Source organism: Cellulomonas sp. Root137, assembly GCF_001426725.1.
Lineage (GTDB): Bacteria > Actinomycetota > Actinomycetes > Actinomycetales > Cellulomonadaceae > Cellulomonas.
In genome coordinates this window covers 1,406,572-1,463,609 of sequence record NZ_LMFG01000001.1, presented here as the reverse complement: position 1 = coordinate 1,463,609, position 57,038 = coordinate 1,406,572, and the positions used below count along the sequence as shown (strand labels likewise).

Here is a 57,038-nt window from a genome sequence, read left to right as displayed (position 1 = left end):
CACGTCGATCTCGCCGTCCACCTCGACGACTGTCCGGGGACCGATGTCCCGGCTGGTCACGCGCACATCCATCGGGGCCCCTCCCTCTGAGCGCATTCAAACAGAGAGACGGCCCTCGCGACGAGGTGCGCTCAGCGCGTCGCCGCGAGGGCTTCCCGGTACTCGCTCGTCGTCCCGTCCGGCCGGACCTCCTGGAGCACGTGGTCGCGCACCCCGAGGTCGGCCAGGACGGCCCCGAGCTCCGCCACGTCGGCGTCGCTCAGGACCGTCGGGTCGACGGTGGTGCGCACCTGCACGTCGACCCCCGCGTCGAGCACCAGTCGCAGCGAGGCGAAGGCGGCGTCCGCGCTGGTCCGCGGCCCGCCGACCTGCGTGATCGCCCGGTACAGCCGCGCGGGTGCCTTCACGTCCAGCCCCACCCAGTCGACGTGCGGGAGCACGGCCTCGAGCCGTCGCGGGTAGGCGCCGGACGTGTGCAGTCCCACGCCGAACCCGGCGTCGTGCACCTGCACCGCGGCCTCGCGCAGCGCCCACTGCATCGTCGGCTCGCCGCCCGAGAACACCAGCCCGTCGAGCAGCCCGTGGCGCCGGTCCAGCAGGTCGAGCACGTCCTCCCACGGGACCTGGCCGGGAGCGCGCGGATCGAGGATCGACGCGTTGTGGCAGTAGGTGCACCGCCACGGGCAGCCCTGCAGGAAGACGGTCGCGACGAGCTTGCCCGGCCAGTCGCACGACGACAGCGGGACCAGACCCGCGACGGCGATCTCCTTCACACGAGCGCCGGCTCTCGGAACGGCGTGCGCTCGGCGTGCTCGCCCTGCTTGCCGATGTTGAACGAGCTGACGGGCCGGTGGTAGCCCATGACCCGGGTCCACACCTCGCACGTCATCCCGCACGTGGTGCACGTCTGGTGCTCGCCCGCGAGGTACCCGTGGTTCGGGCAGATCGAGAACGTCGGCGTCACCGTCAGGTACGGCAGGCGGAAGGTCGACAGGGCGCGCTTGACCAGCTCGCGGCAGGCGTCCGCGGTCGACAGCCGCTCGGCCATGTAGAGGTGCAGCACCGTGCCGCCCGTGTACTTGGTCTGCAGCTCGTCCTGGCGGGTCAGCGCCTCGAACGGGTCGTCGGTGAACCCGACCGGCAGCTGCGAGGAGTTCGTGTAGTACGGGTGGCTGTCGGTGCCGGCCTGCAGGATCCCGGGGAACCGGCGGCGGTCCTCCTTGGCGAACCGGTAGGTGGCACCCTCCGCGGGCGTCGCCTCCAGGTTGTAGAGGTGGCCGGTCGCCTCCTGCAGCTCCACCATCCGCGTGCGGACGTGGTCGAGCAGGCGGATGACCAGCTCGTGCCCGCGCGGGTCGACGATGCCGTACTCGTCGCCCGTGAAGTTCCGGACCATCTCGTGCAGGCCGTTGACGCCGATCGTCGAGAAGTGGTTCTCGAGGGTGCCCAGGTAGCGGCGGGTGTACGGGAACAGGCCGTCGTCGATCAGGCGCTGGATGAGCTCGCGCTTGAGCTCCAGGGACGTGCACGCCAGGTCGATCAGGCGGTCGAGCTGCGCGAACAGGCCGGCCTCGTCGCCCTGGTGCACGTAGCCCAGCCGGCCGCAGTTGACGGTCACGACGCCGATGGAGCCCGTCTGCTCCGCCGACCCGAACAGGCCGTTGCCGCGCTTGAGCAGCTCGCGCAGGTCAAGCTGGAGCCGGCAGCACATCGAGCGCACGTCGCCGGGGTTCAGCTCGGAGTTGAGGAAGTTCTGGAAGTACGGCAGCCCGTACTTGGCGGTCATCGCGAACAGCGCCTCGGCGTTCTCGCTGTCCCAGTCGAAGTCCTTGGTGATGTTGTACGTGGGGATCGGGAACGTGAACACGCGGCCCGAGGCGTCCCCCGTGGTCATGATCTCGATGTACGCGCGGTTGATCATGTCCATCTCGACCTGCAGGTCGCCGTACGTGAAGTCGCACGGCTCCTCGGCGACGAACGGGACCTCGTCGCGCAGGTCGTCCGGGCACACCCAGTCGAACGTGAGGTTGGTGAACGGCGTCTGCGTGCCCCACCGCGACGGCACGTTGAGGTTGTAGACCAGCTCCTGGATGCCCTGGAGCACCTGCGCGTAGGTCAGGCCGTCGAGCCGCACGTACGGCGCGAGGTAGGTGTCGAAGGAGCTGAACGCCTGCGCGCCGGCCCACTCGTTCTGCATGGTGCCCAGGAAGTTGACGATCTGGCCGACCGCGGCGCTGAAGTGGCGCGGCGGGCGCGCGTCGACCTTGCCGGGGACGCCGTTGAGGCCCTCCTGGAGCAGGTTCCGCAGCGACCAGCCGGCGCAGTAGCCGGAGAGCATGTCGAGGTCGTGCACGTGGATGTCGCCCTCGCGGTGCGCTGTGCCGACCTCGGGCGGGTAGACGTGGCTGAGCCAGTAGTTGGCGACGACCTTGCCGCTCGTCTGCAGGATCAGACCGCCCAGCGAATAGCCCTGGTTCGCGTTGGCGGACACCCGCCAGTCGCTCCGATCGAGGTACTCCTCGATCGACGAACCGACGTCCACGACGACCTTCTCCGACATGCCCGTACTCCCTGCTCCACGATGAGGTGCCTCCGACCGCCACCACAACATGCTGTGGTCGGGGCGGTCGATGAGGACTAGATGTAGAGATTTCTATGCCCGCAGCCTGGCGCGAGGTGGGCCTTTGGTCCCGGTCGCCGAACAGTCCCCGTGCGGGGATCGTCGTCGAGCGAGTGAAGTCGCGGCGTGTCGCTCCCGTCACCCTCTGACGAACCGCACGGGGTCGCCCGGACGCAGCTGCCCGAGCCGCCCGAGCGCGTGCCGACGGACCACCGCGACCACCGGGTAGCCCCCCGTCACGGGGTGGTCGACGCCGAACACGACCGGCCGGCCGTCGGGCGGGACCTGCACGGCGCCGACCACCAGACCCTCCGACGGGAGCTCGCGGCCGTCGTACTGGAGGGTCCGCCGGATGGCCGGCCCGTCGAGCCGCACGGCCACCCGGTTCGTCGCCGGAGTGACGCGGTACTCGTGCGGTCCGCACAGCCGGGCCAGCGCGTCGTCGAACCAGTCGGCGTGGGGGCCCGCCACGATCGGCAGGGCGAGCCGTTCCGGACGCACCGGGGCGACGTCCACCAGCGGCCAGTCCCGCGGCGCGGGTCCCACCGGCAGGACGTCCCCCGCGGCCAGCGGCGCCGGTCCCAGGCCTGCCAGCTGGTCCGTGCTGCGCGACCCCAGCACCGGCGGCACGTCGATCCCGCCGCGCACGGCCACGTACGTCCGCAGCCCGAGCTCCACGGTCCCGAGCCGCAGCTCCGACCCGTCGTGCAGCTCGATCACGGCCTCGTGCCCGACCGGCCGACCGTCGATCCACGCGGGCCCTCGACCGCCGGTCAACGCCACGGTCAGGTCCCCGCGGGCGCGCACCAGCAGCCCACCCAGGAGCACCTCGAGCCCGGCCGCACCCTCGTCGTTGGCGACGAGCCGGTTGGCCAGCCGCAGCGCGCCCGCGTCGGCCGCCCCGGAGCGCCCGACGCCGATGTGCGCCCAGCCGGGCCGCCCCAGGTCCTCGACGAGCGTGAGCAGTCCCGGCTCGACGACCTCCAGCGCACTCGTCATGACGCCGCGAACCGCACGCGCGTGCCGGGCTGGAGCAGGGCCGGCGTCTCGCGATCCACGTCGAACAGCTCGACGTCGCACCGGCCCAGCAGCCGCCACCCGCCGGGGGTCGCGGCCGGGTAGACCGCGCTGAACTCGTCGGCGATCGCCACCGAGCCGGCCGGAACGCGCTCGCGCGGGCTGTCCAGCCGCGGCACCCGCAGGAGCGGGTCGAGGCCGACCAGGTACGCGAAGCCCGGCATGAACCCCCCGAACGCCACGGTGTACCGCGCGCCGGTGTGCCGCGCGACCACCTCGTCGACCGTCAGGCCCGTCAGGCGCGCGACGCCGTCGAGGTCGGCGCCGTCGTAGACCACGTCGAGGACGACCTCGGTGGTGCCGGTCTCCCCCGCGGCCTCCGTACGCCCGGCCCACCAGCGCTCGACCGGCAGGCTCCCGGGGTCGGCGCCGTCCCGCACCCGGAGCAGGAGCGTCCGCGCCGCCGGCACCTGGTCGACGATCGCCTCGGCCTCCGGGTCCGTGGCGCGCGCGGCACGGACCGCGTCGTCCAGCGCGCGGACCTCGGCGAGATCCGCGAGCTCGACCAGGACGGCGTCGTCCCCGTAGGGGAGCACCCGCGGCGCGCGCGCGTCGGTCATGCGTCGATCTTGCCGGACCTACGGGACGGTGACGGTCCCGATCAGCTCCGCGACGGCGGTCGCGTTGGTCGACGGACCCGACCCGCCCTCGGCCGACGACGGCGCCACGGTCGCGACCACGAACGCGCGGAGCTCGCCGCTGGGCAGGGCCGCACCCTCGTCGCAGCTCGTCGGCGACGTGCGCACGGAGAAGCTCTGCAGCTGCCCCGGGGGGAGCGTGCCCGTCACGGACTCCCCGGACGCGGCCCAGATGTCCGAGTCCGCCACGATGCGGTCCGCCGCGTCGACGAGTACAACTCGCTCGTCGAGCAGCTCCGCCTCGGCAGTCCCCGACCAGGTCAGCCGGAGGTCGATCGAGTCGTCGCCTCGCACGGACCCGGAGATCCCCACCCGGTCGTCGCCCCGCGGGAGCACCGACACGTCGGCACCGCACCAACGCTCGCGCGAGTTCCCGGAGATCACCAGCGGCTCGCCCGGGCTGAGCGCCAGGCCCCCCTCGTACGGGAGGACCGCGTAGAGCACGTAGTCCCCGTCAGGCAGCACCTTGGTCGCGTCTGGTCCGCCGCACGCCGCGACCGAGAGGTCTCCGCCGCCTGCCATCGAGATCGGTCCGGCCGGGGTCGCGCCGAAGCTCATGAAGTCGGGGCTGGTTGCGACGACGACCCCGTCCTTGGCCACCACCACGCCAATCACCGACCTGAACGTCACGTTCTCCGGGACCCGCACCTCGACGGTCACGGGCACGGCGGAGTAGGTCTCCTCCGGGTAGGTACCCAGCGCCACGGCGAGCTCGAGCGGCGATGCGGCGGCAGGGCGATCGACCGCCCAGCCGCACGTGCCGGGTGCCGCGGCCGGGTCGGCGGTCGGCAGGGTCGTGGCCACCTGGTCGGCGGGGAGCCCCGTCACGGCGGATGTGCCGGGCACGCTTCGCGAGTACCGGTCGAGCAGGCCGGGCGTCTGCGTCGCCGTGACGGCGAGCACGCCCGCCAGTCCGACGCCGCCGGCGGTCCGGGCGGCGGTGCGCGCCGCCCGGCGGTGGCGGATCCGGCGACCGAGCACGGACGGCTCGAGCGTGCCCAGCGGGGCGTGGTCGGCGGCCTCGCGCAGCGCGGAGGACAGGTCGAGGCTCATCGGGTGCTCCTGGTGGCGATCAGGTGGGACTCGGACGGTGCGTCGGGGGCGACGGGACCGAGCACGCGCTCGAGGCCGTGCACGCCGTCGCTGAGGTACCGCTTCACGGCGCCGTCGGAGATCTGCAGCCGGTCGGCGATCTCGGCCACCGGGAGGTCCTCGAAGTACCGGAGCACCACGCACGCGCGGACCCGCGGGGACAGCCCGGCCAGCGCGGCGACGACGTCCCGCCGCGCGTCGACGCCGTGCCGGGGATCGTCCGTGACCTCCGGCGAGGCGAGCAGGTGCCGGACGCTCAGCCACCGCCGTCGGCGGCGGTACCCGTCGATGTACGACGAGAGCATCGTCTGGCGGACGTAGCCCTCCACCGCGGCAGGCACCCGGAGCGTCGCCTTGCGCGCGAGCACCGACACCAGGGCGTCCTGCACCAGCTCCTGGGCGTCCGCCGCATCCCCGGTCAGCAGGTAGCCGTACCGCAGCAGCGCCGGACCGCGCTCACGGACCAGCTGCTCCAGCACGTCCTGCCAGTCCACGCGTGGTGCCTGCTCTCCGTGCTCGAGGTGCGTCGGTCGATCGGCCCGACATCGACCATGACGGACGGGCGGCCCGATTCGTTGGGGTGCTCATCCGGCGAACGGCGCGACCGTCACCCCGTTCGCCCGCAGCTCCGCCCGCACCCTTCGCGCCAGCACCGCGGCCCCGGGGGTGTCCGAGTGCACGCACACGGACTCCGCCACCACCCGGACGTCCGACCCGTCGACCGCTCGCACCACCCCGTGCTGCGCGAGCCGGACCACCCGCGCGGCGACCTCGTCGGCGTCGGTGACCAGCGCCCCCGGCTCGGACCGGGGCACCAGCGTCCCGTCCGCCCGGTAGCCGCGGTCCGCGAAGGCTTCCGCGACCGCGCGTCGACCGGTCCGGGCGGCGATGTCCAGGACCGCGGACCCGGGCAGGCCCAGCACCGGCAGGTCCCCGAGCGCCTCGACGACCGACCGCGCGTGCTCCTCGTGGTGGACGACCGCGTTGTAGAGCGCTCCGTGCGGCTTGACGTAGGCCACGCGCGTCCCTTCGCGACGTGCGATCGCCCGCAACAGCTCGACCTGCTCCGACACCTGCTCCCGCAGCACGTCGGCCGGGACGTCCACGAAGCGGCGGCCGAAGTTCTCGCGGTCCAGGTAGGACACGTGCGCACCGACCGCGACCCCGCGTGCCGCCGCCGCCCGGCAGACCGCGGCCATGATCCGCTCGTCGCCCGCGTGGTAGCCGCACGCGACGTTCGCGCTGGTCACCACGTCGAGCAGCAGCGTGTCGAGGCCGTCGACACCCGCCTCCCAGGCGTCGAGCTCCTCGCCGAGGTCGCAGTTGAGGTCGATCCGCGCCGCCATGCCCCCGATCCTGCCCGACGAGCGCCCGGTGCGAGGATGGTCGCGTGGTGGAACCCGGTGAGCTGCTCGACGTGCTGCTCGCCGCGGGACGCCGCACCGACCGCATGACGCACGTGCGGCACCTCCCGTCCCGCCCGGGTGTGCAGGCGGACTGGCCGTCCTGGGCCGACGCCGACCTGGTCCACGGGTACCGCTCGCTCGGGGTGGACCGGCCGTGGCTGCACCAGGTGGCGGCGGCCGACGCGGCCTGGTCCGGGCGGCACACGGTCCTGGCCACGTCGACCGGCTCCGGCAAGTCCCTCGCGTTCTGGCTCCCCGCCCTGTCGACAGCCCGGTCCGCCGCCGCGGGCTCCCTGCTCGACCCGGGCCGCATCGAGTCGGTGAGCCGCCGCGCGACGACGCTCTACCTCTGCCCGACCAAGGCCCTCGCCGCCGACCAGCTCGCCGCCCTCGACCGGCTGCTCGTCGCCGCGCGGACCCGGGACGTCCGGGTGGCCACCTGCGACGGCGACACCTCGCTCGAGGAGCGCCGCTGGGTCCAGGAGCACGCCGACGTGGTGCTCACCAACCCCGACTTCCTGCACTTCGCCCTGCTCCCCCAGCACCGCCGGTGGGCGCGCCTGCTCGGGTCGCTGCGGTACGTGGTGGTCGACGAGTGCCACGCGTTCCGTGGCGTGTTCGGTGCGCACGTCGGGCTGGTCCTGCGGCGGCTGCGCCGGCTCGCCGCCTCGTACGGTGCGACGCCGACCTTCCTGCTGGCGTCCGCGACCACCTCCGACCCGGCCGTGAGCGCCGCCCGGCTGATCGGCGTCGACCCGTCCGAGGTCACCGCCGTCACTGCCGACGCCTCCCCCGCCGGCCGCAAGACGTTCGTCCTCTGGCAGCCCCCGGAGCTGCCCGGCACGGAGGCCCCGTGGTCCGCGCTGTTGCCTGAGGACGACCCGTGGGCCACCCCGCTCGCGCTGCCGCGGCACGTGACCCGCGGACCGGACGACCTGAGCGTCCCGGCGCCCGACGACGTCTGGGGGGACGGGTCGCCCGCGCCACCCGGGAGGACCGCGGACAGCACCGTGGAGCCCCTTGCCGTCCCGGCAGGTCCGGGTGGTGCGGAGCCGGTCGTGCTGTCGGAGCTGCTCGCCGCCGTCCTCCCCGGCATCGGCCACCCCGCGCCGGGCGAGGGGTCCGGCCCGCTCGGCACGGGCGACCGGATCGTCGCGGAGCCCTCCGACCGTCCGCGGCGTACCGCGACCGCGGAGATCGCCGACCTGCTCGCCGACCTCACCGCCGCGGGCGCCCGCTCGCTCGCGTTCACGCGGTCGCGCCGGGGCGCCGAGTCCGTGGCGGCCACCACCCGCGCGCACCTGCTGGAGATCGACCCCACGCTGGCGGCGTCGGTGTCCGCGTACCGCGGCGGCTACCTGCCCGAGGAGCGGCGGGCCCTCGAGTCGGCGATCCGGTCGGGGGCGCTGCGCGCGCTCGCGACGACGAACGCGCTCGAGCTCGGCGTCGACATCTCCGGGCTCGACGCCGTGCTCATCGCCGGCTGGCCGGGCACCCGGGTGTCGCTGTGGCAGCAGGCAGGACGCGCGGGGCGGGCCGGCACCGACGGGCTGGTGGTCCTGGTGGCCCGCGAGGACCCCCTGGACACGTTCCTGGTGCACCACGCCGAGGCGATCTTCGACACCCCGGTCGAGGCCACGGTCTTCGACACCACCAACCCCTACGTCCTGGCCCCGCACCTGTGCGCCGCCGCGGCCGAGCTGCCGCTGCGCACCGAGGAGCTGGACCTGTTCGGACCGCGCACCGCCGACCTGCTGGGCGAGCTGGTCGAGCGCGGCACCCTGCGCCGCCGGCCGTCCGGGTGGTACTGGACGCACAACGAGCCGGCCAGCCGGCTGACGGACCTGCGCGGGTCCGGCGGTGACCCCGTCCGCGTGGTGGAGTCGGTCACCGGGCGGCTGCTCGGCACGGTCGACGCGGCCTCCGCGGACTCCACCGTGCACGACGGCGCCGTCTACGTGCACCAGGGCGCCACATTCGTCGTCGACGAGCTGCGCCTCGAGGACGGCATCGCCCTGGTGACCCGTCGCGACGTGGACTACGGCACCTGGGCGCGCTGGGTCACGACGACCGAGATCCAGTCCGTCGACGCCGAGGTGCCCTGGGGTCCGGTGACCTGGGGGTTCGGCTCCGTGGACGTGACCACCCAGGTGCTCGGCTACCAGCGCAAGCGCATCCCCGACCTGCAGGTGCTCGGCACCGAGGAGCTGGACCTGCCCGCCCGCACGCTGCGCACGACCGCCGTCTGGTGGACCGCCCCCGCGGAGGTCCTCCTGGCGGCGGGCGTCACCGTCGAAGCCACGCCCGGTGCGCTGCACGCCGCCGAGCACGCGTCGATCGGCCTCCTGCCCCTGCTCGCGACCTGCGACCGGTGGGACCTCGGCGGGCTGTCGACCGCGCTGCACGTGGACACCGAGCAGGCCACCGTCTTCGTGCACGACGCCTACCCCGGCGGTGCCGGCTTCGCGGAGCGCGGCTTCACGCTCGGCGCCACCTGGCTGCGCGCCACCCGCGACGCGATCGCCGCCTGCCGGTGCCTCACCGGCTGCCCCGCCTGCGTGCAGTCGCCGAAGTGCGGGAACGCCAACAACCCCCTGGACAAGGCCGCGGCCGTCCGGCTGCTCGACGTGGTCCTCTCCCACGCCCCGGCGGCCTGACGACACGGTCGGGGCTCGGACCCGCTCCCGCCGAGGCGACCGTCGAGCCGTCACGACCGGGCCGACGCCGGACCGGCGCGCGCCCAGGCCGACGCGGCACCGGTCGCGGTCGGCACCACGACCCGCACGGTCAGCACGCCCTGCCCGTCGTCGCTGCACGCCGCGAGCGTCCCGCCGTTGCGCCGCACGGCCTGGCCGGCCACCGCGCACGGGTCGCCGGACCCTGCCGCCAGCAGCTGGGCAGCACCCGCGAGCGCACCCAGGTCCGCGGCGGTCTGCGCACGCCCCCGGGCCAGCTGCGCGGCGGCCAGCAGCCCGAGCAGTCCTGCCACGACGAGCAGCACCGCGACGAGGGCCAGCAGCAGGACCGTCCCCGACCCCCGCTCACCGCCGCGGCGCGCACGGGCCGCCGCCGACGCCAGCCACGTGCGTGGCAGCCTCACGGTGCGGCGCGCACGAGCCAGCTCCGGGGCGAGCCACGTTCGCCGCTCCGGGTGAATGCGTGGCCTGCTCACGGTTCGGCACGGGCGACGGCGGTCGCGTGCGCCCGCAGCGGTGTTCCGCGCCAGGACCCGACCGCGTCGGAGACCGTCACCGTCACCCAGCCCTCGGACCGGCTCACCGCCACCGCGGCACCGTCACCGGCGAGCCGCCGCGCGGTCGCCACGACCTCCCCGTCGGGCTCACCGAGCGCCGCCGAGCGGGCGCCGGCCCGTGCCGCGTCCGTGCAGCGGGTCTGCGCGACCGCGGCGGAGGCCACGGTGAGCAGTGCGACCAGCAGGACGACGACCGCGGGCAGCCCGACCGCGAGCTCGGCCGTGACGCTGCCCCGGTCGTGCCGGCCCGCGGACGTCACAGCGAGAGCGCCTGCCGAATGATGCCCATGAGCAGGCCCTTCACCTCGTTCCCCTTGAGGATGACGACGAGCAGCCCCGCGAAGCCGACGGCGGCGAGCGTCGCGATCGCATACTCGGCGGTCGCCATCCCGGCCTCGGCCAGCTCAGTGCGGGCGTGCCGACCGCGGGCGTGCCAGCCGACGACCGAGCGCGGGAGCACCGCCCGCCGCCGCACCGGCTCAGTCGGATCCGCTGGCGGGCGCGCCCCCCACCCGTCGAGCACCGGGGCGCGGACGGACGTCACGGCTGCGCCCCCCGGTGTCGGGTCGTCGTCGTGCGGCTGGTGGGGCCTCGTGGCGGTGGTGGTGTCGTGGGTCATGACCTCTCCTCTCCGGGAGCGCCGCGAGCTGTGCGGCGCCACGCCAGCCTCGGCGTCACCGAGCGGCTGGAGGGCGGCCGGCAGCTGATCCGTGGACTCCCACGCCCACCCATGGGCTGTGGACGCGTCGACGAGGTGCGTCGGCCGGGCCGTCAGCCGAGCAGGTCCCCGGCCAGGCTCAGGAGCATCGGCACCAGGCCCAGCAGCACGAACGCCGGCAGGAAGCAGAGCCCGAGCGGGAGGACGAGCTGGACGCCCAGCGAGCCCGCGGCCGCGGCGGTACGAGCGCGCCGGTCCCGCCGATGCTTGTCCGCCCTGCCGCGCAGCGCCGGACCGGGCGCGGACCCCGTGCTCCAGCTCGGCTCGAGCGCACCGACGACGTCGTCGACCGGCGAACCCGACCAGGCCGACTCCCACGACGCCCCGAGCAGCAGGGCCGTCGCGCCGCGCGTCAGGGCGTCGCCGCGCTCCCCACCGACGGCAGCTCCCACCGCGGACACCGCACGCGGCACGGAGGCACCGGTGCCGATCGCGACGTCGACGAGGTCGAGCAGCAGCACCGCATCCATCGGGGTGGCCTGCTCCCCCCCGGGGCCGGGTCCGCGTCGGGCGGCCCTCGGGGCCGATCGTGCGCGGGTCGACCACCACGGGCTCGTCGCCACCACCACCGCCGACGCGACGACGAGGCCGAGCACGCCGGGCGTCATCGCCGCCCGGTCGCCCGGGCAGGGCGGGGGTCTCCCGCTCGTCCGGCCCGGGACAGGAGCGCGGACGTCCACCACCGCCCCACGAGCAGGAGCACCACGCCGAGCAGCGCCGAGGTGGTGCCGAGCCCGCCCGAGAGCATCACGCCGACGGGGTCCGCGCCCAGCAGCGCGCCGAGCGCCACGCCGAGCAGCGGGAGCCAGGCGAGGACCTGCGCGGTCGACCGTGGCCCTGCCAGGGCCGCCCGGCGCGCGCCCTCGGCCTCCTCGTCGGCGGCGACCGCGGAGGCGATGCGGTCGAGCACGCCGGCCAGCGGTGCCCCCAGCTCCTCGGACAGGCGGGCCGCCGCGACCACCGCGTGCACCCGCTGCAGGTCCCCGTCGGGCGCGCGGCCGCGGACCAACCGCCGGCGCGGTCGGGAGGTGACCGTCAGCAACGCTCCGACGGTCGGCACCGGACCGTCGGTGACCGTGCCGAGCAGGCGCGACCACGCCTGCGCCGGGGTGGCTCCCGCACGGAGCTGTGCCGAGACGCCCAGGAGCACCTCCGACAGGGTGCCGCCCTGCCGAGGCTCACTCACCGCCGCACCTGCCTGGCCGCGCCGACCATGCGCACGCACCCGACGACCTCCCGTGCCCGCCACCGCCGCGACCGCCAGCGCGACCAGCATCCCCACGAGCGCGCTCATCGTCGCGATCCGGTCACCGCACGCCCCACCGGCAGTCCGAGACGGGCAGCCAACGACGGCCACGCGGGCCCCGCCGTCGTCACGCCCGTCGGCTCGACCCGCAGCGCGCACGCCACCTCCAGGTCACCCGAGGCCGCACGGTGGACGACGCCCACCTCCGCCACGTACCGGCGGTCAGCCCTGCGCAGGTGGAGGACCGCGTCGAACGCGCTCGCGGCCTGCGCGGCGACGGCCTCGCGGGACATCCCCGCCAGCGCGGCGAGCGCCTCGAGCCGGGCGGGCACGTCGGCCGCCGCGTTCGCGTGCACGGTCGCGCAGCCACCGTCGTGCCCGGTGTTCAGGGCGGCGAGGACCTCGCGCACCTCGGCGCCGCGGCACTCGCCGAGGACGATCCGGTCGGGGCGCATCCGCAGGGCGTGCCGCACGAGGGCGGCCAGGTCCACCCGCCCCGCACCGTCGACGTTCGCGTGCCGCGCGAGCAGCCGGACCACGTGCGGGTGCGCCGGCGCGAGCTCGCCGGCCTCCTCCACCACCACGAGCCGTTCGTCGTGCGGGACGAGCGACAACAGCGCCGCCAGCAGCGTGGTCTTGCCCGAGCCGGTCGCGCCCGAGACCAGCAGGTTGGCGCGCGTGGACACCAGCGCCCGGACCACGGGCACGAGGGCGGGCGCCAGGGTGCCGGACGCCACGAGCTGCTCGATCGTGAACGCGCGCGACCGCACCACCCGCAGGCTGATCAGCGCACAGCTCTCCGCGAGCGGCGGAAGGACGGCGTGCAACCGGGTCCCGTCCGGCAGCCGCGCGTCGACCGCCGGCGAGGCGTCGTCGAGGCGCTGGCCACCCGCCGCCGCGAGCCGGACCGCGAGCGCGCGGACGTCGTCGACGCCGCCCAGGTCCACGTCTGCCCTGGTCAGCCGGCCGGCCCGCTCCACCCACACGTCGCGCGGCCCGTTGACCAGGACGTCGGTGACCTCGGGGTCGTCGAGGAACGCCTGCAGCCGACCCGCACCGAAGAGCTCGTCGCGCACCGTCCTGGTCACCGCGGTGAGCGCGCTGGACCCGAGCACCGCGCCGACGTCTCGAGCCGCCGCGTCGACGACGACCCCGAGCGCCTCCCCGGTCCCTGACGCGCCCAGCCTCGTCCGCACGGCGTCGAGGAAGTCCGGTCCGACCCCACGCGCGAGCGCGGTCACCGCAGGCTCCGCTCGAGCGTGGCGACGATCCGGGCGACCGCGCGGGTGGTCCGGCCACCGGTGGGCACCCCGCCTCGTTCCAGGGCGGCGAGCACCCGCCGGTCCGTGGGCAGCCTGGCGAGGACCGGGAGGTCGACCGCCTCGGCCAGCTCCGCGGTGCCCAGACCCCCCGGGGCCGGACCGCGCACGACCAGCGACGCCGCCACCCCGTCACCCAGGTGGGGCCGCATCGCGAGGATCCCGGCGACCGTGCGCAGGTCCCGCGGTGCCACGACGAGCACCGCGTCGCACGCCTCCACGAGCGACTCCCCCGCCACGACCGCCGCGCGGTCCAGGTCCAGCACGAGCGCCCCGGTCGCCAGGGTCAGGGCGTGCAGGACGTCGGCGACGACCGCGGGCTCGGGCGGCCCAGGCCGCGCACGGTCGGCGCTGAGCACCGCGCACGATCCCCACCGGGGCAGCAGCGCCAGCACGTCCGCCCCCGAGACCTCGCCTCGCGCGTCGGCGAGGTCCGGCCACCGCACCCCGTCGGCACCCTCGAGCCCCAGCAGGACGTCGATGCCACCCGAGGCGCGGTCGAGGTCCACCAGGGCGGTCGCGGTCCGGCGCGCGAGCTGCCGGGCGAGCGCGGCCGCGAGCGTCGAGGCGCCGCCGCCCCCGCGTCCCGCCACCACGCCGACCACGAGCGCGCGGCGGGGACCGGGGGCGACCGACGGCCAGGTCGGTGAGGCGGAGGGAGCGCCCGTGAGGGGGGTCATCGGGTTCGCCTTCCGTCGGGGTCCGACCTGGCCGCCGGCGCACGACGAGCATGGCTGCGACCGACGGGCCGGCCGGCGGCGCGGCGTGGATCTGGGGAAGCCGACCGGGGACTGCTGGGCTGAGGGCGGCTCGCCAACGTGTGGGCGTCGGCCACTAGGCTCGCCGCGAGCCGCACGGCACCCCGACGACGACCGCCCGGAGCAGCATGGACGTGGATCCGCCGAACGAGGATCGATCGCGCGAGGCCGCGTTCTTCGACCTCGACAAGACGATCATCGCGACCTCGTCGGCCACGGCCTTCTCCCGCCCGTTCCTCGCCGAGGGCCTGCTCACCCGCCGCTCCGTCGTGCGCACCGCGTACGCGCAGCTGCTCTACCTGCTCGGCGGCGCTGACGAGGACCAGACCGAGCGCCTGCGCGCGCAGCTGTCGCGGATGGTCGCCGGCTGGGACGTGTCGCAGGTGTCGGCGATCGTCGCCGAGACGCTGCACGAGTCGATCGATCCCACGGTGTACGCGGAGGCGGTGGCGCTCATCGAGGAGCACCACGCGGCCGGCCGGGACGTCGTGGTGGTGTCGGCGTCAGGTGCCGAGGTGGTCGAGCCGATCGCCGCGATCCTCGGCGCCGACCACGTCATCGCGACCCGGATGAACGTGCTCGACGGCCGGTACACCGGCGAGATCGACTTCTACGCCTACGGGGAGAACAAGGCGTCGGCCATCCGCGAGCTCGCCGAGACGGAGGGCTACGACCTCGACGCCAGCTACGCGTACTCGGACTCGATCACGGACGCCCCGATGCTCAGCACCGTCGGGCACGCGTTCGCCGTGAACCCCGACCGCGCGCTGCGCAGGCTCGCGATCGAGCGCGGCTGGGGCGCCCTCTCGTTCGTCCGGCCCGTCCCCCTGTTCCCGCGCCGCGCCCGCATCGTCACGGCGGGAGCCGTCACCCTCGTCGTGGTTGCCGTGGTCGTCACGGCCCTCGCGATCCGTCGGAGCCGTCAGCGCCGCTGAGTCCGCATCGCGGACCAGCGTCCCAGCATCCGGCGCGCCCGGACGGGTGGCCTGCACCGTCGTCGCCACGGCTGTCGCGGACCCGGGAAGTGAGGTACCAAAGGAACACAACTGCATGACCGCGAGGGCACCCACGCGCAGGAGAGCCCACCTATGGGCAGGTCGACCGGGCTGGTCCCGTCGCGACCGACACCGGTGCACGCTTGATCACCCTCCGGTCCGCTGTTGGCGACGGCGCCCCACGGGGCGCCGTCGTTCGTCTGCGGCGGCTCAGCCCAGCGAGCCCGCGAGCACCGCATCCGCGATCGCCCGCCCCTCGGCCGCACCGCGCACGACCGCGTCCCCGGACGCGCGCACCCACGCCGCCACCCCCTCCGGCGACCCCGTCGCGAACCCCGCGGCGGCGCCCAGGTACGGGTTCAGCGCGTCCGCCCAGACGACCTCGGCAACCACCGAGCCGGTCGGGTCGAGGCCACGGGTGGTGAGCAGCAGCCGATGGACGGCCCGTGCGACCAGCCCGTTGCCGGCGAGGAAGGGCCGCAGCGCGAGCATCTCGCCGTGCACGACGGCGCCGACCACCAGCGCCGGGACGGCCGTGGCCCGCAGGGTCCGGTCGAGCAGGTCGATGCGCGCGGCCAGCTCGTCGCCGACGGGCGCCGGTCCCAGGCCGGTGAGGTCCTGCGGCACCTCGTCGACCCGCAACCGGCCGACGTCCGGCTCGTCGAGCCACCCGCCGGTCGCGGCGGCGTGCACGCGGGCGAGCAGCTGGCGCAGCGGCGGGAGGGCGGCCGAGCCGCCGGCGCCGAGCGCCGGCATCCACTGCTCCACCAGCACCGTGGCCCGCAGCGCACCGACGACGACCGGGTCGGAGCCGCCACCGGTGGCGAGCTCGCGGACGAACGAGAGCGGCACGCGCGCGCCCTCGATCGCGCACGACGCGCGGGTGGCCCGCAGGCCGGCCTCGGCACGCACCTCGCGCCACCGCCGGCGGTAGGCCTCGTGCCAGCGCAGCTCCTCGCAGGCGATCCGGGAGCGCTCGACCGCCTCGGCCACCCCGGCGAGCTCGAGGAGGGGGGCGAGGGGGTCGGTCACGCGGTCACCCTATAGATGAGTCCACAATGTTCGAATGGTCTCCCCGAGCGTCTCCTCGTCCATCACCGCGCGCCTCGAGGTGCAGGCTCGGCCGACCGCGGTCAGCGAGCTCACCACCGCGATCGAGAAGGCCGGCGGCATCGTCACCGCGCTGGACGTCACGGCCTCGGGCCACGAGCAGATGACGGTCGACGTCACCTGCGCGACGCGGGGCGAGCAGCACGCGGCGGACATCGTCGAGGCCCTCAAGGACCTGCACGGCGTCGTCGTCGAGCGCGTCAGCGACCGCACGTTCCTCATGCACATCGGCGGCAAGCTCTCGATCGAGTCCAAGGTGCCGCTGCGCAACCGCGACGACCTGTCGATGGCGTACACCCCGGGTGTCGCGCGCGTCTGCGAGGCGATCGCGGCGCACCCGGAGGACGCCCGCCGCCTGACCATCAAGCGCAACACGATCGCGGTGGTCACGGACGGCACGGCGGTGCTGGGGCTCGGCAACATCGGGCCGCTGGCCAGCCTGCCGGTGATGGAGGGCAAGGCGGTGCTGTTCAAGCGGTTCGCGGGCATCGACGCCTTCCCCATCGCGCTGGACATCACCGACGTGGACCAGATCGTCGAGACGATCTGCGCGATCGCGCCCGTGTTCGCGGGCATCAACCTCGAGGACATCTCCGCGCCGCGCTGCTTCGAGATCGAGCGCCGGCTGCGGGAGCGCCTGGACATCCCGGTGTTCCACGACGACCAGCACGGCACCGCCATCGTCGTCGTCGCGGCGCTGACCAACGCGCTCAAAGTGGTGAACAAGGACCTGGCCACCGTGCGGATCGTGCTCTCGGGCGCGGGCGCCGCCGGCACGGCCGTGCTCAGGCTGCTGCTCGCGGCGGGCGCCAAGGACGTGGTCGTCGCGGACATCGAGGGTGTCGTCCGCGCCGACCGGCCGGGGCTCGACCCCTCCCTGTTCTGGACCGCCTCCATGACCAACCCACGCGGCATCTCGGGCAGCATCCCGGACGCGCTCAAGGACGCCGACGTGTTCATCGGAGTCTCCGCGCCGGACGTCATCACGGGCGACGACGTCGCGACGATGGCCCCGGACTCGATCGTGTTCGCGCTGGCCAACCCCCGCCCGGAGGTGGACCCGGACGACGCGGCGCAGTACGCGGCCGTCGTCGGCACCGGCCGGTCCGACTTCGCCAACCAGATCAACAACGTGCTCGCGTTCCCGGGAGTCTTCCGCGGGCTGCTCGACGCGCAGTCGCACCGGATCACGGACGGCATGCTCCTGGCCGCCGCCTACGCGCTGGCGTCGGTGGTCACGGACGACGAGCTCAACCCGACGTACATCGTGCCCAGCGTGTTCAACCCGGAGGTCACGACGGTCGTCGCCGCAGCCGTGACGAAGGCCGCGCACGAGACGATCGAGGTCTAGACCCGCCGCGCGAGCGACGTGGCGGCCCGCTGCGTCGCGTCGACCAGCCCGTCGGGGACGTCGCCGTCCGCGAACGTGACGGCGAGCCCGGCGATCGGGTGCCCGGTGTGGTCCCGCACGGCCACGGCGACCGACGCGAACCCGCTGGTGACGTCCCCGTGCTCGGACGCCCACCCGGCACGTCGCACCTCGGTGAGGACCGCCCGCAGCTCGGACAGGCGCCGCGGGCCGACGCCCGTGCGGTCGACGAACGCGTCGCGGTCGGGGAAGAGCGCACGCACCTGGGCGGTCGGCAGGTCCGCGAGGATCGCGCGCCCGCTGGCCGTCAGGTGGGCCGGCAGCCGCACCCCGACGTCCGTGACGAGGGCGGGCCGGCCGGCCGCGCGCTCCTCGACGACGTACAGGACGTCCCGCCCGTGCAGGACCGCGAGGTGCGCGCTCTCGCCCACCTGGTCGACCAGCCGCGCGAGCACGGGCCGCGCGGCACGGGCCAGCGGCGCCTGCCGGGAGTAGGCGGAGCCCAGCTCGAAGGCACCGAGGCCGAGGCCGTAGCGGCGCTCCTCGGGCAGGTGGGCGACGAAGCCGTGCTCGGTGAGGACCGCGAGCAGGTGGTACGTGGTGGACCGCGGGAGGTCGAGCGCCGTCGCCAGCGCCGCAGCAGGCAGCGGACCTGTCCGCGACAGGTGGCGGAGCAGGCGCAGCGTGGCGTCCGCCGCGGGCACGGTGGTCACGGGTCCTCCTCACGTGTCTGAGATCCCAGACACTATCCGTGCGCGACACCTACGCCCCGCCCGGGGGCACGCGGTGTCATGAACCATGAGCACCGTCGTGGTCGGCACCGGACCCGTCTCGATCGCCGACGTCGTCGCGGTGGCCCGGCACGGGGCGGGCGTCCGGCTCTCCGACGACGCGCTGGCCGCGATCGCCCGCGGCCGCGCGGTCGTCGACGAGCTCGCCGCCGACACCCGCCCGCACTACGGCATCTCTACCGGCTTCGGCGCCCTGGCCACCCTGTCCATCCCGGCCGACAAGCGCCTGGACCTGCAGCGCAGCCTGGTCCGCTCGCACGCCGCCAGCACGGGTCCCGAGGTGGAGCGGGAGGTGGTCCGCGCGCTCATGCTGCTGCGCCTCTCGACCCTGGCCACCGGCCACACCGGCGTCCGCCCGGAGACCGCGAGCGCGTACGCCGCGATGCTCGACTCCGGCCTCACCCCGGTGGTCCGCGAGTACGGCTCGCTCGGCTGCTCGGGCGACCTCGCACCGCTGGCCCACTGCGCGCTGGCCCTGATGGGCGAGGGCGAGGTCCGCGACGCCTCCGGGAGGCTCGTCGAGGAGGCGCGCCCCGGCCACACGCTCACCGAGAAGGAGGGTCTGGCCCTCATCAACGGGACGGACGGCATGCTCGGCATGCTCGCCCTCGCGCTGCACGACCTGGACGTCCTGCTGGACACCGCCGACGTCGCCGCGGCGATGAGCGTCGAGTCCCTGCTCGGCACCGACGCAGTCTTCGCGGCCGACCTCCAGGGCCTCCGTCCGCACCCCGGACAGGCCACCTCCGCCGCGAACATCCGCGCTGTCCTGCACGGCTCCGGGATCATGGCCAGCCACAAGACCCCCGAGTGCACCCGCGTGCAGGACGCCTACTCGCTGCGGTGCGCGTCGCAGGTGCACGGGGCCGCCCGGGACACCGTCGAGCACGCGCGGGCGGTCGCGGAGCGCGAGCTGGCCGCCGCGATCGACAACCCGGTGATCACGGACGACGGCCGCGTCGAGTCCAACGGCAACTTCCACGGCGCCCCGGTCGGCTACGTGCTCGACTTCCTGGCGATCGCCGTGGCCGACGTCGCGAGCATGTCCGAGCGCCGCACCGACCGGTTCCTCGACGTCTCGCGCAACCACGGCCTGCCCGCGTTCCTCGCGCACGACCCCGGCGTCGACTCCGGCCTGATGATCGCGCAGTACACGGCCGCGGGGCTGGTCAGCGAGCTCAAGCGGCTGGCGGTGCCGGCGAGCGTCGACTCCATCCCGTCGTCGGCCATGCAGGAGGACCACGTGTCGATGGGCTGGCACGCCGCCCGCAAGCTGCGCCGGGCCATCGACGGCCTGACCCGGGTGCTCGGCATCGAGCTGCTCACCGCCGCACGCGCGATCGACCTGCGGGCGCCGCTGCACCCGTCGCCGGTGACGAGAGCCGTCCGAGACCTGCTGCGCGAGGCAGGCATCCCCGGCCCGGGGCCGGACACCTACCTCTCCCCCGACCTCGAGACCGCGGCGGACGCCGTCAGGTCGGGGGCCGTCGCCGCACAGCTAGGAGCACGCTCATGACCGCCGGCCCCCGCCCCGTCCGCGCCCCGCGCGGCACCACGCTCACCGCCCGCAGCTGGCAGACCGAGGCGCCCCTGCGGATGCTCATGAACAACCTCGACCCGGAGGTGGCCGAACGCCCCGACGACCTGGTGGTCTACGGCGGCACCGGCAAGGCCGCCCGGTCGTGGGACGCGTACGACGCCATCGTCCGCACGCTGACCACGCTCGGCGACGACGAGACCCTGCTGGTCCAGTCGGGCAAGCCGGTCGGCGTGCTGACCACGCACGAGTGGGCACCGCGCGTGCTGATCGCCAACTCGAACCTCGTCGGCGACTGGGCCACGTGGCCGGAGTTCCGGCGGCTGGAGCAGCTCGGGTTGACCATGTACGGGCAGATGACCGCGGGGTCGTGGATCTACATCGGCACGCAGGGGATCCTGCAGGGCACGTACGAGACGCTGGCCGCGGTGGCCGCGAAGCGGTTCGGCGGCACCCTGGCCGGCACGCTGACCGTGACCGGCGGCTGCGGCGGGATGGGCGGCGCGCAGCCGCTCGCGGTGACCCTGAACGGCGGGGCGTGCCTGATCGTCGACGTCGACGGTGACCGGTTGCAGCGGCGGGTCCGCGAGCGCTATCTGGACCGGGTGGCGACGAGCCTCGACGAGGCGATCGCGCTGGTCAGCGCGGCCAGGGCATCGAAAGAGGCCCTGTCCGTCGGCGTCGTCGGCAACTGCGCGACCGTGCTGCCCGAGCTGCTGCGCCGCGGGGTCGAGGTCGACGTGGTCACCGACCAGACGTCCGCGCACGACCCGCTGAGCTACCTCCCGGTCGGCGTCGAGGTGGCCGACTGGGCGTCCTACGCCGCGGCCGAGCCGGAGGAGTTCACCGAACGCGCGCGTGAGTCGATGGCGCGCCACGTCGAGGCGATGGTCGGGTTCCTGGATGCCGGTGCCGAGGTGTTCGACTACGGCAACTCGATCCGCGACGAGGCCCGGCAGGGCGGCTACGAGCGTGCCTTCGACTTCCCCGGGTTCGTCCCCGCGTACATCCGGCCGCTGTTCGCCGAGGGCAAGGGCCCGTTCCGCTGGGCGGCGCTGTCGGGCGACCCGCGCGACATCGCGGTGACCGACCAGGCCGTGCTCGACCTGTTCCCCGACGACGACGACCTGCACCGCTGGATCCGCGCCGCGCAGGACCGCGTCGCGTTCCAGGGACTCCCGGCGCGCATCTGCTGGCTCGGGCACGGGGAGCGCGACCGGGCGGGCCTGCGGTTCAACGAGCTCGTGGCGTCCGGCGACGTGGCAGCCCCGCTGGTCATCGGGCGCGACCACCTCGACGCCGGCTCGGTCGCGTCGCCGTACCGGGAGACCGAGGGCATGGCCGACGGCTCCGACGCGATCGCCGACTGGCCGCTGCTGAACGCGCTGGTCGCCGCGTCGTCGGGGGCCACCTGGGTGTCGATCCACCACGGCGGCGGCGTCGGCATGGGCCGCTCGATCCACGCCGGCCAGGTGTCCGTGGCCGACGGGACCGAGCTGGCGGCGCGCAAGCTCGCCCGGGTGCTCTCCAACGACCCCGCGATGGGCGTGCTGCGGCACGTCGACGCCGGCTACCCGCGGGCCGACGACGTGGCGACGGCGAACGGGCTGCGCGTGCCGATGCGGGAGGGCTCGTGACGTTCGCGGGCACGTGGTCGGACCTGTCGTCGGTCGGGCGCGCCACCGACGGGGGCTACCGCCGGTTCGCCTGGACGCGCGAGGACCACACGCTGCGCGAGTGGTTCGCCGGTGAGGCGCAGTCCCGGGGACTCGACCTGGTCACCGACCGCGCGGGCAACCAGTGGGCCTGGTGGGGCGACCCCGACGCGACCCCGGGGGTCGTCACGGGAAGCCACCTCGACTCCGTCCCGGGCGGCGGCGCGTTCGACGGGCCGCTCGGGGTGGTCAGCGGGTTCGCGGCCCTCGATCTGCTGCGGGAGCGCGGCGTGACACCGCAGCGGCCGCTCGGGATCGTGAACTTCGTCGACGAGGAGGGCGCCCGGTTCGGCGTCGCCTGCGCGGGCTCCCGCCTGATCACGGGCGTGCTGGACGCGGACCGGGCGCGGGCGCTGCGCGATGCCGACGGAGTGAGCATGGCCGACGCCCTGCGCACCGCCGGCCGCGACCCCGCGGAGCTCGGTCCCGACCCGCAGGCGCTGCGCCGCATCGCGTCCTTCGTCGAGCTGCACGTCGAGCAGGGCCGCGCCCTCGTGCACACCGGCGACGCGGTCGGCGTCGGCCGGATGATCTGGCCGCACGGCCGCTGGCGTGTGGAGCTGCGCGGCGAGGCCAACCACGCCGGCACCACCCCGCTGGCCGACCGGCACGACCCGATGCTCGACCTCGCGGCACTGATCGCGCAGGTCAGGCGGGCTTCCGAGGACGCCGGCGCGCTGGCGACCGTCGGAAAGCTGCGGGTGGACCCGAACGGCGTGAACGCGATCCCGTCGCAGGTCACCGCGTGGCTCGACGTCCGCGCATCCGAGGAGTCCGCGGTCCGGGAAGTCCTCGCATCGCTGGCCGCGTACGCACCCCAGGAGGAGTCCTGGACTCCGGTCACCGTGCTCGACGCCGACCTCGCGGAGGTCGTCGCGGGAGCGCTGGACGCCCCACCGCGCCTGGGCACCGGCGCGGGCCACGACGCGGGCATCCTCGCGGCCGCGGGCATCCCCACGGCCATGCTCTTCGTCCGCAACCCCACGGGCGTCTCGCACGCACCCGAGGAGGACGCCGACGAGGCCGACTGCGTCGCGGGCATCGACGCGCTGGCCGCGGTCCTGGGACGGTTGCTGACGTGACCACGTACTGGGCTGCGCACGCGTGGCTCCCGGACGGCTTGGCCGACGACGTCCGGATCACCGTGGCCGACGGACGGATCGTCGCCGTCGACCAGGCACCGGCGAGCCCGGACGACCACCGGCTGCCCGGCGTCGTCCTGCCCGGCTTCGCCAACACGCACTCGCACGCGTTCCACCGGGCGCTGCGGGGGCGGACGCACGACGACGGCGGCACGTTCTGGACGTGGCGGGACCGCATGTACGCGCTCGCCGCCACCCTGACCCCCGACACGTACCTGGACCTCGCCCGCGCCACCTACGCCGAGATGGTGCTCGCCGGGGTCACCGCGGTCGGCGAGTTCCACTACCTGCACCACGGCCCCGGCGGCACCCCCTACGACGACCCGAACGTCATGGCCGAGGCCCTGCGCACCGCCGCGCGCGAGGCCGGCCTGCGGATCACGCTCCTGGACACCGCGTACCTGACCGGCGGGATCGACGCGCCGCTGGAGGGCGTCCAGCGACGGTTCGGCGACCACGACGCCGACGCCTGGGCCGCCCGCGTCGCCGCACTGCGCCCGGACGACACCCTCACGGTCGGCGCGGCGATCCACTCCGTGCGCGCGGTCCCGCTGGACGACCTCCCCCGGATCGCCGCGCACGCCACCGGCCGCCCGCTGCACGTGCACCTGTCCGAGCAGCGGCTGGAGAACGAGCAGGCACTGGCCACGTTCGGCGCCACCCCGACCCGGGTCCTGGAGGACGCGGGGGCGCTCGGCCCGAGCACCACCGCGGTCCACGCCGTGCACGTCACACCGGAGGACGTCGCGATCCTCGGCTCGACGCGGACCGGGATCTGCCTGTGCCCGTCCACCGAGCAGGACCTCGGCGACGGCATCGCGCCCGGCGCCCTCCTGCAGTCGGCGGGCGCGCGCCTGAGCGTCGGCAGCGACCAGCACGTGCGCACCGACCTGCTGGCGGAGGCGCGATCGGTCGAGATGCACGAGCGGCTCGCCGAGGAGTCCCGCGGGGTCCTGTCCCCCGCCGAGCTGGTCGCCCTGCTGACGACCGGCGGTCACACGAGCCTCGGCGACCCGACAGGCGGACGCCTGGCCGTCGGCGCCCCCGCCGACCTGGTCGCCGTCCGCACAGACACCCCCCGCACGGCCGGGGCGGACCCCGCGCAGCTGGTCCTGGTGGCGGGCAGCGCCGACGTCGACACGGTGGTGGTCGGCGGCGTCGTGCGGGTCGAGGGCGGCAGGCACGTGCTCGGCGACGTCGGGGCCATGCTGGGCTCGGCCGTCCGCGCCGCGTGGGAGGAGACCCGATGACGTCGCACCTGGTCACCGGCATCGGTGAGCTGACCACGCACGACGACCGCTTCGGCGGCCCCCTGCTCGACGCCGCACTGGTGGCCGAGGACGGTCGGGTCGCCTGGGTCGGTCCGGCCGCGGACGCCCCCGACGCCGACCGTCGCACCGACCTGGCCGGCGCCGCGGTGGTCCCGGGGTTCGTCGACTCCCACACGCACCTGGTGTTCGGCGGCGACCGGTCGGCCGAGTTCGAGGCTCGCATGGCCGGCACGATCTACACAGGCGGCGGCATCATGACGACCGTCGCGACCACGCGCGCGACGTCCGAGGACCAGCTCCGCGCGCGCCTGCGGGGCCTGGTCGACGAGGCTCGCGGCCAGGGCACGACGACCCTGGAGATCAAGAGCGGGTACGGCCTCGACGTCGAGACGGAGGTGCGCCTGCTCCGCCTGGCCGGCGAGGTCACGCCAGAGACGACGTTCCTGGGCGCGCACGTCGTGCCGCCCGGCATCGACCGTGCCGAGTACCTCGCCCTGGTGACTGGGCCCATGCTCGAGGCCTGCGCGCCGCACGCCCGGTGGGCCGACGTGTTCTGCGAGCCGGCCAGCCCCCTCGCGTTCGACGGTGACGAGGCCCGCGAGGTGCTCGTCGCCGCACGGGCGGCGGGCCTGCGCCTGCGGGTGCACGCCAACCAGCTCGCGCCCGGCCCCGGGGTCCAGCTCGCCCTCGAGCTCGGTGCCGCGAGCGTCGACCACTGCACCTACCTGTCGAACGCCGACGTCGCGGCCCTCGCCGACTCGCGCACGGTCGCCACGCTGCTGCCCGGCGTGGAGTTCTCCACCCGGTCGCCGTACCCCGAGGCCCGCCGCATGCTCGACGCGGGCGTCGAGGTGGCGCTGGCCAGCGACTGCAACCCCGGCACGTGCTACTCCACGTCGATGCCGCTGATGATCGCGCTCGCCGTCCGCGAGATGCGGATGACGGTCGCCGAGGCGGTCCGGGCCGCGACGCTCGGCGGCGCGCACGCCCTGCTCCGCGACGACGTCGGCCACCTGCGGGTCGGTGCCCGCGCGGACCTCGCCGTGCTCGACGCCCCGAGCTACCGGCACCTGGCCTACCGACCGGGAGTGCCGATCGCCAAGGCGCTGACCCTCTAGGCCCAGGTGGCCCGGCGGTACTGGGGCTGCCAGGCCTCGACGTCCGCCGCACCGAGCTCGTGCGCGGCACGCAGCGGCCAGAACGGGTCCCGCAGGCCCTCGCGCCCCAGCAGGACCGCGTCGGCGGACCCGTCGGCCAGCACGGCCTCCGCCTGCGCCGGGTCGGTCAGCAGGCCGACCGCGGCGACCGGCAGCCCGGACGTCTCGCGCACCTCGCGCGCGGCGGGCACCTGGTAGCCGGGCCCGACGGGGATCGACGCGGGCGCGTTGCCCCCGGTGGACACGTCCACCAGGTCGACGCCGTGGCCGCCCAGCTCCTTAGCCACCTGCGCCACCTCGTCGACCGTGAGGCCGCCCTCGACCCAGTCGGTCGCGGACAGCCGGACGAACAGGGGCTTGTCGTCGGGCCACGCCGCGCGCACGGCGTCGGCGGTCTCCACGAGCAGCCGGGCGCGGTTCTCGAGCGAGCCGCCGTACTCGTCGTCGCGGTCGTTGGACAGCGGCGAGAGGAACTGGTGCAGCAGGTAGCCGTGCGCCGCGTGCAGCTCGACCACGTCGAAGCCGGCGTCGTCGGCCCGGCGGGCGGCGTCGGCGAACGCCGCGGGGATGCGGGCGATCTCGTCGAGGGTCAGCGCGTGCGGCGTCGCCAGGCCCGGGAAGGCCGCCGCCGACGGGCCGACGGTGGCCCAACCGCCCTGGTCGGCCGGCACGGAGCCGCGCCCCTCGGAGAACGGCGAGAACGTCGACGCCTTGCGGCCCGCGTGCGCCAGCTGCACGCCGATCAGCGTGCCCCGCTCGTGCACGAAGTCGGTGATCCGGCGCCACTCGGCGACGTGCAGGTCGTGCCACAGCCCGGTGTCCTCCGGCGAGATGCGCCCCTCGGGCACCACCGCGGTCGCCTCGGCGATCAGCAGCCCGAACCCGCCCGACGCCCGCGAGCCCAGGTGGACCAGGTGCCAGTCGTTGGGGCTGCCGTCGACGGCCGAGTACTGGCACATCGGCGCCAGCCAGGCACGGTTGGCGAAGGTGGTCCCCCGGAGGGTGAGCGGCGAGAAGAGAAGGGTCACGTGCGGTCGCAACCGACGACGGCCGCCCTCGATTCCCCCGGGCCCTAGGACCCCCATCACGTCGACGACGCCGCGCGACCATGGACGGGTGCTGAGCATCCCCGACGCGGTCGACGCCCAGGCGGTCGCCGCCCACCACAAGGTCGAGCTGATGGCGACGCCGGGGGTGTACCTCGTGCGCACCATGCTGGCCGGCGCCTACATCGGCATCGGCGTCCTCATCATGGCCACCGCGGGCGGTCCGCTGTTCGTCGCGGAGTCCCCGTTCACGCCGCTCGTGCAGGGCCTGGTGTTCGGCGTCGCGCTGACGATCGTGGTGGTGGCCGGGGGCGAGCTGGCCACCTCGGCGATGATGATCCTCACGCAGGGGGCGATCCGGCGCGCGATCAGCTGGGGACGCGCCGCCGTGATCCTGCTGGCCTGCATGGCCGGCAACTTGGTAGGCGCCATGGTCTTCGCGTTCCTCGTGCACGTCTCCGGCGTCCTGGCCCCCGGCACGGCCGGCGGGGCGGTCCTGGCGAGCATGGTGGAGCACAAGGCCCACGAGACGTCGGTGCAGCTGCTGGTCCGCGGGATCCTCTGCAACGTGATGGTCTGCCTGGCCATCTGGTGCGCGGCGCGGCTGCGCAGCGAGGGGGCGCGGATCGCCGTGATCTTCGCGTGCGTCATGGTGTTCATCACCTCCGGCTTCGAGCACGTGGTCGCCAACATGACCACGTTCTCGCTCGGCCTGTACGGCAGCCTGCCGGGTGCGACCGTCGCCGAGATGGCCCGGAACATCGCCCTCGTGGGGCTCGGCAACCTGATCGGCGGCGGGATCCTGGTCGGGGCCGCGTACGCCTACGGCAGCCGGCCGCGCCCCTCCCTCGAGCAGCCGACCGCGCCCGACACCAGCGCGCTGCACAGCGACCGGGAGCCGCTGGCAATACGGTGACTCGAACAGCGGCGCCGCCCGACGCCGCCCGAGTGGCCAGCTTCGAGGAGCACGCATGAGCACCTCCGACCCGCACCGCCCCGGCGGCGCGACCGACCGTCCCGACGAGACGGACACCGCGATCGAGCAGACGACGCCGGGCGCCGACGACTCCCCGGCCCACGAGGTCGCACCGACCGTCGAGACCCTCGACCCGCCCGCGGCGACGGAGCCCGAGCCCGAGCCCGCCGAGCCGGTCACCGAGCCCGCCGTAGAGCCGGTCGCCGGGACGCCCGAGGCCGAGCTTCCTGCGAGCACCGAGACCCTCCCAGCCGCAGCACGCACCACCCCGGAGGCGAGCCTCGACACCGGCCGGCACGCGGTCGTCCGGCCGGCACCCACGCCGCCCGACGAGCCCGCTCCGGACCCGGTCGTCACCCCGGCCACGCCGCCCGTCACCCCCACGCCGCCCGTCGAGGCCGCCGCGCCCGTCGAGGCCGCCACCCCGGAGCCGCCAGCCCCCGCGCCCGCGGCCGCACCTGCCGCGTTCGCCGCCGCGACCCCCGCCGCGGCCGGCGACGACCACCTCTTCCCCGACCCGAACGCCCCGCGCAGCACGACGGTCGGCTCCCACATCCTCGGCGTGCTGGTCGGCCTGATCCTCGGACCCGTCGGTGCCGGCGTGCTGCTGCTGGGCGAGTCGCGGATCCTGCAGGCGCAGGTGGACGGCTGGGACGCCTCGACCGAGGTGCTCGGCATCGTGCTCGTCACGCTCGGCGTGCTGCTGCTCGGCGCGGTCCTGCTGCTCGGGCTCTGGACGCCGTCGGTCCCGATCACAGCGGGCACCGTGCTCACGCTCGCCGGCATCGTCTACCTGTACCTGCCGTCGATCGCCCGCGAGCAGACGCTCAACCTCCTCACGTCGTCGGGCTGGCGGGTGACGGTCACGCAGGTGACTGTGGCGGGCACCTCGGGGATGACGCTCGCCGTCGGGTTCCTGCTGCTGCTGGCGGGGCTCGTCGCGGCTGCTGCGCGCCGTCGTGGGGTCCACCTCGGGGAGTTCCGCGAGCGCCACCGCCCCTGACCCGGGGGCGTGGGCGCGCCGGTCTCCGGCTAGAGTGCGTTCCCGGACCCCGGTCCACCTGCATCGACGTCGCTGCACAGGAGGTGGTCCTCGTGACCGACACCCCGCCCGAGACCCACGAGCCCGGCCTCGAGAATCTGCTCACCGAGGATCGCCGGTTCCCCCCGACGCCCGAGTTCGCGGACCAGGCCAACGCCCAGCGCGGCCTGTACGCGTGGGCCAACGCGGACCGGCCCAGCTTCTGGGCGGAGCAGGCCCGTGAGCTGCTCAGCTGGGAGAAGCCGTTCGAGGAGGTCCTCGACTGGTCGAACGCGCCGTTCGTGCGCTGGTTCGCCGACGGCACGCTGAACGCCGCCTACAACGCGGTCGACCGGCACGTCGAGGCCGGCCACGGCGACCGCGTCGCGCTGCACTTCGAGGGTGAGGGCGGCGACACCCGCACCGTCACGTACGCGGACCTGCAGCGGGAGGTGTCCAAGGCCGCGAACGCGTTCACCGCGCTGGGCGTCGGCACGGGCGACCGCGTCGCCATCTACCTGCCGCTGATCCCCGAGGCCGTGGTCACGATGCTCGCCTGCGCGCGCATCGGCGCCCCGCACTCGGTGGTGTTCGGCGGGTTCTCGGCCGAGGCGCTGAGCACCCGGATCAACGACGCCGAGGCCAAGCTCGTGGTGACCGCGGACGGCGGGTACCGGCGCGGATCGGCCAGCGCGCTGAAGCCGGCCGTCGACGAGGCGCTGACCAAGGGCACGCCGTCGGTCGAGCACGTCCTCGTCGTGAAGCGCACCGGCCAGGACGTCACCTGGAACGACGAGCTAGACGTGTGGTGGTCGGACGTCGTCGACACCGCCAGCGACCAGCACACCCCCGTCGCCGTCGAGGCCGAGCACCCGCTCTTCATCCTCTACACGTCGGGCACCACCGGGAAGCCCAAGGGCATCTTCCACACCACCGGCGGGTACCTGACCCAGGCCGCGTACACGCACCGCAACGTCTTCGACCTCAAGCCGGAGACGGACGTCTACTGGTGCACGGCGGACATCGGCTGGATCACCGGCCACACCTACGTCGTCTACGGCCCCCTCATCAACGGCGCCACCCAGGTCATCTACGAGGGCACGCCCGACACCCCGCACCGCGGCCGCTGGTGGGAGATCATCGAGAAGTACAAGGTCTCGATCCTCTACACGGCCCCCACGGCCATCCGGACCTGCATGAAGTGGGGCTCGGAGATCCCGGGGAAGTTCGACCTGTCGAGCCTGCGGGTGCTCGGGTCGGTCGGTGAGCCGATCAACCCCGAGGCGTGGATGTGGTACCGCCGGGTGATCGGCGGCGACCGCACGCCCATCGTCGACACGTGGTGGCAGACCGAGACCGGCGGCATCATGATCAGCCCGCTGCCGGGCGTCACCGAGACCAAGCCCGGGTCCGCGCAGGTGCCGCTGCCGGGCATCGCGGCGGACGTGGTCGACGACGACGCGCAGTCGGTGCCCCACGGGTCCGGCGGCTACCTCGTCCTCACGGAGCCGTGGCCGGCGATGCTGCGCGGGATCTGGGGCGACCCGGACCGCTACGTCGACACGTACTGGTCGCGCTTCAAGGGCCTGTACTTCGCGGGTGACGGCGCCAAGAAGGACGACGACGGCGACATCTGGCTGCTCGGCCGGGTGGACGACGTGATGAACGTGTCGGGTCACCGGCTGTCCACCACGGAGATCGAGTCGGCGCTGGTGTCGCACCCGTGGGTCGCGGAGGCCGCGGTCGTCGGTGCCGCCGACGAGACCACGGGCCAGGCGGTCGTCGCGTTCGTCATCCTGCGCGGAGACGCGGGCGGTGGCGACCAGGAGGCCGACGCGGTGCAGACCGAGCTGCGCAACCACGTGGCCAAGGAGATCGGCCCGATCGCCAAGCCTCGGCAGATCCTGGTCGTCGCGGAGCTGCCGAAGACGCGGTCCGGCAAGATCATGCGCCGCCTGCTGCGGGACGTCGCGGAGAACCGTCAGGTCGGCGACGCGACGACGCTCGCGGACTCCTCCGTGATGGACCTCATCGCGCGGGGTCTGTCGGCACCCGGGGCGAAGCAGGAGGACTGAGCCGCAGCGGAGCGCAGGCTCAGGTCGACATCACGTACGAGGACTGACGGGGCTGACCGCCTCCGCCGCGGCGTTCGCCGGGCTCGTCGCGAGGGCGATGCACCCGACGAGTGCCGCGGCGGTTCCGACGACGGCCGCGGCCTCCCACCCGTGGCGGACCACGTCCCCCAGCACGACCATGCCGACGATCCCCGGCACGACGACCTCCAGCACGGACACCGTGGCGGCGGCCGACCCGACCGGTCCCTTCTCGAGCGCCCGCAGGTAGGCCAGCGCGGCGACGACGCCCGACACGACGATGACGAGCGCGAGCGGCTGCAGGACGGTGTCGAGCAGGCCACCCGACGCGTGCGCGGCCCGGGCGGCGATCGCCGCGACCGAGTAGCCGAGCCCGGCGATCGTCGCGAGCAGGAGCGGGTGACCCCGCCGGTAGGCCAGCGCGAAGACCGCCGCGAGGAGGCCGGCGGACACCAGCATCACGGGCACGAACCCGTCGGGTGGGGCCACCGCGGGCTGGTCGCCGCCGGACAGCGACACCAGGACGAGCGCGCCCACGACGACCGCGACGGCCACCCGGTCGATCGGTCGCATCCGGGTGCCCAGGACGAGCCGCGCGAGCACCACCACGACCACGAGCGACGACGCGATGATCGCCTGCACGACGAACAGCGGCAGCCGGTCCAGCGCGACGAGGGACAGCAGCCACGCCAGCCCGTCGACGGCGAACGCGGCGATGACCAAGGGCTGCGCGACCACCGCCAGCCCGGCGGCCCGGCGCGTGGCCACCGCCTGCATGATCGTGCTCACGCCGTAGCCGACGGACGCGACGGAGGCCGCGAGCACCGCGAGCACGGCACTGCTCACGGCGCTGCCCCGATCGAACCGAGGAACCGCCCGATCACCGGGATCTCCGTCACCCCCTCGGCGCCCGCGAGGACCAGCGCCTGCGTGGCGACGAACTCGACCGAGTCGAGCACCACGTACCGCGGTACCCAGCCGGGGTCGAACTTCTCGTTGAAGGTGCTGAGCGTGCCCATCTGCGTGCCCTGCGACAGCCGCTGCAGGATAGGTCGGGCCAGGGCGTCCATGCGCGAGCCGGCCTGCGGGTCGCCCTCGAGCACCTCGCGCATCATCGCGAAGTTGAGGCCGAGCCCGCGTTCACCGCGACCGGCGAGGTGAGCGATGGTCGAGACGATCGTGGCGTCGATGAGCCCGTTCGGCAGCCCCTCCGTGTCGGTGCGCCGGCGCATCACGTCGAGCGACCAGCCGCCGATGTCGGTCGCCGGGACCCACTGGCAGAAGGCGTCGACCCGGCCCGACGGGTCCCGCGTGACGGAGAGCATCAGGCCGGTGTCGGCGGGCTGGAACAGCCGGGAGAGCGTCATCGAGAAGCCCCGTTCGACGTCGCCCTGCCGGGACTCGTCGCTCATCGCCTCGATCATCGCCCGGAGCTCGCCGTCGAGCGTCGCGGGGTCGTGGAAGGTGGTGACGTAGCCCGCGCGCGCGATCCGGTTCACCGCCTGGCGCAGCGACTTGTGGGAGCGCCCCTCGAGCGTGAACGTCGAGCAGTCGACGATGGCCTCGTCGCCCAGGTACACGGTGCGCAGCCCGCTGGACTCGTACTCGGGGAGCCAGTCGGCCGCCGCGCCGATGACGGCCACCGACCACCCGAAGTCGTCGGCGTGGTCGAGGAACTCCGCCCACGCGAGCACCTTCTCCTCGGCCGGCCCGATGGGGTCGGGCGACACCAGGCACACCCCGCCGCGCACCGAGTGCGCCACCACGGACCGCCCGGTGAAGAACCAGTCCTTGTCGTCGCGGAGCGCGAAGTAGTCGAGGGTGCCGCCGCCGTGCTGCTGCACCACGAGGCGCGCGCGCTCCCGCTCGTCCAGGTGGTCCCGGGGGCTCAGCCGGTGCGGGCGGCGCGGCGACAGGAGCGACCAGAGCAGGGCCGCGAGGCCGCCGACGGCCAGCAGGTAGGTGACCGGCGCCAGGAACCGCCCGAGCCGTTCGATGTCGGCGTCGGAGGGGTCCGCGACGACCACCCAGACCACGAGCCCCGCCAGCACGGCGACGACGCACGCGGCGGCGACGACCAGCCCGACGACCGCCTGCCGGACCGCGTGCCGCGTGGGGAGGACCGGGAACGCGGTGCCGCGGGACGCCAGCCAGCCGGCGCACACCGCCACGACGACCGCCGCCAGAATGTCCGGGCCCTTCGCCAGGTGCAGCGCCGCCGAGATCGCGAGGGCCACGATCGTCGCAACCCACGCGAGCCGGTGCCCCCGCCGCAGGCCGCGGGCGGTGAGCAGCAGGACGACGGACACGAGCACGAGCGTCGGCCGGGCCGTGTGCTCGACCAGGCCGGGCACGAGGTCGCGGACGAAGCCCATGCGCTTCCAGAGCGGGTGCACCACCGCCGACAGCAGCCCGAGGATCGCGAGGACGAGCACGACGCGCGAGGCGACCACCCGGACCCGGCTCCTGCGGCGCTGCTCCTCGATGGCCGACCGTGCGGAGCGAGGCACGAGGGGGCTGCTGGCCGTCATCGGTCCAGTGTGCCCGCCGCGTCCCACCCGGCGGGAGGGTGTCAGGCTGGTCCCGTCCCACCCGGGCGAGGAGGAGCCGATGGTCCGTGCGCAGGATCCACCCGGCAGCCACCTCCCCGCCGACGTGCTCGAGGAGCTGGGGGCCGGCGGGGACTGGCTCAGCTCGTGGTGGACCGTGGTCGCGCTGCTGCTGCTCGCGGTCCTCGCGGTGCTCTGGGCGGTCCGTCGGCGCGCCGGGCACCGGCGCGCGTGGCCGCAGTGGACGGCCGCCGGCCTCGCCGTCGCGCTCGCGGCCCTGTTCGTGGCGAACATCGTCGTGGGCTACGCGCCCGACGTGGCTGCCGCCCGCGTGGCCCTGGCGAGCCGGGGGATCGGCCAGGCCCCCGAGGCGCACGCCGCAGGCACGCACGACGGCGGGGTCGAGTCCGTGCAGATCCCGGCACCCGCAGCCGACCGCATGCCGGACGACAGCCTCACCTGGGTCTACACGCCCCCGGGGTATCCGGACGGGTCGACCCGGTACCCGGTCGTCTATCTCGTGCACGGCACGCCCGGCGCGAGCGGCGACTGGTTCGCGGCCGGCGACGTCCCGCACGCGATGGACGTGCTGCTCGCGCACGGGCTGGTGCAGCCGATGATCGTCGTCGGCGTGGACGTCAACGGCACCGGACCCGGCGCGGCCGACACCGAGTGCCTCGACTCGACGACAGGCGGGTCGCAGGTCGAGACCTATCTGACCGACACGGTGATCCCGTGGGTCGACGGGGCGTACCGGACCGCGGCGGACTGGCAGCACCGCACGGTCGGCGGCTTCTCGGCGGGCGGCTTCTGCGCGCTGGACCAGGGCCTGCGGCACCCCGAGCTGTACGGCACGATCCTGGCGATCGAGCCGTACGGCGACCCCGGCGCGGGCGGTCGGGCGATGCTCGCGACGGAGGCCGAGTGGGACGAGCACGACGTCCTGGGCTACGCGCCCACGATCCCCCTCCCGCACGACGTCGCGCTCTTCGTCGACATCGCCGGTCGCGAGCACGGCCAGCCCCGGCGGGACGGCACCGCGATCGCCGAGAGCCTGGCGGCGCGGGGGCAGGACGTGCTCCAGCGCGAGGAGCCCGGGCAGCGGCACACCTGGACCATGGCGCGGGTCGCGATCCCCTACGGACTGGTGTTCGCGTCCGCGCACATGCCGTGAAGCGTTTAGGCGATGGAGAGCGCCTCCCCGACCTGGTTGTGTGACCACGCACCCGCCCGCCGGCCGGCCGGCGGAACGGCGGGCGGGTGCATCCACACGTCGACCGCCCGCTGCGCGGTCCCCAGATGCCCACGGAACGAGGAAGTCCCATGAGGTCTCGTAGGTCCCTGCTGTCCGGCGCCGTCCTGGCTGCCGCCGTCGTCGCGCTCGGTGCGACGTCGCTGATCTCCACGTCGGCCCAGGCCGCGACGCCTCCCGGCCTGCACGTCTCCGGCACCCAGCTCGTGGAGAAGGACGGCACCCCGTTCATCGCCCGCGGCGTCAGCCACGCCCACACCTGGTACGTCTCGCAGACGCCGACCGCGATCCCCGCCATCCGCGCCGCCGGCGCCAACGCGCTCCGCGTCGTCCTGTCCGGCGGCGACCGCTGGACCAAGAACGACGCGGCCGACGTGGCCGGCATCATCAGCCAGTGCAAGGCCAACAAGCTCGTCTGCATGCTCGAGAACCACGACACCACCGGCTACGGGGAGCAGAGCGGCGCGGTCACCCTCGACACCGCGGCCAACTACTGGGTCAGCATCGCGTCCGCGCTGCAGGGCCAGGAGGACTACGTCCAGATCAACATCGGCAACGAGCCGTTCGGCAACAACGCGACGACCAACGCGACCTGGGCCTCCGCCAGCTCCGCCGCCATCGCCAAGCTCCGCGCGGCCGGCCTGCACCACAACATCGTGATCGACGCCCCCTCGTGGGGTCAGGACTGGGCCGGCATCATGCGCGACAACGCCGCCACCGTGGCCGCGTCCGACCCTGACAAGAACGTCCTGTTCTCCGTGCACATGTACGGCGTCTACAACAACGCCTCGACCATCAACGCCTACCTCGACGCCTTCAAGGCCAAGGGTCTGCCGCTGGTCATCGGCGAGTTCGGGAACATGCACTCCGACGGCGACCCCGACGAGGACACGATCATGTCCGAGGCCGTCAAGCGCGGCATCGGCTACTACGGCTGGTCCTGGTCCGGCAACGGCGGCGGCGTCGAGTACCTCGACATGGTGACCGGCTTCAACCCGGCGCAGCTGTCCTCCTGGGGGACGCGGATCTTCAACGGCACCAACGGCATCAAGTCGACGGCCGTGACGGCCAAGGTCTACGGCGGCGTCCAGCCGACGACCCCGGCCCCCACCACCCCCGCACCGACCACTCCCGCGCCGACGACCCCGGCACCGACCACGCCCGCACCCACGACGCCGGCACCGACCACCCCGGCTCCGACGGGCAAGACGTGCACCGCGGCCCTCGTGGTGAGCAACACCTGGCCCGGTGGCTACCAGGCGGCCGTCACCGTCAAGGCCGGCACCGCGATGATCAGCAGCTGGAAGACGGCGTTCTCGCTGCCCGCCGGCGGCACCGTCCAGAGCGGCTGGTCCGGGACGTACTCGCAGTCAGGCACCGCGCTGACCGTGTCGAACGCCGGGTGGAACGGGCTCCTCGGCGCCGGCTCGAGCACCACGTACGGCTTCGTGGGTGCCGGCACCGCGCCGAGCGCCTCGACCACGGTGAGCTGCACCGCCGGCTGAGGTCCCAGGACGGCGCAGGGCCGGGTCGCGACGACGACCCGGCCCTGCGCCGTGCCCGCTAGACCCAGAGGCTCCGGAGGTTGCGCACGGCCTCGCGGCCGGCCCGGTTGGCGCCGACCGTGGACGCGCTCGGGCCGTAGCCGACCAGCTGGATCCGGGGGTCGGCGTCCACCTGGGTGCCGTGCATGACGATCCCGCCGCCGGGGGCGCGCAGGCCGAGCGGGGCCAGGTGGTCGAGCGACGCGCGGAACCCGGTGCACCAGAGCAGGGTGCGCGCGGCGACGTGGCCCGGGCCGCTCACCCAGCCGTCGCCGGGCGTGTCCGGGGCGTCCCACTCGACACCGTCGGGGGTGATCCGGTCGAACATGGGGCGTGCGCGCAGGACGCCCGCGGTGATGCCGATCCGGTACTCGGGGGTGAGGGGCAGGCCGGTCACGCTGACGATGCTCTGCGGCGGCAGGCCGGCCCGCGTGCGTTCCTCGACCTCCGCCACGGCCTCGCGGCCGACCTCGGGGGTGAACGCCTCGTCGCGCCACTGCGGCGGCCGGCGGGTGACCCAGGTGGTCGTCGTCACGCGGGCCAGCAGGAGCGTGAGCTGCACGGCGGACGTGCCGCCGCCGATCACGACCACGTGCCCGTCGGCGAGGTCCTCGGGGAGCTGGAAGTCGTGCGAGTGCAGCTGGCGCCCACGGAACCCGCCGCGGCCGGGGTAGGCGGGCCAGAACGGCTTCTGCCACGTGCCGGACGCGTTGATCAGCCCGCGGGCGCGCCAGACGACCGTCTCGTCAGGCCGCTCGATGCTGCGCGACCGCACGAGCAGCCGGTCGCCGTCGGTCTCGACGCGCTCCACGCGCACGGGCCGCTGCACGCGCAGCTCGAACGCCTCCTCGTACTGCGCGAAGTAGTACGGCACCGCGAACGCCGCCGGCTCGGTGAGGTCCGGGACCAGCAGCGGCATCCCGGGCAGGTCGTGGACCCCGTGCGCGTCGGCCATGGTGAGCCCGGGCCACCGGTGCTGCCAGGCACCTCCGGCCTGCGGGGCGTCGTCGAGCACCACGAAGGTGGCGGGCGCGGTCTCCCAGCCGGACTCCCCCACGGCCACCAGCCCGGCGCGGCGCAGGTGGTAGGCCGCGGACAGCCCGGCCTGACCGGCACCGATCACGGCGACGGTCACGTCCACGGGGCTCGCGGCGGCGGACGGCGATCGGCGCGCCCGTCGCGACCGGCGGGTGTCAGGGGTCCCGTCAGCCGTCGTCGGGGGGCTCCCAGAGGCATCCATCGCCCGCCAACGTACCCGCTCACCCGCCCGGCACCCCCGTCGCAGGTCCCGGTCGTGGTGGGATGGGCCCATGCTCGACGACGCGTCCGCGCAGGTCATCCTCAGCGCGACGGCCGGTCCGCTGACCACCGCGACCGCCGATGCCGTCCGCGCCCTCGCGGACCGGGCGGCGGCCGCGGACGGTGTCGCCCCCCTGTCCGAGCAGCCGCTGCTCTGGCTGACCGAGGCGGAGGCCCCGGTCATCCACCTGCACGCCACCGGCGTCGACGGCCTGGTCGGGTACGCGCAGCTGGACGTCGGCACGCAGTCCTCCGTGAAGGCCGAGCTGGTGGTCGACCCGGCGCACCGCCGCCGCGGGATCGGCCGCGCGCTCGTGGACCGTGCACGGGCCGAGGCGTCGGTGGTCCCGGGCCGGGAGCTGCGGGTCTGGGCGCACGGGGACCTCCCGGCCGCGCGGGCGTTCGCGGACGACTCGGACATGCCCGTGGTGCGCGAGCTCCTGCAGATGCGGCTCGACCTGACCACCCGCCCACCCAGCACGGCCGGCCTCCCGACGGGGGTCACGGTGCGGCCGTTCGAGCCGGGGCGCGACGAGGACGCGTGGCGCCGCGTGAACTCCCGCGCGTTCGCGTACCACCCGGAGCAGGGCCGGATGACGTCGGCGGACCTGCGCGCCCGGGAGGCGGAGCCCTGGTTCGACCCCGCAGGCTTCCTGCTGGCGGAGCGCGACGGCATCCTGCTGGGCTCCGTGTGGACCAAGGTGCACCCCGCCGGCGAGCACGGCCCGGACCCGGTCGGGGAGATCTACGTCGTCGGCGTCGACCCGGACGCGCAAGGGCTGGGCCTCGGGCGGGCCCTCACGGCGCTCGGGCTGGACCACCTGGCCTCCCGCGGGCTGACCGCCGCCATCCTGTACACCGGAGCGGAGAACACCGTCGCCGTGCACACGTACGAGCGCGCGGGCTTCGTCCGGTCCGCGGTCGACGTCATGTTCGGTTCGGATACCCCGAGTTCACCTCCGGGTGTCACGATGGGCGCATGACGGACGCCCCTGCCATCGATCCGGCCCTGGCGGCCCACATCGCCGAGCACATGGCGCAGGCCGAGCTCGACGAGTCCGCCGTGGACCTCGAGCCCCTGCCCACCGACCGGTTCCTCGACCGCGAGCTCTCGTGGCTGGCGTTCAACCAGAGGGTGCTCGAGCTGGCCGAGGACCAGGACATCCCGCTGCTCGAGCGGGTGCGGTTCCTGGCGATCTTCGCGTCCAACCTCGACGAGTTCTTCATGGTCCGGGTGGCCGGTCTGAAGCGCCGGATCGCCACGGGGATCGCCGTGACCGCCGCGTCTGGCCTCTCCCCCCGGCAGGTCCTCGAGTCCATCAGCGAGGAGGCGCACCGGCTGATGGCCCGCCACGCGGCGGTGTTCGCGGAGCAGGTGCAGCCGGCGCTGGCGCACGAGGGCATCACGCTGGTCCGCTGGGACGAGCTGGGTGAGAGCGAGCAGGACCGCCTGCGCAAGTTCTTCCGTCGCCAGATCTTCCCGGTGCTCACCCCGCTGGCCGTCGACCCCGCGCACCCGTTCCCGTACATCTCGGGGCTGTCGCTCAACCTCGCGGTCGTGGTGACCAACCCCGCCACCGGCAAGGAGCACTTCGCCCGCGTCAAGGTGCCGCCGCTGCTGCCCCGGTTCATCGCCGTCGACGCGGCCGGCCGGCCGAGCGCCCCCGACGTCCAGGCGGCGTCGCCCGAGAAGGGCCCGATGTCGTTCGTCCCGGTCGAGGACGTCATCTCCGAGCACCTCGAGCAGCTGTTCCCCGGCATGGTCGTCCAGGAGCACCACACGTTCCGGGTCACCCGCAACGAGGACGTGGAGGTCGAGGAGGACGACGCCGAGAACCTCCTCAAGGCCATGGAGAAGGAGCTGCTGCGCCGGCGCTTCGGACCACCCGTGCGCCTGGAGATCGCCGACGGGATCAGCCCGCGCATCCGCAACCTGCTCATCCGCGAGCTCGACGTCGCCGAGGACGAGGTGTACCAGCTGCCCGCGCCGCTGGACGCCACCGGACTCAACCTCATCGCCGACCTGGACCGGGCCTCCCTCCAGTTCCCCCGGTTCATCGCGTCCACACCCCGGCAGCTGGCCGAGGTGGAGAGCGCGACGCCCGCGGACATGTTCGCCAAGATCCGCGAGCGCGACATCCTCCTGCACCACCCGTACGACTCGTTCTCCACCTCAGTGCAGGTGTTCCTGCAGCAGGCGGCGGCCGACCCGCAGGTGCTCGCCATCAAGCAGACCCTGTACCGGACGTCGGGCGACTCCCCCATCGTCGACGCCCTGATCGACGCCGCGGAGGCCGGCAAGCAGGTGCTGGCCCTGGTGGAGATCAAGGCGCGGTTCGACGAGCAGAACAACATCTCCTGGGCCCGCAAGCTCGAGCAGGCCGGCGTGCACGTGGTCTACGGCATCGTCGGCCTGAAGACGCACTGCAAGCTGTCGCTGGTGGTGCGCCAGGAGTCCGACGGGCTGCGCCGCTACTGCCACATCGGCACGGGCAACTACAACCCGAAGACCGCGCGGCTGTACACCGACCACGGGCTGCTCACCAGCGACCCGGAGGTGGGCCAGGACCTCACGCGCCTGTTCAACCAGCTGTCGGGGTACGCCCCGAAGTCGCGGTTCCACCGGTTGCTCGTCGCCCCCCGCTCGGTGCGGGCCGGGCTCATCGAGCGCATCGACCGCGAGGCCGCCGCCGCGCGGATGGGCCAGCCGGCGTGGATCAAGATCAAGGTCAACTCGATGGTCGACGAGGCCACGATCGACGCGCTCTACCGCGCCTCGCAGGCTGGAGTCCCCGTGGACATGGTGGTCCGCGGCATCTGCGCGCTGCGGCCCGGGGTCCCCGGCCTGTCGGAGAACATCCGCGTGCGCTCGATCCTCGGCCGGTTCCTGGAGCACTCCCGGATCTTCGCGTTCGCCTGCGCCACGCCCCAGGCCGACGCCACGTTCGACGGGCCCGAGGTCTACATCGGCTCCGCGGACCTGATGCACCGCAACCTGGACCGGCGCGTGGAGGCCCTGGTCCGCATCGCCGACCCCGACCAGGTCAGCGAGCTCATCGAGCTCATGGACGAGTCCACCGACGACGGCACCTCCTCGTGGCACCTCGACCAGGACGGCACGTGGACCCGGCACCACCTCGGTCCGGACGGACCGCTCATGGACCTGCAGGCCGCGCTCATCTACCGGCAACGGCGCCGGCCGGGCACCGGGCGGTGAGCCCCGTCCAGGCACCGGCCGTCGTCGAGGCGGCCGGCGCCCTCGTGTGGCGCGTTCGCCTGGGGCGGCTCCAGGTCGCTCTCGTGCACCGACCCCGCTATGACGACTGGTCCTGGCCGAAGGGCAAGGTGGACCCGGGCGAGACGATCCTCTCGGCGGCGACCCGTGAGGTGGCCGAGGAGACCGGTCACGACGTGGTGCTCGGCATCCCGCTGCCCGGGCTCGAGTACCCCCTGTCCGACGGCCGCCTCAAGCGCGTGCACTACTGGGCCGCCCAGGTGGCCGGCCGGCCCGACGCGGCCGCGCTGCGCGCCCGACCCCCCGTGCCGCCCGCGTCGACCAAGGAGATCGACCAGCTCCGGTGGTGCGACGTCGCCGCCGCGTCCAAGCGGCTCACCCGCGACGACGACCAGGAGCCGCTGGCCGAGCTGGTCGAGGCCTACGACAAGGGCAGGCTGGACACCCGCGCCCTGGTGGTCGCGCGGCACGGCACGGCACGCCGGCGCTCGGACTGGAAGGGCACGGAGCTGGACCGCCCGCTCACGCCCGAGGGCCAGCGTCAGGCGCGCGCGCTGGTCTCGGTCCTGTCCACGTTCGGCGTCGGCAAGGTGGTCACGAGCGCGTGGGCGCGGTGCGTGAGCACGATCGCGCCCTACGCCGCCGCGGCGCAGCTCACCCCGGAGGTCTCGTCGATCCTCACCGAGGCGCAGCACTCCACCTCCCCCGCACGGGTGGCCGCCGAGGTGCTCACGCTCCTGGAGCTCGGCGGCGACGCCGTCCTGTGCACCCACCGGCCCGTGCTGCCCACCGTGGTCGACGTGCTGGCCCAGCACGCCCGGCGCCCGGTCGCGGACGCCCTGCCCCGGGCGGACCCGTTCCTGCACCCGGCCCAGGTGCTGGTGGCCCACGTCGCCCAGACGCCCAAGGGTCCGCGGGTGGTCGCCACCGAGACGCACCGGCCGCACGAGCTCTAGCCCGGGAACGACGCGAGGCGCCGCCTGATCGCTCGGGCCGCGCCTCGCACCGTGCTGGGAGAGGTCCTCAGGTGAGGATCGGGTTGAGGATCCAGTAGACGCACGCGGCCACGAGGGCGGCCATGGGGATCGTCAGCACCCACGCGACGCCGATGTTCCCGGCGACGCCCCAGCGGACCGCGGAGAGCCGCTTGGTGGCGCCGACGCCCATGATCGCGGACGTGATCGTGTGCGTCGTCGAGATGGGCGCGTGCAGCCAGTAGGCACTGGCGTAGAGCACGGAGGCCGCCACGGACTCGGCGACGAAGCCGCGCGCGGGGTCCAGCTCGATGACCTTGCGGCCGAGGGTGCGCATGATCCGCCAGCCGCCGGAGTACGTGCCGAGCGAGATCGCGGTCGCGGCGGAGAGCTTGACCCACAGCGGGATGGTGTCGCCGGTGTGGAACCCGCCGGCGACGAGGGCGAGCACGATGACGCCCATGGTCTTCTGCGCGTCCTGCAGGCCGTGCCCGAGGGCCATGGCCGCCGCGGACGCGGTCTGCGAGATCCGGAACCGGCGCATGGTGCGTGCGGGTGCGGAGTTCCGGACCAACCAGAGGACCCCGACCATGAGCAGGAACGCGAGCAGGAACCCGACGAACGGCGACAGGATCATCGGGATGACGACCTTGTCGAGGATCGCGTCCCAGTGCACCGTGACGCCGGACGCGATGCCGACGCCCGTCAGCCCGCCGATCAGCGCGTGCGTCGAGGACGAGGGCAGGCCGAGACGCCAGGTGATGAGGTTCCACGTGATGGCGCCGATCAGCCCGGACAGGACGATGATCAGCGCCTCCTGGGAGCTGACGCTCGAGATGCTGATGATGTCCTCGGCGATGGTCGTCGCCACCTGCGTGCCCAGGAGGGCGCCGACGAGGTTGAAGACGGCCGCCATGATGAGGGCAGCACGGGGCGTCAGGGCCCGGGTCGACACCGAGGTGGCGATCGCGTTGGCCGCGTCGTGGAACCCGTTGGTGTAGTCGAATCCGAGCGCGAACGCGACGACGACGATGACGAGCGCGAGCTCCACCTGGCTCAGGACTCCTTGAGCGCGATGGTCTCGACGGTGTTCGCCACCTTCTCGAAGGCGTCGGCGGCGTCCTCGAGCTTCTCGACGATCTCCTTGACCTTCATCAGCTGGATCGGGTCCGTGACCTCGTCGAACAGCTGGGCGAGCAGCTTGCGGTGGATCTTGTCGGCCTGGTTCTCGAGGCGGTTGACCTCGACCCAGTACTCGGACAGCGACTCCATGGAGCGCAGGCGGGGCATGGCCTCGGCCGTGAGCTCGGCGGCCCGCTGCAGCACCTGCACCTGGTCGGACACCCGCGCGGGCAGCGCGTCCACCTTGTACAGGACGATGAGGTCCGCGGCCTCCTCCATGTAGTCCATGCAGTCGTCGAGGCTCGAGGCGAGGTCATAGATGTCGTCGCGGTCGAACGGGGTGACGAACGTCTGGTTCAGCCGTCGCATGATCGAGTGCGTCGCGTCGTCGGCTTCGTGCTCGGCGTCGGCGATGCGCTTGCCGATCTCCTTGCGCGTCGGGCGGTCGGCTCCGAGCATCTCGCCGAGGAGGTTGGCTCCTGTGACGAGATGGACCGCCTGGGCGGCGAACAAGTCGAAGAACGTGGTGTCGCGCGGGGTGAGGCGCAGGCGCACGGCAGGCTCCGGAAGGCAGGGCGGGAGGGGGGAAAGCCAGGGAGGAAGGGCGGGATCAGGCTAGGACACGCTGGGTGGAATGCCTAACGCACGCCATCGTGCGCATGGACACAGGGTGACAGCCAGGTGGCGCCCGTGGGTCCGCCATGAACCGGCGGAGAGGGTGTGCGACGCCGGACCGCGGAGCGCCTCTCGGCGCGTGGCCGCTCGAAGCGGCTTGAGATGGAGCCCGGGGCTACCGCGGCCCGACGTCGCCGCTCATCGTACGCCCGGATGCCGGTCGCGGCGTGGGACCTCGGGTGCCGCAGGCGGGCGATCGGTGCGCTACCTGCGGGTTCACCCGTGCGCGATCGCCGGGCGTGGGCGACGTCACTCCAGGCGGTCCGCCCGCCACAGGGACGCCGCGTGCTCCAGCTCCTCGGCGGTGCGCACCAGCGACGCGGCGCCACGGGTCAGCCTCACGGCTCCGCTGGGGTCGATGTCGTCGAGGTGGTCGGCGTCGAACGCGGCACCCGTGGCGAGCACCCGGCAGAACGCGGCCGCTCGCTCGAGCGCGACGTCCAGCTCGCCCGTGTAGACCCCCGACAGGACCGCGTCGGCGACCACCCGGACGTCCGCGGGCCCGGGGGCGTCGGCGACGCCGGCCACCGCGTCGTGCACCGGGGCGGCCGCGACGCCGAGCCGGTAGCGGTCGGCGACGGTCGCGGGATCGCGCCGGACCCACTCCCGAAGCAGGTAGAGGCGCCAGAGGGCACCGGGGAGGCTGTCGGCCTGGCTCTCGGACCAGAGGGCCGCGACGACGTCGAGCCCCTCGCGCTCGACGAGCGACACGAGCCGGGCGACGACCTCGGGGTCGGTGTTCGCGCGGCCCTGGTGCACCAGGGCGGCCGCGGTGGTGTGCGCCGCCTCGTTGCGCAGCGCAGGGTCGTACCCGCCGGGGAGCTCCTCGGCCTGCGCGGGATCGAGCATGGCGGGTCGACGAGGGCGCTTCGCCCCTCCACCGCCTGTCCCGTCCATCGGACGATCTTGCACCGGACGGCGGGCCGCAGCCAGCAGGCACGCCTCCGACGTGCGCGCCCACCGGGTGAGGTCCAAGGTGGGGATGATTCCCCGGGAGCGGCTCGGGGGCGCCACGGAGGTACCGACATGTCCCACGCGTCAGGGTCGCCGCAGGGGGCGACGGGCGGTTCGGCCGTACCGCCGCACCCGTACAAGAACAAGGCCATCGGGCTCGCGGTCGCCGCCGCGGTCGGTGGCTTCCTCTTCGGGTTCGACAGCTCGGTCATCAACGGCGCGGTCAACGCGATCGAGGGCGAGTTCGACATCGACCCGGCCGTCACCGGCATCGTCGTCGCCATCGCGCTCCTGGGCTGCGCGTTCGGTGCGTGGCTGGGCGGCAAGCTGGCGGACCGGTGGGGCCGCACCCGGGTGATGTTCCTCGGCGCGGTCCTGTTCTTCGTGTCCTCGATCCTGTCCGGCATCGCGTTCAGCGCCTGGGACCTGGTCCTGTGGCGCGTGATGGCGGGCATCGGCATCGGCATCGCGTCCGTGATCGCGCCGGCCTACATCGCGGAGATCGCCCCGGCGGCGATGCGCGGTCGGTTGGGGTCGCTGCAGCAGCTCGCGATCACGCTCGGTATCTTCGCGGCCCTGCTCTCCGACCAGCTCCTGGCGACGTCCGCGGGCGGTGCGGCGGAGGACCTGTGGTTCGGGCTCGAGGCCTGGCGCTGGATGTTCATCGTCGCGGTCATCCCGGCCGCGGTGTACGGCATCCTCGCCCTGCGGATCCCCGAGTCGCCGCGCTACCTCATCGCCACCGGCAAGCGCGAGGAGGCCAAGGCGGTGCTGGCCACGACGCTGGCCGAGGGCGACGACGTCGAGGCCCACGTCGCCCAGATCGAGAAGACGATCGAGTCCGACAAGAAGCTGGAGTCGCAGGCGAGCCTCAAGGGCCCGCGCTTCGGGCTGCTGCCGGTGGTGTGGATCGGCATCCTGCTGTCGGTGTTCCAGCAGTTCGTCGGGATCAACGTCATCTTCTACTACTCGACGACCTTGTGGCAGGCGGTCGGGTTCGAGGAGAGCCAGTCGTTCATGGTCTCGACGATCACGTCGATCACCAACGTGCTGGTGACGTTCATCGCGATCGCGCTCATCGACAAGGTCGGGCGCCGGCCGCTGCTGCTCACGGGTTCCGCGGGCATGGCCGTCACGCTCGGCATCATGGCGCTCGCGTTCACGCAGTCGTCCGGGTCCGGCGAGGACGTCACGCTCGACGGCTCGTGGGGCGTCATCGCCCTGATCGCCGCCAACCTGTTCGTCGTCTTCTTCGGCGCCACGTGGGGCCCGCTGGTGTGGGTCCTGCTCGGCGAGATGTTCCCCAACCGCATCCGGGCCGCGGCCCTGGGCGTGGCGGCGGCGGCGCAGTGGATCGCGAACTTCCTGATCACGGTCTCGTTCCCGCCCATGCTGGCAGCGTTCGGCGCATCGATCCCGTACCTGATGTACGCGATCTTCGCGGCGCTCTCGTTCTTCTTCACGCTCTGGAAGGTGCCCGAGACCAAGGGCATCGAGCTGGAGGACATGGAGGGCGTCAAGGTGGACCGGAGTCGTCGGGGTACCTCCACGTCGGCCTGACGCACGACCCACCGCACGCGGCCGGGCCTCTCCACAGGCCCGGCCGCGTCGTCGTGCGTGTGCGGGGAACAACACCCGGCGTCAGTTGCTTGAAGCAATTATAAGTCGTATGGTTGCATCAAGCAACAAAAGGAGTCCCATGCCGTCCGCCCAGCCCGAGACGCCCCCGCAGACGCTGCTGCGGTCGGTCGAGGCCTTCAACCGCGCGCTGCGCGAGTCGTCCCTGGGGGTGGCCCGCGACATCGGGTGCTCCAAGGGCACCCTCGCGATCGTCCGGATCCTGCAGCACCGCGGCACCCTCCAGGTGAGCGACCTCGCGCACATCCTGCGCGTCGACATCTCGGTGGCCAGCCGCCAGGTGAGCCAGCTGGTCGACGAGGGGCTGGTCGAGCGCGCGGTCGCCGACGACGACCGCCGCGCCCGCACCATCCAGCTCTCCCCCGCCGGCCGGTCGCTCGCGGTGGAGATCGCGGCCGCCCTCGGGCGGCGCGCCGCCGACGTGTTCGCGGACTGGTCGCCCGGCGAGCTGCTCGACGCCGCCGCGACCCTGGACCGGCTCGGCGAGTCCGTGTCCCGCTTCGCCGCCCCCGCGGACGCAGCCGGCGTCCTCACCTCTGCCTGAACCCACCTCCCGACCTGCCGACGTCGCCGGGTCTCCCTGCCAGCACCCACGAGAGCGAGACCATGTCCAGCACCACCCCCACGCCCACGAGCACCGCCGAGATCGCCCCCAAAATGACCCACCGCGAGGTCCTCGAGGCCCTCTCGGGCATCCTGCTCGGGATGTTCGTCTCGATCCTCGCGACGAGCGTCGTGTCCTCGTCGCTGCCGCGGATCATCTCCGACCTCGACGGCACGCAGTCCGCCTTCACGTGGGTCGTCACCGCCACCCTGCTCACGACCACGATCTCCACCCCGATCTGGGGCAAGCTGGCCGACCTCGTCGACCGCAAGCTGCTCATCCAGCTCGCACTGGCGATCTCGGTGATCTCCTCGGCCCTCGCCGGGTTCTCCCACGACACCGGCATGCTCATCGGCATGCGCGCCCTGCAGGGCATCGGCGCCGGTGGCCTGACCGCGCTCGGCACGGTCCTCATCGCCGACATCATCAGCCCGCGCGAGCGCGGCAAGTACATGGGCCTCATGGGTGCCGTGATGGGCATCGGCATGGTCGGCGGCCCGCTGCTCGGCGGCGTCATCACCGACAGCGCCGGCTGGCGCTGGAACTTCTTCCTCGGCCTGCCGTTCGCGGTCGCCGCGATCATCGTGCTCCAGCGGACCCTGCACCTGCCCGCCCGCAAGTCCCGCCAGGTGACGATCGACTACGCCGGCGCCACGCTCCTGTCGATCGGCATCGCGACCCTGCTCCTGTGGATCACGTTCGCCGGCACCTCGTTCGACTGGGCCTCCTGGCAGACCGCCGCCATGCTGGGCGGCTCGCTGCTCGCCCTCGCGCTCGCCGTGTGGGTCGAGTCCCGCGCCGCCGAGCCGATCATCCCGCTGCACCTGTTCAAGAACCGGACGCTGGTCCTCTCCGTCGTCGCCAGCATCGCCGTGGGCGTCGCCATGTTCGGCACCACGGTGTTCCTCAGCCAGTACATGCAGCTGGCGCGCGGCAAGACACCGACCCAGTCGGGCCTGCTCACCATCCCGATGATCGTCGGCCTGCTGGTCTCCTCGACCATCTCCGGACAGATCATCAGCCGCACCGGCAAGTACAAGAAGTTCATGATCGCCGGCGCCGTGCTGCTCACCACGGGCACGGGGCTCATGGGCACCATCCACTTCGACACGAGCTTCACGCTGGTCTCGCTGTACCTGGTCGTCATCGGCGCGGGTGTCGGCATGCTCATGCAGAACCTCGTGCTCGCCGTGCAGAACACCCTGGACGTCCGGGAGGTCGGCTCCGGCACCTCGACGGTCGCGTTCTTCCGCACCCTCGGCGGCGCGCTCGGTGTCTCCGCGCTGGGCGTCGTGCTCTCCCACCGGGTCACGGACCTGATGGCCACGGGCCTCACGGCGATCGGCATCGACCCGTCCGCGATGGGCTCGGACGGAGCGATCCCGGACCTGTCGACCCTCCCGGAGAACATCCGGATGGTCGTCGAGCAGGCGTTCGGCAACGGGGTCGCGGACCTGTTCCTCGTGGCCACGCCCGTCGCGCTGATCTCGCTGATCGCCGTCCTGTTCCTCAAGGAGGTGCCGCTGGGCAACCGCTCGGGCATCGAGCAGCTCCTCGAGCAGGAGGCCGCGATGCTCGCGCCGGCCACGTCGGAGGCGGCAGTCGACGCCGAGCTGGAGACGCTGACCGACGAGCAGCGGGTCGCGACACGCGACTGACCGCAGCACACGGACGCGCCCCCCGGTCCTCAGACCGGGGGGGGTCCGAGTTGAGCCGACCGAGCTGGGTGGCCAGCGCCGCGATGTCGGTCTCGCCCCACCCGGTCAGCGCCTGGCGCAGGAACGTCCGCCGGGCCTGCTGCGCGCTCTCGAAGCGGCGCTGCCCCTCGTCGGTGAGCTCGAGCAGCTGACCCCGGTAGTCGTCGGGATCGGGCCGCCGGGACACCAGCCCGAGGGCGCCGAGGCGGGCGAGCTGGCGGGACATGGTCCCGCGCCCGACGCCGATGTTCATGGCGAGATCGCTCGCCCGCACCCCGGGCGACGCGGCGATGAGCGCCAGGAGCGAGTAGGCGGCGGGCTCGAGGTCGGGATGGACGTCCCGCGAGATCGCTGCCGACGACGCCTGCGCGCGGCGCAGGAGGAGGCCGAGCTCTCGCTCGAGCTGGCGGAACTGTTCGTCGACCACGGGGACATCCTGGCGGAGAAAGCACACAGATCGCTGCATCGCCACCCGAGCAGGTGGAAGCGTTTCAGCAGATCACCGCAGCCAGGGGGTGTCAACACCCCGGACCCTCGCCAGGGAGGCGCGGGTCAGTGCGACCAGGTCGACCGCTGACGCGCGACGTGGGCGATCGCGGCGATGCGCGCCGGGTCGAGCCGCACCGGCATGGCGCGGAAGACGGCCTGCACGTCCTGGCGCGCGATGGCGAACGCGTCGTGCCCCGGCTGGACCGTGCGCACCTCGAGGTCGCCGTGCACCACGACCACGCCGCGCACGGTGATCGCCGCGCACGCGGCCGCCAGGAGCGCACCCTGCACGCGGGTGGCCTCGAGCCGCGCGTCGCGCAGGTACGACATGGAGCGGCCGTCGACCTCGAGGGTGCGTCCCTCGACCACGACGCGCTGTCCCGGGTGCCGGCGCTCGGCGACGGTGAAGATGCCGGCCGGGCCGATGAGGAGGTGCTCGACCAGGCTGCCCTGGCGGCCCAGCGGTACGTCGTGGATGACCTGCCAGCCCTCGTCGCCCAGGCGCTCCAGCCGGGTGCGGACCGAGCTCCCGCGCTCTCCGCGCCGGGTCGCCAGGTCGATCGCGTCCCAGTCCTCGCCGCCGAGCCACGCCTGCAGCGCCGCCTCGTCGACCGGGTGGAGGTCGCCGTTGGCGGTGGTCGGCATGCTCAGCGCCAGCTCGGACACGTCGGCGCGCAGGTACGCCTGCGCCGCGCGGCGCAGACCGCTCTCGAGCAGCGGGTCGTCGACCACGACCTCGCCGGACTGCAGATCGACCGATCCGACCCGGGCGCCGGACTCCTGCGTGACATAGAGACGGTCGGCGCCGTACCGCCTCCACCGCCGCACCGTCAGGACATCTTCCACGCGTGCATTATCGGCACCCGGGCGCCCGGACTTCACACGTGTCGACCATCTGGACGTCGCCCGTTCGGGGTGTCGGGTCCGGCACGCCGGAGGACACCCCGAACGAGTTCGTGCGCAGGTGCGCTCAGCCCTCGGCCTCGAACGTCAGGCTGACCGAGTTCATGCAGAACCGGTCGCCCGTGGGGGTCTGCGGGGCGTCGTCGAACACGTGCCCGAGGTGCGACCCGCACCTCGCGCAGCGCACCTCGGTGCGGACCATGCCGAGGCTGCGGTCCGAGATCAGCTCCACCCGGTCGCCCGCCAGCGGCGAGAAGAAGCTGGGCCAGCCGCAGTGCGAGTCGAACTTGGTGTCGGAGCGGAACAGCTCGTTGCGGCACGCCCGACAGCGGTAGACCCCCGTCCGGTTCTCGTCCAGCAGCTCGCCCGTCCAGGGCCGCTCGGTCCCGGCGCGCCGGAGCACGGCGAACTCCTGCGGCTCCAGCTCCAGGGCCCACTGCTCGTCGGTCTTGGTCACCTCGTACGTCATCGGATCCTCCTGGGGAAGTTGGCGTCCGATGTAACCGCCGAGCGGGTGCGGACGTTCCCGACGCGCCGGGGCAATCCCTCTGACCTGGGATGTCGCTGTCCGGCCGAGAGAACGAATACTCTCGGCTCAGCGCGGCCCCCTCCCGACCCGCGCTCGCCCCAGCTCACGAGGTCCCGCGTGCCAAGAGCAACCCGCCGTCGCTGGCCGCTGACGCGCTCGTTCGCGGTCATCAGCATCGCGGCCATGGCTGTGCTCGGGCTCGCGCTCGTGGCGGTGACGTGGAGCGTGATGAGCCAGCAGTCGGTGCGGGACGGCATCGCGACCGCCGAGACCGTGACCTCCTACGCCAACGCCACCGTGCCGACCGACTCCTACGTGACGCAGGACGCCCTCACCCCGGAGCAGAGGGACGCCGTGGAGGCCGCGACGGCCGGGTTCGGCGAGCGGCTGGTGGAGCTGCGGCTGTGGGCGCTCGACGGCTCGCTCATCTACAGCTCCGCCGACCAGACCACGACCGGGTTCCCGGATGGCGCCCGGCTCGACCTGGTGACGCAGAAGGACGGCCGGCCGAGCGCCCGCGTGATCACCGACGTGCGCGGAGCCGAGGTCGAGGGCGAGGGCGGGACCGAGCGGCGCGTCCTGGACGTCTACGTGCCGGTACAGGCGGGCGACACCGCGGGGCGCGACCCCGCACGGCCGCGCGACGACGTGGTCGGCGCGGCCGAGGTCATGCTCAACCACGACGCCGCCAGCATCGCCCTCGCCGACGCCGTCCGCACCGTGTCGCTGGTGGTGGGCGTCGGCCTCCTCGCGCTCTGGACGGTCCTGTTCCGGACCGTGTGGACGGCCTCCCGACGGCTGCAGGCGACGGCGCTCGAGAACGCCCGGCTCGCCCTGCTCGACTCGCTCACGGGACTGCCCAACCGCCGCATGCTCGCCGAGCGGATGCGCCGCACGATCCTCGAGGCGGAGGAGACCGGCTCTCGCGTCGGCCTGATGCTCCTCGACATCGACCGGTTCAAGGACATCAACGACTCGCTCGGCCACGACCGCGGCGACGAGCTGCTGGAGCAGGTCGCGGAGCGGCTGCGGGGGGCGCTGCGGGACGACGACATCGTGGCGCGGCTCGGTGGCGACGAGTTCGCGATCCTGCTGCCCGATGTGCGCTCGGTGGCCAACGCGGAACGGCTGGCCCGCCGGGTGCGCGGCCTGTTCGTCCCGCCCTTCATGCTCGGCGAGCTGCCCCTGCACGTGGACACGTCGGTCGGCGTGGCGTGCCTGCCCGACCACGCGACCGACCCGTCGTCGCTCATGCGCACCGCGGACGTCGCGATGTACGCCGCCAAGCACCGCCGCACCGGCGTCTCGGTGTACTCGGCCGACGAGGACGACTCGTCGCCGGCCCGCCTGGTCCTCCTGGGCGACCTGCACCGCGCGCTCACCCCCGCGGCGGACGCCCCGCGCGAGCTGCGCATGCACTACCAGCCCAAGATTGAGCTGGCGACGGGCCAGACCGTCGGGCTCGAGGCCCTCATGCGCTGGGTGCACCCGACGCGCGGCGTGCTGCCGCCCACCACGTTCATCCCCCTCGCCGAGCAGTCCGGCCTCATCCACGACGTCACGCGGTACGCCCTCACGGAGTGCGTGACGCAGCTGGCCGCGTGGCGGACCGAGGGCCGTGCGACGCCGGTGGCGGTGAACCTCTCGGCGCACGACGTGACGACCGCGGCCGTGGTCGACCTCATCGAGTCGCTGCTCGAGGAGCACTCCGTGCCGCCGGACCTGCTCGAGGTCGAGATCACGGAGACCGCGCTGGTGGCCGACCCCTCACGGGTGGTCCCGGTGCTCGAGCGGCTGGGCGCGCTCGGCATCCGCGTGGCCATCGACGACTTCGGCATCGGCAACACGTCCATCTCCCAGCTGCGGGACCTGCCCGTGGACGAGCTGAAGATCGACCGGCTGTTCGTCGCCGACCTGGGGGTCGACGGACGGGAGGGCTCGGAGGTCGTGGTGCAGGCCATGGTGGACCTGGCGCACTCGTTCGACCTGCGGGTGGTGGCCGAGGGCGTCGAGGACGAGTCCACGGCCGTGATCCTGCGCCGGCTCGGCGTCGACCAGGCCCAGGGCTTCCTCTACTCGCAGGCGGTCCCGGCCGACGACCTCCCCCTGACCCAGTCGGTGCCGCGTCCGCGACGTGGTCGGGGCACGCGCAGCGGGGTCGTCCTGGCGACGACCCCGACCACCAGCACCCGTCGGGCGCGCCCACCGCGAGCGCCTGGCGCAGACAACTCGATCGGGTGAGTATCGTGCTTTCGTCTCAAGTCGGGCCCCGAGGTGCCGATACGACAGTCTCGACTCTCGCCCCAAGGGGGGTTCCCGCATGATGGACGACCTGCTCCAGGAGATGATCGACCCCGCACCGGTGCACCACGACGCACCCCGCCGTCGACGCCTGTGGACCACCGTGGCGATCGTCGGCCTCGCTGCCGTCGGTGCCACGACGCTGACGACGTCCGCCATCTTCACCGACAACGACACGGTGTCGGCCGAGATCCAGAGCGGGACCGTGGACCTGGTCGTCGGCTCGACGACCGCCTTCGCCTTCGCGCCGCAGAACCTGAACCCCGGGGCCACGACCTTCGCCCCGCTCCTCGTCTCCAGCACGGGCTCCCTGGAGCTCCGGTACGCGATCTCCTACAGCGCGGTCCCGACGGCCGGACCCGCCGGGAGCCCCGTCGTCGAGGACACCGACGGCACGACGGCGGTGGCCACGGGCGCCAACCTGGCGAACGTCCTCGAGCTCAGGATGTTCCGCGTCGACGCGGCAGCGGACTGCAACGCGGCCAACACCGCGGGCACACCGCTCAACGCAGCGGGCACGGTCACCCCGTGGCCCGCCACCACCACCGAGCTGGTCGGGAGCCCGGCCACGCTGGCCCAGACCGGCGACCGGGTGCTCAACGCGGGCACCCCGAGCGAGTGGCTCTGCGCGCGGGTCGACTTCCCCTCGTCCGCCGGCAACGAGTACCAGGACTCCGGCGTCGAGCTCACCCTGCTCTTCAACGCCGAGCAGACGGCCAACAACACCTGAGCCTGATGGCCCCCTGGTCGGACGGGCAACGAGACGCCCCAGCCGTCGACCGACGCGCGCCGCGCGTGCTCGGTCGGCGGCGTGCTCGTGCTCCCAAGCCCACGTGGCGCCGGCTCGTCGGTGTCGCCCTGTGGACCGTCGTCGTCATCTGCGGGGCGGCCTACGCCACGTCGCTGGCGGTGCCGCTGTGGTTCCAGGCGCACGGCCAGCGCCTGCTCATCGTGACGTCCGGCTCCATGGCACCGAAGTTCGACGCGGGTGACGCGGTGGTGCTCCGGGCGATCTCCGACGAGTCCGACCTCAAGGTGGGTCAGGTCATCTCGTTCTGGCCCATGGGCACCACCGAGCTGGTCACGCACCGCATCGTGGCGCTGCGCAAGCTGCCGGACCTCCGCCAGGACGAGGCGACCGGCCGGATGGTGCCCAAGCTGAACGCCGCCGGGGAGCAGCTCACCAAGTCGTACGTGGTGACCAAGGGCGACGCCAACGCCGAGCCCGACGTCAACGCGACCCCGATCGGCCGGATCCGTGGCGTGCAGCTCGCGGTGCACCGGGGCTGGGGCTGGGTGCTGCAGTGGGCAGGATCCGCGCAGGGACGCGCGACGATGCTCGTACCGCCACTGGTCGCGCTCGCTACGCTCGAGCTGCTCGCCATCGGCGACGCGCGGCGTGCCCGTCGGGCGAGCCCGGTGCGCACGGACCACATGGACAGGAGGGTCGATGAGCTCCTCCTCGACTGAGCGCGACGACGTCGCCCCTGGCCGCCGCTCCTTCTGGTCCGTGGACCGTGGCGGCCTCGTGCGCCTCGGCATCGTGCTCGCGTTCGCCGTGGCGGCGCTGCTGAGCCCGCTGGTGGGCTCGACGTCCGCGCAGTTCACCGACAGCACCGAGGTGTCGATCACGTTCTCCGTCCCGCCCGACCCGGCGCCGGTCCCGTGACGGCGCCGGCCCCGCGCGGGGTCGGCGCCGTCAGGGTCAGGACCGCAGGCCGCGCGCCCCGAGGAGCACGGCGTCGGGGTCGTACACCAGCGAGAGCATCTGCAGCCGGCGCGCTGCGTCGGGCGTGAACACCCGCTCGATCCACTCCTGGCCCGCCGTGTCGGTGAAGTTGGGCAGCCCGCCCTGACGCGTCCAGGCGGCGAGCCCGTCGTGCACCCGAGCCGTGTCGGCGGTGACCATCTGGGCGATCTCCGGGATCATCACGCCGATCGTGAAGAGCGAGTACGCCGCGTCGCGGTGCGGGAACGCGCTGGGCAGGCCGCGGTCGTCGCGGACCTTGCCGCCCAGCTGACGCACCTCGACCATCGCCTGGGCGGTCTGCGCGTCCGGGCCGACCAGCTCGAGCAGACGGTCGGCGCCGTCGATCCCGAACGAGTGCAGCAGGCTGTGGTGCTCGTGCAGCGGCATCGGGTCCACGGGGTCGCTGTGCACGTCGCCGAGCGACGAGTACGGCATGACCTGCACGGTGTCGATGAGCGGCGCGGCGACCGAGCGGATCGCCCGGATCATCTCCTCGCCGACGGCGGGGTCACCGGTCCAGGCGAAGCGCACCGAGACCGACGTGGTCCCGCGCAGCGGCTCCGGGAAGATCGGCATGTCGGGCAGCCGCATCACGGCGATCGACGTGGTGCCCTCCTCCGGCAGCAGCTCGCACCACTGGCTCCAGGTGCGGATCACCGCGGCCGCGTCGGCCGCGCCGAACCAGAGGGCGCCGGCGTACAGCTCCGCCTGGTCGACGAGGTCGATCTCCACCGCGGTGACGATGCCCAGCGCGCCCTTGCCTCCGCGCAGGCCCCAGAACAGGTCCGGGTGGCTCTCCGCGGTGACGCGGCGGAACACGCCGTCGCCGGTGACGAGCTCGAACGCGCGCACGGTGTCGGACGCGAGCCCGTGGGTGCGGGCCACCGGTCCGAGACCGCCGCCGGTCAGGTAGCCGACGACGCCGACGTCCGGCGACGAGCCGGCCAGGCCGGCGAGCCCGTACGGCGCGCACGCCTCGAGGACGGCCGCCCACTTCACGCCCGCGCCGATGCGCGCCCAGCGCTCGTCGGCGTGGACGGTGACCTCGTCGAGGGCCGCGGTGCTGACGAGGATCGCGTCCTGCATGGTCTCGGTGGCCCCGTGGCCGGTGCCCTGGACGGCCACGCGGACGCCGGCGGTGGCCGCGGCCCGCAGCGTGCGGCTGACGTCGTCGGACCCCCGGGCGGCGACGACGGCGGTGGGCCGGATCGCCTTGAGGAGGTTGCTGGTGCCCGTGAGAGCGGTGTACGCCTCGGTGCCGGGCAGGTGCACAGGGACGCCGGAGTCGGCGAGCGCCTGCACGGCTGCTGCGGTGGCCGGACGGTAGTCCGCACCGATCAGCGAGCTGAGGATGGTCATGATCGTGCCCTTTCCTGTCCGCGCCGTCGTTCGGCGCACGGGCAGAAGGGGACACGGCCGGGGCCGCCTGATACATCCGAGATGTCCGGAGTTGCGGAGCAGTACGTCAGCCCGGGGGCGTGGCCGGCAACGTGATCGTGAAGCTGGTCCCCTCACCGAGGGTGCTCTCGATGCTCAGCGAGCCGCCGTGCGCGTCGACCACGGCCTTGGTGATCGACAGCCCGAGCCCGACGCCGGGGATGGCCCGCCGGGTGGCCGTCGACGCCCGGAAGAAGCGGTGGGTCAGCTGGGACAGCTCGTCGGGCGGGATGCCGATGCCGCTGTCCGCGACCACGATGACCGCGCCGCCCCGCTCCCCCGGACCGACCTCGAGCCGGACCGTCCCCCCGGACGGCGTGAACTTGATCGCGTTCGAGACCAGGTTGTCGACGGCCTGCGCGAGCCGGACCGGGTCGGCGTCGAGGACCGTCGAGGTCACGGAGGGCACCAGCTCGATGCCGGCCGCCTCGGCTGCCGGGGCCGCGGCCGCCACCGCGGCGGACACGATCTCGCCGGCGTCGATGTGCTGCGGCGAGATGGAGAACCGGCCCGCGTCCACCTGGGCGGTGAGCAGCAGGTCGCCGACGAGGCGCAGCTGGCGCCGGGCGTTGCGCTCGATGACGGTGAGGTACTCGCGCTGCTCGTCGGACAGGGGGTCGGTGCCGTCGGTGAGCAGCTCGAGGTAGCCGAGCACCGAGGTGAGCGGTGTGCGCAGCTCGTGGCTCACCAGGCTGACGAACTCGTCCTGGAGCCGCGCCGCCTCGCGCTCGGAGGTGACGTCGGTGGCGACGACGACGTAGCCGCTCGTCGTGCCGTCCGCCTCGGCGCGCCGGGTGACGGCGAGCCGCACGGTCATCCGCACACCGTCGCGCGCGATGTACGTCCAGTCCCGCACCTCCGGCCTGCCCGCGAGCGCCGGCGCGACGAGCGCGTCGACCAGGGTCTGCGGGTGGTCGATCGGGCTGTCGTCGGAGAACAGCAGCGCGCGGCGCGCCTCCAGCTCGTCGCGGTCGTGGAAGTCGGTCAGGCGCATGCGTCCGACGACCTCGCCCTGCCCGTACCCGAGCAGACCCTCCGCGCCGGCGTTGAACACCTCGACCATGCCGGTGGCGTCCGTCGCGATGATGGCCTGCTCGGTGGCGGAGTCGATCACGGAGATCAGCTGGTCGCGGGCCGCGCGCCGCTGGTTGGCCACGCGGGCGAGCTCGACGGCGTCGGCGCGGGCACGGTCCAGCAGCACCGCCTGGTCCATCTGCAGCGACAGCAGCGCCTCGCTGCGGGCCCGGAGACGGGCCGTGATCTCGTGCACCGTGACGGCGACCACGAGGGCCACGAGCGTGACGAACAGCGTCCGGACGACGGTGTCCACGGTGACGGGCACGCTCGCGAGCAGGACCGGGGAGAACACCACCCCGGCGACCCCGAGCGTGGCGAGCAGGATCCCCCGCCGTCCGCGCTGCGACGCGAGCGTGATGACGGGGAAGAACACGAGCGTGGTGTACGGCGAACCCGGCCCGCCGGTCCCGGCACGCAGGAGCGCCACGGCCAGCAGCTGGACCACGGGCAGGACGTCCTGGGCGGCCTCGGGCCACCGGCTCCAGGGCAGCAGCCGTGCGGCGACCAGCTGACCGGCGGTGAGCGCCCCGGCGATGAGCACGTCGACCGGGCTGGTCACGCGGACGCCCGGGATCAGGAGCGTGAGGAGCGCGACGAAGAACACCCCGACGAACGGCAGCTGGCGCTCGACCACGCCGCCGTCCGGTCCGAGGTGGCGG

General features: G+C 73.8%; 51 protein-coding genes and 1 pseudogene (2 of these 52 only partly in view). 23 read left to right on the top strand and 29 right to left on the bottom strand.

What is annotated here, in order from left to right; translation table 11 throughout:
* From ASD18_RS06975 to ASD18_RS06940, 8 genes are all read right to left on the bottom strand, one after another.
* Positions 1-72: the beginning of an STAS domain-containing protein gene (locus tag ASD18_RS06975; protein WP_056088560.1), read on the bottom strand. Its footprint begins 264 nt before the window's first position; the window shows 72 of its 336 coding nt (coding positions 1-72); the start codon lies at positions 70-72; its stop codon lies off the left edge, out of view.
* 59 nt (positions 73-131) lie between these two features.
* Entirely contained in the window at positions 132-773 is a 642-nt protein-coding gene (locus ASD18_RS06970; protein ID WP_056088556.1) for an anaerobic ribonucleoside-triphosphate reductase activating protein, read from the bottom strand.
* Positions 770-2,560 (bottom strand): ribonucleoside triphosphate reductase, encoded by a 1,791-nt coding sequence (locus ASD18_RS06965; protein ID WP_056088554.1) that lies wholly within the window; start codon positions 2,558-2,560, stop codon positions 770-772. Before ASD18_RS06965 ends, ASD18_RS06970 begins: the two co-directional genes overlap by 4 nt.
* Before the next feature lie 198 nt (positions 2,561-2,758).
* Positions 2,759-3,619, bottom strand: a complete 861-nt coding sequence (locus tag ASD18_RS06960) for a biotin-dependent carboxyltransferase family protein (RefSeq protein WP_056088551.1) — start codon at positions 3,617-3,619, stop codon at positions 2,759-2,761.
* Positions 3,616-4,257: an allophanate hydrolase subunit 1 gene (locus ASD18_RS06955; protein ID WP_056088548.1), complete on the bottom strand. Its 642-nt coding sequence runs from the start codon at positions 4,255-4,257 to the stop codon at positions 3,616-3,618. Before ASD18_RS06955 ends, ASD18_RS06960 begins: the two co-directional genes overlap by 4 nt.
* A gap of 18 nt (positions 4,258-4,275) precedes the next feature.
* Positions 4,276-5,388 (bottom strand): hypothetical protein, encoded by a 1,113-nt coding sequence (locus tag ASD18_RS06950; RefSeq protein ID WP_056088546.1) that lies wholly within the window; start codon positions 5,386-5,388, stop codon positions 4,276-4,278.
* The gene (locus tag ASD18_RS06945; protein WP_056088544.1) at positions 5,385-5,921 is read right to left on the bottom strand and encodes a sigma-70 family RNA polymerase sigma factor; all 537 of its coding nucleotides are present in this window, start codon (positions 5,919-5,921) and stop codon (positions 5,385-5,387) included. The genes ASD18_RS06950 and ASD18_RS06945 overlap by 4 nt, the downstream gene beginning before the upstream one ends.
* A 90-nt stretch (positions 5,922-6,011) precedes the next feature.
* Positions 6,012-6,773 (bottom strand): LamB/YcsF family protein, encoded by a 762-nt coding sequence (locus tag ASD18_RS06940; protein WP_056088542.1) that lies wholly within the window; start codon positions 6,771-6,773, stop codon positions 6,012-6,014.
* A gap of 104 nt (positions 6,774-6,877) precedes the next feature.
* Between ASD18_RS06940 and ASD18_RS06935 the strand changes: the two genes are divergently transcribed.
* Positions 6,878-9,490 carry a DEAD/DEAH box helicase gene (locus ASD18_RS06935; RefSeq protein ID WP_082573922.1) on the top strand — a complete coding sequence of 871 codons (2,613 nt, stop codon included), beginning with the start codon at positions 6,878-6,880 and terminating at the stop codon, positions 9,488-9,490.
* Between the two features lie 50 nt (positions 9,491-9,540).
* On the opposite strand, the gene ASD18_RS06930 is transcribed toward ASD18_RS06935, so the two are convergent.
* The 7 genes from ASD18_RS06930 to ssd all read right to left on the bottom strand — a co-directional run bounded on the left by ASD18_RS06930 (position 9,541) and on the right by ssd (position 14,049).
* Positions 9,541-9,933 carry an Rv3654c family TadE-like protein gene (locus ASD18_RS06930; protein WP_235522282.1) on the bottom strand — a complete coding sequence of 131 codons (393 nt, stop codon included), beginning with the start codon at positions 9,931-9,933 and terminating at the stop codon, positions 9,541-9,543.
* A gap of 68 nt (positions 9,934-10,001) precedes the next feature.
* Positions 10,002-10,346 (bottom strand): TadE family type IV pilus minor pilin, encoded by a 345-nt coding sequence (locus ASD18_RS06925; protein ID WP_056088537.1) that lies wholly within the window; start codon positions 10,344-10,346, stop codon positions 10,002-10,004.
* Entirely contained in the window at positions 10,343-10,705 is a 363-nt protein-coding gene (locus ASD18_RS21510; protein WP_056088534.1) for a DUF4244 domain-containing protein, read from the bottom strand. Before ASD18_RS21510 ends, ASD18_RS06925 begins: the two co-directional genes overlap by 4 nt.
* Before the next feature lie 152 nt (positions 10,706-10,857).
* Positions 10,858-11,412, bottom strand: a complete 555-nt coding sequence (locus ASD18_RS06915; RefSeq protein ID WP_056088533.1) for a type II secretion system F family protein — start codon at positions 11,410-11,412, stop codon at positions 10,858-10,860.
* Complete coding sequence (locus ASD18_RS06910) at positions 11,409-12,098, bottom strand: hypothetical protein (protein ID WP_056088530.1); 690 nt, start codon at positions 12,096-12,098, stop codon at positions 11,409-11,411. The genes ASD18_RS06915 and ASD18_RS06910 overlap by 4 nt, the downstream gene beginning before the upstream one ends.
* Positions 12,095-13,291, bottom strand: coding sequence for a TadA family conjugal transfer-associated ATPase (locus ASD18_RS06905; RefSeq protein WP_056088526.1), 1,197 nt, complete (start codon positions 13,289-13,291; stop codon positions 12,095-12,097). The genes ASD18_RS06910 and ASD18_RS06905 overlap by 4 nt, the downstream gene beginning before the upstream one ends.
* Positions 13,288-14,049, bottom strand: coding sequence for a septum site-determining protein Ssd (gene ssd, locus ASD18_RS06900; protein WP_056088524.1), 762 nt, complete (start codon positions 14,047-14,049; stop codon positions 13,288-13,290). The genes ASD18_RS06905 and ssd overlap by 4 nt, the downstream gene beginning before the upstream one ends.
* Positions 14,050-14,255: 206 nt before the next feature.
* On the opposite strand from ssd, the gene ASD18_RS06895 reads away from it, so the two are divergent.
* Positions 14,256-15,062, top strand: a complete 807-nt coding sequence (locus ASD18_RS06895) for an HAD family phosphatase (RefSeq protein ID WP_056088521.1) — start codon at positions 14,256-14,258, stop codon at positions 15,060-15,062.
* A 270-nt stretch (positions 15,063-15,332) separates the two neighbouring features.
* Here ASD18_RS06895 and ASD18_RS06890 read toward each other — a convergent pair whose 3' ends face one another.
* Positions 15,333-16,154 carry a Fic family protein gene (locus tag ASD18_RS06890; protein WP_056088518.1) on the bottom strand — a complete coding sequence of 274 codons (822 nt, stop codon included), beginning with the start codon at positions 16,152-16,154 and terminating at the stop codon, positions 15,333-15,335.
* A gap of 34 nt (positions 16,155-16,188) precedes the next feature.
* Here ASD18_RS06890 and ASD18_RS06885 point away from each other — a divergent pair, with 34 nt between their 5' ends.
* Positions 16,189-17,583 carry an NAD-dependent malic enzyme gene (locus ASD18_RS06885; RefSeq protein WP_056088515.1) on the top strand — a complete coding sequence of 465 codons (1,395 nt, stop codon included), beginning with the start codon at positions 16,189-16,191 and terminating at the stop codon, positions 17,581-17,583.
* On the opposite strand, the gene ASD18_RS06880 is transcribed toward ASD18_RS06885, so the two are convergent.
* On the bottom strand, positions 17,580-18,314 hold the full coding sequence (locus tag ASD18_RS06880) for an IclR family transcriptional regulator (RefSeq protein ID WP_056088513.1): 735 nt from the start codon (positions 18,312-18,314) through the stop codon (positions 17,580-17,582). The two genes, ASD18_RS06885 and ASD18_RS06880, sit on opposite strands and share 4 nt — an antisense overlap.
* 85 nt (positions 18,315-18,399) lie before the next feature.
* On the opposite strand from ASD18_RS06880, the gene hutH reads away from it, so the two are divergent.
* Genes hutH through hutI form a run of 5 tightly spaced genes read left to right on the top strand, consistent with a single transcriptional unit; the run spans position 18,400 to position 25,175 of the window.
* Positions 18,400-19,908 carry a histidine ammonia-lyase gene (gene hutH / locus ASD18_RS06875; RefSeq protein WP_056088510.1) on the top strand — a complete coding sequence of 503 codons (1,509 nt, stop codon included), beginning with the start codon at positions 18,400-18,402 and terminating at the stop codon, positions 19,906-19,908.
* The gene (hutU, locus tag ASD18_RS21175) at positions 19,905-21,566 is read left to right on the top strand and encodes a urocanate hydratase (RefSeq protein ID WP_056088505.1); all 1,662 of its coding nucleotides are present in this window, start codon (positions 19,905-19,907) and stop codon (positions 21,564-21,566) included. Before hutH ends, hutU begins: the two co-directional genes overlap by 4 nt.
* Positions 21,563-22,726: an allantoate amidohydrolase gene (locus tag ASD18_RS06865; protein ID WP_056088502.1), complete on the top strand. Its 1,164-nt coding sequence runs from the start codon at positions 21,563-21,565 to the stop codon at positions 22,724-22,726. The genes hutU and ASD18_RS06865 overlap by 4 nt, the downstream gene beginning before the upstream one ends.
* The gene (locus ASD18_RS06860) at positions 22,723-24,036 is read left to right on the top strand and encodes a formimidoylglutamate deiminase (RefSeq protein WP_056088499.1); all 1,314 of its coding nucleotides are present in this window, start codon (positions 22,723-22,725) and stop codon (positions 24,034-24,036) included. Before ASD18_RS06865 ends, ASD18_RS06860 begins: the two co-directional genes overlap by 4 nt.
* Positions 24,033-25,175, top strand: coding sequence for an imidazolonepropionase (hutI, locus tag ASD18_RS06855; RefSeq protein ID WP_056088496.1), 1,143 nt, complete (start codon positions 24,033-24,035; stop codon positions 25,173-25,175). Before ASD18_RS06860 ends, hutI begins: the two co-directional genes overlap by 4 nt.
* Here the strand turns inward: hutI and ASD18_RS06850 are convergent.
* Positions 25,172-26,242: an NADH:flavin oxidoreductase/NADH oxidase gene (locus ASD18_RS06850; protein WP_200938491.1), complete on the bottom strand. Its 1,071-nt coding sequence runs from the start codon at positions 26,240-26,242 to the stop codon at positions 25,172-25,174. The two genes, hutI and ASD18_RS06850, sit on opposite strands and share 4 nt — an antisense overlap.
* 88 nt (positions 26,243-26,330) lie before the next feature.
* On the opposite strand from ASD18_RS06850, the gene ASD18_RS06845 reads away from it, so the two are divergent.
* From ASD18_RS06845 to acs, 3 genes are all read left to right on the top strand, one after another.
* The gene (locus ASD18_RS06845) at positions 26,331-27,176 is read left to right on the top strand and encodes a formate/nitrite transporter family protein (protein ID WP_056088491.1); all 846 of its coding nucleotides are present in this window, start codon (positions 26,331-26,333) and stop codon (positions 27,174-27,176) included.
* Between the two features lie 55 nt (positions 27,177-27,231).
* Positions 27,232-28,239, top strand: coding sequence for a hypothetical protein (locus tag ASD18_RS06840; protein ID WP_056088488.1), 1,008 nt, complete (start codon positions 27,232-27,234; stop codon positions 28,237-28,239).
* 92 nt (positions 28,240-28,331) lie between these two features.
* Positions 28,332-30,332, top strand: a complete 2,001-nt coding sequence (gene acs / locus ASD18_RS06835) for an acetate--CoA ligase (protein ID WP_200938489.1) — start codon at positions 28,332-28,334, stop codon at positions 30,330-30,332.
* A gap of 30 nt (positions 30,333-30,362) precedes the next feature.
* Here the strand turns inward: acs and ASD18_RS06830 are convergent, their stop codons facing one another.
* Positions 30,363-31,196, bottom strand: coding sequence for a hypothetical protein (locus ASD18_RS06830; RefSeq protein ID WP_156387910.1), 834 nt, complete (start codon positions 31,194-31,196; stop codon positions 30,363-30,365).
* On the bottom strand, positions 31,193-32,881 hold the full coding sequence (locus ASD18_RS06825) for a bifunctional lysylphosphatidylglycerol flippase/synthetase MprF (RefSeq protein WP_056088480.1): 1,689 nt from the start codon (positions 32,879-32,881) through the stop codon (positions 31,193-31,195). The genes ASD18_RS06830 and ASD18_RS06825 overlap by 4 nt, the downstream gene beginning before the upstream one ends.
* A 79-nt stretch (positions 32,882-32,960) precedes the next feature.
* Between ASD18_RS06825 and ASD18_RS06820 the strand changes: the two genes are divergently transcribed.
* Both ASD18_RS06820 and ASD18_RS06815 read left to right on the top strand, forming a co-directional pair.
* Entirely contained in the window at positions 32,961-34,073 is a 1,113-nt protein-coding gene (locus ASD18_RS06820) for an esterase family protein (RefSeq protein WP_056088477.1), read from the top strand.
* Positions 34,074-34,222: 149 nt separating this feature from the next.
* On the top strand, positions 34,223-35,656 hold the full coding sequence (locus tag ASD18_RS06815) for a cellulase family glycosylhydrolase (RefSeq protein ID WP_056088474.1): 1,434 nt from the start codon (positions 34,223-34,225) through the stop codon (positions 35,654-35,656).
* A gap of 58 nt (positions 35,657-35,714) precedes the next feature.
* Here ASD18_RS06815 and ASD18_RS06810 read toward each other — a convergent pair whose 3' ends face one another.
* Positions 35,715-36,836, bottom strand: coding sequence for an NAD(P)-binding domain-containing protein (locus ASD18_RS06810; protein WP_056088471.1), 1,122 nt, complete (start codon positions 36,834-36,836; stop codon positions 35,715-35,717).
* Positions 36,837-37,005: 169 nt separating this feature from the next.
* On the opposite strand from ASD18_RS06810, the gene mshD reads away from it, so the two are divergent.
* From mshD to ASD18_RS06795, 3 genes are read left to right on the top strand one after another with little or no spacing between them, the layout of a single operon-like run.
* Positions 37,006-37,977 carry a mycothiol synthase gene (gene mshD / locus ASD18_RS06805; RefSeq protein ID WP_082573605.1) on the top strand — a complete coding sequence of 324 codons (972 nt, stop codon included), beginning with the start codon at positions 37,006-37,008 and terminating at the stop codon, positions 37,975-37,977.
* On the top strand, positions 37,974-40,211 hold the full coding sequence (locus ASD18_RS06800; protein ID WP_056088468.1) for an RNA degradosome polyphosphate kinase: 2,238 nt from the start codon (positions 37,974-37,976) through the stop codon (positions 40,209-40,211). The genes mshD and ASD18_RS06800 overlap by 4 nt, the downstream gene beginning before the upstream one ends.
* Entirely contained in the window at positions 40,208-41,185 is a 978-nt protein-coding gene (locus ASD18_RS06795; RefSeq protein ID WP_056088465.1) for an NUDIX hydrolase, read from the top strand. The genes ASD18_RS06800 and ASD18_RS06795 overlap by 4 nt, the downstream gene beginning before the upstream one ends.
* 67 nt (positions 41,186-41,252) lie before the next feature.
* On the opposite strand, the gene ASD18_RS06790 is transcribed toward ASD18_RS06795, so the two are convergent.
* From ASD18_RS06790 to ASD18_RS06780, 3 genes are all read right to left on the bottom strand, one after another.
* On the bottom strand, positions 41,253-42,254 hold the full coding sequence (locus ASD18_RS06790) for an inorganic phosphate transporter (protein ID WP_056088463.1): 1,002 nt from the start codon (positions 42,252-42,254) through the stop codon (positions 41,253-41,255).
* Positions 42,255-42,259: 5 nt separating this feature from the next.
* On the bottom strand, positions 42,260-42,880 hold the full coding sequence (locus ASD18_RS06785) for a DUF47 domain-containing protein (RefSeq protein WP_056088459.1): 621 nt from the start codon (positions 42,878-42,880) through the stop codon (positions 42,260-42,262).
* Between the two features lie 369 nt (positions 42,881-43,249).
* Positions 43,250-43,849, bottom strand: coding sequence for a hypothetical protein (locus ASD18_RS06780; protein ID WP_056088457.1), 600 nt, complete (start codon positions 43,847-43,849; stop codon positions 43,250-43,252).
* A gap of 177 nt (positions 43,850-44,026) precedes the next feature.
* Between ASD18_RS06780 and ASD18_RS06775 the strand changes: the two genes are divergently transcribed.
* The 3 genes from ASD18_RS06775 to ASD18_RS06765 all read left to right on the top strand — a co-directional run bounded on the left by ASD18_RS06775 (position 44,027) and on the right by ASD18_RS06765 (position 47,854).
* Positions 44,027-45,514, top strand: coding sequence for a sugar porter family MFS transporter (locus ASD18_RS06775; RefSeq protein WP_056088454.1), 1,488 nt, complete (start codon positions 44,027-44,029; stop codon positions 45,512-45,514).
* A gap of 139 nt (positions 45,515-45,653) precedes the next feature.
* Positions 45,654-46,136: a MarR family winged helix-turn-helix transcriptional regulator gene (locus ASD18_RS06770; RefSeq protein WP_056088451.1), complete on the top strand. Its 483-nt coding sequence runs from the start codon at positions 45,654-45,656 to the stop codon at positions 46,134-46,136.
* A 62-nt stretch (positions 46,137-46,198) separates the two neighbouring features.
* Positions 46,199-47,854, top strand: coding sequence for an MDR family MFS transporter (locus tag ASD18_RS06765; protein ID WP_056088448.1), 1,656 nt, complete (start codon positions 46,199-46,201; stop codon positions 47,852-47,854).
* 205 nt (positions 47,855-48,059) lie between these two features.
* On the opposite strand, the pseudogene ASD18_RS21505 reads toward ASD18_RS06765, so the two are convergent.
* The 3 genes and pseudogenes from ASD18_RS21505 to msrB all read right to left on the bottom strand — a co-directional run.
* Positions 48,060-48,359 (bottom strand): annotated as a pseudogene (locus tag ASD18_RS21505) (MarR family winged helix-turn-helix transcriptional regulator); the annotation flags it as partial.
* 86 nt (positions 48,360-48,445) lie between these two features.
* Positions 48,446-49,228, bottom strand: a complete 783-nt coding sequence (locus ASD18_RS06760) for a nuclease-related domain-containing protein (protein WP_056088445.1) — start codon at positions 49,226-49,228, stop codon at positions 48,446-48,448.
* Between the two features lie 124 nt (positions 49,229-49,352).
* Positions 49,353-49,754, bottom strand: coding sequence for a peptide-methionine (R)-S-oxide reductase MsrB (gene msrB / locus ASD18_RS06755; RefSeq protein ID WP_056088441.1), 402 nt, complete (start codon positions 49,752-49,754; stop codon positions 49,353-49,355).
* A 177-nt stretch (positions 49,755-49,931) separates the two neighbouring features.
* Here msrB and ASD18_RS06750 point away from each other — a divergent pair, with 177 nt between their 5' ends.
* The 4 genes from ASD18_RS06750 (at position 49,932) to ASD18_RS21005 (ending at position 53,784) form a co-directional block, all read left to right on the top strand.
* The gene (locus tag ASD18_RS06750; protein ID WP_235522280.1) at positions 49,932-52,055 is read left to right on the top strand and encodes a bifunctional diguanylate cyclase/phosphodiesterase; all 2,124 of its coding nucleotides are present in this window, start codon (positions 49,932-49,934) and stop codon (positions 52,053-52,055) included.
* A gap of 79 nt (positions 52,056-52,134) precedes the next feature.
* Entirely contained in the window at positions 52,135-52,845 is a 711-nt protein-coding gene (locus tag ASD18_RS06745) for a hypothetical protein (protein WP_056088437.1), read from the top strand.
* A gap of 5 nt (positions 52,846-52,850) precedes the next feature.
* Positions 52,851-53,585: a signal peptidase I gene (locus ASD18_RS06740; protein ID WP_082573597.1), complete on the top strand. Its 735-nt coding sequence runs from the start codon at positions 52,851-52,853 to the stop codon at positions 53,583-53,585.
* Positions 53,566-53,784, top strand: a complete 219-nt coding sequence (locus ASD18_RS21005; RefSeq protein WP_156387908.1) for a hypothetical protein — start codon at positions 53,566-53,568, stop codon at positions 53,782-53,784. The genes ASD18_RS06740 and ASD18_RS21005 overlap by 20 nt, the downstream gene beginning before the upstream one ends.
* Positions 53,785-53,820: 36 nt before the next feature.
* Here the strand turns inward: ASD18_RS21005 and ASD18_RS06735 are convergent, their stop codons facing one another.
* Both ASD18_RS06735 and ASD18_RS06730 read right to left on the bottom strand, forming a co-directional pair.
* Positions 53,821-55,224, bottom strand: coding sequence for an FAD-binding oxidoreductase (locus ASD18_RS06735; RefSeq protein ID WP_056088434.1), 1,404 nt, complete (start codon positions 55,222-55,224; stop codon positions 53,821-53,823).
* A gap of 106 nt (positions 55,225-55,330) precedes the next feature.
* On the bottom strand, positions 55,331-57,038 hold the 3' portion of the coding sequence (locus ASD18_RS06730) for a cell wall metabolism sensor histidine kinase WalK (RefSeq protein WP_056088432.1). The gene runs 71 nt beyond the window's last position; the window shows 1,708 of its 1,779 coding nt (coding positions 72-1,779); its start codon lies off the right edge, out of view — the gene reads right to left on this strand; the stop codon is at positions 55,331-55,333.

Excerpts from the sequence above, each read along its gene's own strand:
- ASD18_RS06965 (WP_056088554.1), bottom strand. The coding sequence starts at position 2,560 with ATGTCGGAGAAGGTCGTCGTGGACGTCGGTTCGTCGATCGAGGAGTAC.
- ASD18_RS06960 (WP_056088551.1), bottom strand. The coding sequence starts at position 3,619 with ATGACGAGTGCGCTGGAGGTCGTCGAGCCGGGACTGCTCACGCTCGTC.
- ASD18_RS06955 (WP_056088548.1), bottom strand. The coding sequence starts at position 4,257 with ATGACCGACGCGCGCGCGCCGCGGGTGCTCCCCTACGGGGACGACGCC.
- ASD18_RS06950 (WP_056088546.1), bottom strand. The coding sequence starts at position 5,388 with ATGAGCCTCGACCTGTCCTCCGCGCTGCGCGAGGCCGCCGACCACGCC.
- ASD18_RS06940 (WP_056088542.1), bottom strand. The coding sequence starts at position 6,773 with ATGGCGGCGCGGATCGACCTCAACTGCGACCTCGGCGAGGAGCTCGAC.
- ASD18_RS06935 (WP_082573922.1), top strand. The coding sequence starts at position 6,878 with ATGACGCACGTGCGGCACCTCCCGTCCCGCCCGGGTGTGCAGGCGGAC.
- ASD18_RS21510 (WP_056088534.1), bottom strand. The coding sequence starts at position 10,705 with ATGACCCACGACACCACCACCGCCACGAGGCCCCACCAGCCGCACGAC.
- ASD18_RS06915 (WP_056088533.1), bottom strand. The coding sequence starts at position 11,412 with ATGACGCCCGGCGTGCTCGGCCTCGTCGTCGCGTCGGCGGTGGTGGTG.
- ASD18_RS06910 (WP_056088530.1), bottom strand. The coding sequence starts at position 12,098 with ATGAGCGCGCTCGTGGGGATGCTGGTCGCGCTGGCGGTCGCGGCGGTG.
- ssd (WP_056088524.1), bottom strand. The coding sequence starts at position 14,049 with ATGACCCCCCTCACGGGCGCTCCCTCCGCCTCACCGACCTGGCCGTCG.
- ASD18_RS06895 (WP_056088521.1), top strand. The coding sequence starts at position 14,256 with ATGGACGTGGATCCGCCGAACGAGGATCGATCGCGCGAGGCCGCGTTC.
- ASD18_RS06885 (WP_056088515.1), top strand. The coding sequence starts at position 16,189 with ATGGTCTCCCCGAGCGTCTCCTCGTCCATCACCGCGCGCCTCGAGGTG.
- hutH (WP_056088510.1), top strand. The coding sequence starts at position 18,400 with ATGAGCACCGTCGTGGTCGGCACCGGACCCGTCTCGATCGCCGACGTC.
- hutU (WP_056088505.1), top strand. The coding sequence starts at position 19,905 with ATGACCGCCGGCCCCCGCCCCGTCCGCGCCCCGCGCGGCACCACGCTC.
- hutI (WP_056088496.1), top strand. The coding sequence starts at position 24,033 with ATGACGTCGCACCTGGTCACCGGCATCGGTGAGCTGACCACGCACGAC.
- ASD18_RS06840 (WP_056088488.1), top strand. The coding sequence starts at position 27,232 with ATGAGCACCTCCGACCCGCACCGCCCCGGCGGCGCGACCGACCGTCCC.
- ASD18_RS06825 (WP_056088480.1), bottom strand. The coding sequence starts at position 32,881 with ATGACGGCCAGCAGCCCCCTCGTGCCTCGCTCCGCACGGTCGGCCATC.
- ASD18_RS06820 (WP_056088477.1), top strand. The coding sequence starts at position 32,961 with ATGGTCCGTGCGCAGGATCCACCCGGCAGCCACCTCCCCGCCGACGTG.
- ASD18_RS06815 (WP_056088474.1), top strand. The coding sequence starts at position 34,223 with ATGAGGTCTCGTAGGTCCCTGCTGTCCGGCGCCGTCCTGGCTGCCGCC.
- mshD (WP_082573605.1), top strand. The coding sequence starts at position 37,006 with ATGCTCGACGACGCGTCCGCGCAGGTCATCCTCAGCGCGACGGCCGGT.
- ASD18_RS06800 (WP_056088468.1), top strand. The coding sequence starts at position 37,974 with ATGACGGACGCCCCTGCCATCGATCCGGCCCTGGCGGCCCACATCGCC.
- ASD18_RS06780 (WP_056088457.1), bottom strand. The coding sequence starts at position 43,849 with ATGCTCGATCCCGCGCAGGCCGAGGAGCTCCCCGGCGGGTACGACCCT.
- ASD18_RS06775 (WP_056088454.1), top strand. The coding sequence starts at position 44,027 with ATGTCCCACGCGTCAGGGTCGCCGCAGGGGGCGACGGGCGGTTCGGCC.
- ASD18_RS06770 (WP_056088451.1), top strand. The coding sequence starts at position 45,654 with ATGCCGTCCGCCCAGCCCGAGACGCCCCCGCAGACGCTGCTGCGGTCG.
- ASD18_RS06765 (WP_056088448.1), top strand. The coding sequence starts at position 46,199 with ATGTCCAGCACCACCCCCACGCCCACGAGCACCGCCGAGATCGCCCCC.
- msrB (WP_056088441.1), bottom strand. The coding sequence starts at position 49,754 with ATGACGTACGAGGTGACCAAGACCGACGAGCAGTGGGCCCTGGAGCTG.
- ASD18_RS06745 (WP_056088437.1), top strand. The coding sequence starts at position 52,135 with ATGATGGACGACCTGCTCCAGGAGATGATCGACCCCGCACCGGTGCAC.
- ASD18_RS06740 (WP_082573597.1), top strand. The coding sequence starts at position 52,851 with ATGGCCCCCTGGTCGGACGGGCAACGAGACGCCCCAGCCGTCGACCGA.
- ASD18_RS21005 (WP_156387908.1), top strand. The coding sequence starts at position 53,566 with ATGAGCTCCTCCTCGACTGAGCGCGACGACGTCGCCCCTGGCCGCCGC.
- ASD18_RS06735 (WP_056088434.1), bottom strand. The coding sequence starts at position 55,224 with ATGACCATCCTCAGCTCGCTGATCGGTGCGGACTACCGTCCGGCCACC.